The organism is Cupriavidus sp. MPR-AND1C, from assembly GCF_058809705.1.
Map to the genome: position 1 here is coordinate 1 of NZ_JBXASU010000048.1, position 57671 is coordinate 57671.

Genomic DNA, 57671 nt, shown 5'->3' on the forward strand with positions numbered 1-57671 from the left:
GCATAAATGCATACGCAACGCGCAAATCATCTAATTTATTAGTTAAATTTATCCTGGTGTCAATAGGGCTACGTGGATTATTTGGCATGGCTAGGTTGGTATTTTTTGGCGGGGATAGCGCAAATATATACGCCAATTTTGAAAATACGGGAACGAGCATTACATTTTTTGATATAAGTGATGGATTTCTTGCCACTTTGGCGGCATTTTCTTCGGCATGGATGCTCTATTTCAAAAAATCATATATTGGTAAAAAGACGAAATATGCGCTGTGGGTTTTATTGATTCTGGAGGTCGCGATTGTAGTCCTCTCTTTTAGGCGATCATCGTTGATCGGAATGGGGCTGGGGGCTATGCTTCTCATTTCTGTGCTTCCATTGAGGAAGCGATTGTCTGCCATGTTTTTCTCATTCTGCGTCTTGTTTGGTGGTGCTACTTTGTTAACCGCGCTGCGACTTGATAAGGTGGATCGGAATGGAGGCAGCAATGGATTTCTTTTTGATGTCCTTGGTGGCAGTGATGGAGCAGAATCAGGCAGCCGAGTTTTGGAGTACACAGAAACTTGGCGTTCCCTAGGGGATGACTGGATCTTCGGAAAGGGCATGTGGGGAACCATGCAATCAAATTTGGCGGAACTTAGCTATCACGACGGAAATTTTGGATTCGTTCACAGCGGATTTGGACATGTCCTACTTAAATCTGGTGTGCTCGGGCTCGCGATGTTTATTGGTTTGCTGTTCAGCTTCTTCTTTTTTTACATAAGAACAAGAAAAAATCTTGTTGGCGAGCTTCGGATGCTCGCCGATGCCGGCGCCGCAGGCGTTCTATTCTGGTTTCCAACGCTATTGATTGGAACACCAATTATAGAGTTCCGCTCTATGATGATGATGGGCCTTGCCTTGGCGCTTCCATTTATTGCCGGACGCGCGTCTGTAATTAGAAAGAGAAACTATGCTTTTACGTAATTCTCTTTGGCATGCCGCCGGAGCAGGCGTTCCCGCGGTGGTGGCGCTGGCGACCATCCCAATGCTCGTTGCCGCCTTGGGTGCGCCAGGCTATGGCTGGCTGACGTTGGTTACTTCCATTGTAGGGTATTTTGGTTCCCTGGATATTAATCTAACATCAGGTGCTATTAAATATCTTTCTGAGGCTCATGCCACGGGTGACAGGCGGCGATTTTCACAGGTATTTTGGTTTTCGGTTGCGTTCTATTGTGTTTTGGGAATTTTCGTTTGTTTGGCTATAGGAATCTACGCCGAGGAACTGACGAACTTCTTTGGAAGTTCGTCCGTAGAAGAGAGGCCAAATATTATTCTTGCTCTACGAATTGGTGGGGTTGGTTTTGCAATTGTCCAGATTCAGAGTGTGTTGATTTGTGTGCTACAGGCGCTCCAACGCTATGATCTGTCCGCCCGCAACGAGATGATTTATGGCGTATTAGCCAACGTTGTTAGCATGATTGTCGCTGTCTCCGGCCTGGGTCTGGCGGCCGTCGTTATCGCGCGGGTTGCAGTCTCTGCGCTGAATTGCGGAAGTCTTGTCCTGCAATTACGGCTGCTGGGGGCGCCGCTCGCGTTTGTCGCACCCGATCGGGCCGTCCGCCGCGACATGCTGTCGTTCAGCGGCTATGCCTACCTCAGCAAATTAGCTGCGACACTCTATCAACACGGCGATAAACTGATTATTGGTGCTATTGGTGGGCCGGTAGCGGTCACTCTATACACCGTTCCAATCACGTTGGCCGGGCGTGTACTTGGCATGACGAGTCGACTTGCTGGCGTCATGTTTCCGCACGTCAGTACGCTTGCAGCGACATCTCGCCTTGAAGAGTTACGTTCGACCTACCTAGGTGCTCTCCGCTACATTACTTTTGTTAATTTCTGCGTCTGCGCGGCGATTGTGCTTGCTGGCGATGCCTTTTTGGGACGGTGGGTTGGCCAGGAATTTGCGGTCGAAGGGTATGCAGTTTTGGTACTCATGGCCTTCGCTATCCTCGTTGATTCGCTGACAAACTTGCCTTCTATCGTGAACGATGCTCTTGGGCATCCACGTGTCTCGGGCGGATTCGCCTTGGTCCGCGGTGTTATCGGCGTGGTTCTGGTTTTCACCGGGATGAAGTTCTTCGGTATTATTGGCGCTGCGGCCGCCCATCTGCTCACGGCTATTGTGTTAAGCGCGGCATTTCTTGTCTACGTCCATGGTCGCACGGTGCCACTTCGCTTGAAAGACGCGATGGGCAGCGTCTGGCAGCCAATTTTGGCTGGTGTGGCCATATTAGTTGCGTTTCTCGTATTAAGGCATTTCTTGCCGACGGGACTAGTGGCGACTGTCGCAACAACGGTAATGGGCATGACTGCGCTTGGAGCCTTGGGAATTTGGTATGTGTTGTTGATCAATGACCGGGCTGCCTTGGCGGCGGGCTTGCGTCGAAAACTTGGACGATAGGCACCGGTGCGTATTCTCATTGTTAGTGAAGATGTGCCATATGCTGCCATGGGTGGCTTGGCAAAACACGCATTAAATCTGGCTCGGGCGTTGATTCGTGCGGGGCACTCGGTTGACTTCCTGGGAGGCACACAGAATCCCATCGAAGCGGCCGGGGTGGAGGGGGAGTTTGGCGGTCAATTCATTGGTGCACTGAGCGGCCATCTCGCGGGTTGGAAGGAGCATCGCTTAGGTTTTTATATACCTTACAAACGAAGCTGGCTAGCTAGGCGGTTCGCTCGCATCATCGAAGAATTCGCCGCACACTATGACGTTGTTCACTATCACGGCCATGTTCCGAATCTAGCACGCTATCTAACTCCGGGGATTCGGTTCGTCCAGACCCGACACGATCAGGGTAGTGACTGCCTTAAATATACCCGCTTCAAGAATGGGGCCATTTGCAAATCTACCGAGGCAAGGGATTGCGTGGAGTGCATTTCGGCGCAGCCCAATGTTCTGCAGCGTACAGTCTCAACTATGGCTGTCCGAAGCTTCCGCAGAGAAGTCGCTGATAGTTTCCAAAGACACCAGACCGTGTTTGTTTCGGAAATGTTGCATCGGAATTTTTCTCGAACCATGGGGCGGCAGGATTGGGGAACAGTCATCCACAATTTCATTGATTCCGGGAGCCTTTCTCGCGCGGCCGCGGATCCGCTACGTTTGCCGGATGCTGCCCCGATCGAGATAGTTGTCGCGGGTAAGCTCTACTCGCCCAAAGGCATCGACCAACTGATCGAGCTTTTCTCGCGCAAAGAGATTCCAGCCATGCGGTTGGTTGTCGTGGGTGATGGTCCTCAGTTGCAAAACTTGCGGAATCAGTATTCTTCGACACGCATTCGATTCCTCGGGTGGTGTGACGCCCTACACACGCTGCGTCTAACCGCCGGGGCGGACGCTGTGGTAGTGCCTTCGGTCTGGGAGGAGCCTTGCGCTACCACTGTGCTAGAGGGATTGTTGCTCGGGAAGGTAACCTTCGCTTTGGCACAAGGCGGCACGCCAGAATTAGCTCGCTACGCTACATATTCCGAGCAATTGAAGCTAAGCGAAGACCTGCCCTCACTAGTCAATGAGCTTGCCAAGTTCAAGATCCGGCCGGATTTTGTATTCCCACAACTTAATGGAGCTGGCGGCGTTGACCAGGCCGTTGAGCATATTTTGACAGTCTACCGCCGCGCCATGGCGACGCGGCCGAACGAATATGAGGCCCATCCATGCCCCTAACTTTTAGCATCATTACCTGCACCTGGAATAGCGAGAAATTTCTTGAGCAATCCATAGCGTCTGTGTTGGCGCAAGACTATCCGCATGTAGAGCTCGTCTTTGTCGATGGGGGATCTGATGACGGCACCCTTGAGCGCATCCGTGCACTGACGCGCCCTTATGTCTTGGTCGAAAATGTTCGGGGAGGCATCAGCAATGCCATGAACGCTGGTGTTCTGGCCGCCACCGGTGACGTGGTCGCCCATCTGCATTCTGATGACTACTATGCGCATTCCGGGGTACTTTCTACGGTAGCCCGGCAAATGGAAGGTAGTGGTAAGGGCTGGCTTTTTGGTCGGATCGCAAGAGATGTGAGCGGAAGTATCCGCAGCGAAAATTTCGTTGCGCCAACCTACAGCTCCCAACGTCTGTTGCGTGGCAATTTCGTGCCGCACCCCGCGACCTTCGTCCGGCGCGATCTTTTCTCTCAAGCGGGCTATTTCGATACTGCGCTCAAGTATGCAATGGACTACGATTTCTGGTTGAAACTCGCCAATATCTCCGAGCCGGTCCAACTGAACGAAGTACTGGCGGTGTTTCGCGAGCACGCCGGAAGCCTTTCCACGAGTAATCGCCGCGCTGCTATGGAAGAGGATTTTCGCGTCCGCATTTCTCACGCCGGCAGGAATCCCCTCGCGCTGGCTGCGCACTACGCCCGCTTTCTTGTGCGTCGCCGCCGCGCCTTGTCGGGATCGGTCTGACCATGCCGCTATTCTCTCTGGTTCTCGCTACCGTCGGCCGTACGGACGAACTGAACCGACTCTTTGATAGCCTTGTTGCTCAAACCTGCCGTGATTTCGAAGTCATTCTTGTAGATCAAAATGCGGATATGCGACTGGCGCCCTACATTGCGCGGGCACGCAATCTCGGCATCGATATCAGCGTCGAGCGACTTCAGCCCCCCAATCTTGCCGCGGCTCGCAATTTGGGTATCGCCGCCGCTAGAGGCGATTGGATATGTTTTCCTGATGACGACTGTTGGTATGAACCTGAGGTACTTGCGAACGTGTTGAATACCAGCCAGCGCGCGCCTCGCATGCAGGGGATGGTTGCCTGCTGGGTTGAACAGAGCGCAGCCCGAAATTCGGCGGATACTTCCCCCGGCAATTTGCAGCTTGCTTCTTGGCGAAGTTTCAGGGGGGGAGACGCCAGTTCGATTTGTCTTTTTTTTAGGCGTACGTTAATCGAAGGGCTGGGAGGCTTCGATGTCCGGCTTGGTGTGGGTCAGTGGTACGGTGCCGGGGAAGAAACCGACTATGTGTTACGTGCACTTGCCAGCGGTGCTGAACTGGGGCGCTGCACTTCAGCGCGAGTGCACCATGCTTTTGTCCCGCTGTCCTATGGCAATTGGCGGGCAGCTTGCCTTCATGCTCGCCGTCGTGCTCGCGGTACCGGAGCGCTGTACGTGAAGCATCGATTGAGCTTCGCTGTCATTCTACGAGGCTGCATCGCCCCATTGGCTCTTCCGCTCCTGCAAGGGCGTGGAGTCAAGGCATTGGTGCAGGGAGTTGCCACCGTTTTGGGGCGGATCGAGGGAATGACTGGTTGGTATCTAGGGAAACATGACCGAGCTAGGTGGTAGATGATAGTGCTTTGGAAACTATTGATTTCTTCGCTCATAGATGCATCTGGCTTCGGGTTCATCATTCATGGATGAAAGCAATCGAGGTTAAATTTTGACTTCAAATCGTAACGTGGTTATTGTTCAACGTCGACTTACGAATTATCGCGTGCCTCTTTTCGAGCGGTTGCGAGTTATTCTGGCGGAAGACGATGTTAATCTTCGCTTACTGGTTGGTAATTCCGATGCAAGCGAAGTACTTAAGCGTGACGAGGGTCACCTTGATTGGGCTGAGAAAGTCGACACGGCCTATTTTGCCGGGTTTTGTTGGCAACCATTTGGCAGGAAGGCAGCGGATGCCGATCTTGTAATCGTCACCCAGGAAAATAGACTTATTTATAATTTGATTGCATTGACCATTTTTAGGCCCCGTCGATTGGCATTTTGGGGGCACGGGAGGAATATGCAATCAGCTCGGCCGAGCGGAATCAAAGAAAAGTTCAAAAGATGGACGGCCAGTAAGGTGGACTGGTGGTTTGCATATACGGAAATGACTCGCGATTTTATATGCCAGGACGGTTTTCCTATTGATAGAATCACGGTTCTAGATAATTCTATAGACACAACTGTATTGCAACAAAGTAAAGATGGTATAACCGAGGAGGATAAGGTTAGCTTGCGAAATGAGTTGAGTGTTGGTTTCGGCCCTATCGGTGTATTCATCGGTTCTATTTATGAATCAAAGCGGCTTGGTTTTCTTTTGGAGGCAGCAATAAATATTCGAAAGAGACTGCCGAATTTCTGTCTCCTTGTTGTCGGAGATGGCCCCGATCGAGGAGTTGTGGAGGACTTCGCCAAAAGCGAGTTGTGGGTCAAAGTGTTGGGGTCTCGTCATCAGCGGGAGAAGATGGAGATTTTGGCAATCTCTGACGTCTTGCTTAATCCAGGGGGTGTTGGCCTTGGGATTCTCGACTCCTTTGTTGCTGGGGTCCCGATGGTTACTACGAATTCAGGAAACCATGGGCCTGAAATTTCATACCTGAAACATGACGAAAACGGTGTGATTTCGAATAACTCGATTTCCGACTTCTCCGGGGAGGTTATTAATTTGCTGAGCGATTCGGAGCGACTGAGGCGTCTTGGTGAGGGCGCCTTGAATTCAGCCAAGAGATATTCTATAGAGAAGATGGCCGTAAAGTTCAAGGCGGGTATTTTTGAGGCGTTGCAAAGATAAAGGATTTAATTTTCGTGGGTTATTTATATAAAGTATGGGTTTTAATATTTCTTTAGCGCTCAAATTTTGCCTAATTGTTTTGGCGGGGGTGTAATTTATATAATGCATATTTTGTTGGCTCACAATTCTTACGCTTCAACGGTCCCGTCGGGCGAAGATCAAGTAATGAACGCCGAAATGGCCTTGTTGCAAGCGCGTGACCATACGGTGTCTGGATTCACTCGGCATAGCGATACTATTCGCGCCAGGGGAGCGTGGGGCACGGTGCAGGGGGCGTTTTCGACCCCGTGGAATCCGTTTGCCGCCAGGGCCATGCACCGAACGTTGGACGTTGCCCGGCCAGATGTCGTTCACGTGCACAATACCTTCCCGCTAATCTCGCCTGCCATCTTCCACACTATTGGTCTGCGTGCCGCCCGTGTGTTGACATTGCATAACTACCGCCTGTTTTGCCCAGCGGCGATTCCCATGCGCGCTGGGAAAGTCTGCACTGACTGCCTGGATCGCCGCAACGTGCTACCCGCAATGAGACACGGTTGCTACCGAGGTAGCCATTTGGCAACCTTGCCCTTGGCTGTGAATGTTGCGCTGCACCGGTTCCTGGGGACGTGGACGAATCAGGTGGACGCCTTCATTGCTCTGAGCGAATTTCAACGGGAGCGTATGGTGGAGGCCGGCTTGCCGGCAAGTCGCGTCCATGTCAAGCCTAATTTTTATCCAGGGCGTCCGGGGGTTGTACCGTGGGCTGAACGTCCTGCCTATGTTGTGTTCGTGGGGCGATTGTCAGAGGAGAAGGGTGTTCATACGCTATTGAGGGCGTGGAAAGCCTGGGGGGCGGGCGCCCCGGAACTGCGCATAGTCGGCGATGGCCCACTTCGTGGCCAATTGGAGAGCTTGGCAGGCGGTCTGTCGGTGCGGTTTCTGGGGCAAGTGCCGTTCGTGGATGCGCAAGCGCAGATCGCGTCGGCGCGCTTGTTGGTGCTTCCGTCCGAATGTTTCGAAGGTTTCCCCATGGTGGTTCGCGAGGCATTTGCTTTCGGTACACCGACTGCCGTATCGAACCTCGGTCCGTTGCCCAGTATTGTGAAGCACGGCGGGAGCGGCGTCGTCTTTGATGCTGCTAGTGCCGATTCGTTGTTGACCGCCGTGCGTGCGGCATGGCGGTCACCGTCTGCGCTTGAACGACTAGGGCAAGGAGCGCGGCTAGCGTTTGAGGAGCACTACAACGAGGACTCCAACTATCAGACGTTGATGCAGATTTACGAGCAGGCCATTTTAGAAAACAAGCGAAAACGGTAATAAATAAAGCTATTTATAATAATTTCTTTGGAATGTCGGAATGAAGGATTGCGGTATTTGTTATAGCGGAAGTGGACGCGGTCATCCGCGGAAAGCAGTCACACCGTTTAGTCAGTGAATCCAGGCATTTTTGGGAGCGCTACATTATGACCATTCAGATCGCGTTCGCGACGGGGCGGCCGCTATGAACGCCGATAAATCATTCTTCTGTCGTCGCGCACAATTCGGCATCTTGCATTATGCCGCGCTTGCGTACTGCTTGACAGCGTTGGCTTTAGGTAGCGGTGGTGCGAGGGCTGCAGATCTGGAAATTACTGTTCATCCTGATCTATCTCGACTTGGTTCCGACGAGGTGCATTGCCCCGCGATCCCTGTGGCGCATTGCGTGGCCGGATTCAGCGAAGCGTTTGCTTTGATTCAACAGCCCGAATGGCAGCAAGCCCTTGATAGAAATTTCTCCAGAGTTCAGCTGCATTTGGTGGCGGGGACGTACCGCCTAACCGCTCCGCTTAGCTTGCGTTGGGGTGAGGGTGCGACGAGCAATGTGGCCTTTGAGATATCGGGTGTTGGGCCCAGAACGGTGCTATCCGGTGCGACGTTGGTGTCCGAGTGGAGCGCCGTGGACGAGCATGACGCGCTTACACGCCTTGCGCCATCTGCACGGAGCTCGGTGCGTATGGCTGCCGTTTCGGGATTGGGGTTGCCTCTCGCATCGAGTGCTTCAGCGCGTGGTTTTGGCTTGCCAATCAGCCCGACTCCAACGGAGGTTTTTTATCGCGATGCTCCACAGCCGTTGGCAGGTTGGCCCAATAGCGGCTACGGCAGAATCGTTCGCTCTCCAGAACTTCCCGCTACTGACAAGACCACGTTTGCTGTTGCCGGACGGGCGATAAGCGACTGGAAGGGCGAACCGGATTTGCAGGTATTCGGCTTCTGGTTTTGGGATTGGGCGGGGCAAACCTACGGGGTTGCGAGGAGGGACGCAGCCGCCAACGTGATGAAGATCGACGGTTCGGGCTCCCCCTACGGGATTAAGGACGGGCAGCGTCTGCGTGTGGAAAATTCGCTGACAGAGTTAGACATGCCCGGGGAATGGTATTTGGATCGAAGTCATGCGAGGCTGTACTTCTGGCCACCCGACACGCTGAACAGAGCAGATGTAGAAATCGCTGTTGCTACGTCGTTGCTGATTTTGGAATCCTCGCGGAACGTAACTGTGCACGACTTAGTTCTCGAGAAGACGCGGGGCGATGCCGTGGTCGTGAAGCAAAGTAGCGATGTGGCGCTGGACAGGGTGACGATTCGAGAGACCGGAAACCGTGCTCTGGTCGTCGAGGGTGGCGCCCGTTGTGGGGTTCGCAACAGCTTAATCGAAGATACCGGCGAGGGGGGGGTATCGCTTTCAGGCGGTAACCGGCAAACGCTGGAGCCGGCACATCACTTTGCGAAGGCAAACGTGATTCGACGATTTAGCCGCCTGGCGAAGACCTACCGGTTTGCGGTGCAGATCGCTGGTGTGGGGCAACTAGTAGAGGGAAATACGATTTCGGACGCACCGCATACAGCGGTCTGGTTTAGCGGTAACGACCATCGGATAGCTGGAAACGAGATTTTCGATGTTGTGAAGGAAACAAGTGACGCTGGCGCTATTTATACAGGGCGGGACTTCACCGCAAGAGGAACGGTGATTGAGGAGAATTTCCTGCACGATATCCGGGCTTTGGATGCCACGCATGAGGTGAAGGGGATCTATCTAGATGACCAAGCTAGTGGTATTGTCGTCCGGCACAACATCTTCGCTCGCGTACAGCAACCCGTCTTTATTGGGGGAGGGCGAGACAACATAATCGATGGCAACATTTTCTATGAAAGCAGTCCGGCCATTCATTTAGATGCGCGCGGGATGACGTGGCAGAAGAAATCGACTCAAGACCCCAAGCTCGAACTGCAAAGCGGGCTCGACGCGGTACCCTACCTTGGGACGACTTACGCGAGCCGCTACGCAAATTTATCAAGGATTCGGGAAGACGACATTGGCGCACCGAAGTACAACCGGGCGCGCGGCAACGTGGTGGTAAAAGGCAGGGCCTATTCAGTTGAGAAGGCTGCCGAGGCGGGGATTGATCTCGGTGGACTGGTCGAACAGACGGAGGATGTGTTCGTCACCCCTGCTCCTATCGGGGGGCGCATGCGCCGCGAAGACTTTCGTACGCGGAACGAGAGTTTGGTCTTGCCGTTGCAATAGAGCGCCGCACTCGGAACGACTGTAGTCGCGGCTGGTCAGGTTCGGCTCACGGTAATAGCCGGGCGCCCCGCTGAGGCGCCCGCCTGGCACCCGTCCACCATAGAGTCATAGCACGTCTCTGGCTTTCGAGTTTGCTCCGCGTAGCAACTGCGCCGCAGCGAGCCCGAGGAAAAGGGTGTTCGTAACGAGGTACCGCCTCCAGAGTCGCGACGGTTCGCTGCAGAGTCGGTAAAACCATTCGAGCCCGTTCTTCTGCATCCAGTGAGGAGCTCTTGCAAGCGTTCCTGCATGGTAGTCAAACGCGGCTCCAACGCCGATCATCACCGCCTCAATGCGGCTACGATGCTCTGCCATCCATAGCTCTTGCTTAGGGCACCCGAGGCTCACCCAGACGGTACTAGCGCCACTGGCGTTGATCTTTTCCACAATGGCCTGATCTTCTTCTTCCGAGAGCTTGCGGAACGGTGGGCTGTGCATCCCTGCAATGCGCAGGGACGGAAATTCTTGCTTTAGCCGCTGCTCAAGTAGCAAGAGCGTCTCGATACGCCCGCCATACAGGAAGATGGACTGACCAGTGCTGGCAGCATGCGCGCAGTAGCGGAGCATCAAGTCCGGACCATTGATTCGCTCTTGTGTAGGAAACCCAAGTCGGCACAGCATCCAGGCGATCGGCGCGCCGTCGGGCGTCGTCATGTCGGCCTCACGTATCACTCGTGAGAACTCGCGGTTCGATCGCGCGCTGATGACAGAGTGGACGTTGCAAATGCAGACATAGCGCGATTCACGAGCCGCAGCCCATTTGTGTATTGAGCCGATGGCTTCGTCCCAGGTGACAGCATTGATAAATGCACCAAGTACCTTGCTTCCGGACATCGGCTTCATCTTGCCAGGCCCGCGAGTTTTTGGTGGTACGGCTTTGCGACGTCCAGGTCCAGGCACAGTACGTCGTTGCCGAGTTCAGCCAGGCAGGTCCCGGTGACCAGGCCCACATAGCCGCTGCCGATGATTGTGATTTTCATGACTACAGTCCGAAATATTGGGAATTAGTGTTTGCTGGCCTGAGGGCTCACTCGACCTAGCCGGGCGGCCAGGGAGATCAGCACTATCGCGGCTACGGCGGCCAGCAAATCTGTCAGCAGATCCGTCAGGTCCGAAGAGCGGTACGGAAAGAACGATTGGATGAATTCGTCGAGCCCGCCCAGCAGGGCGATGCCGGCCAACGTAATGGCGGCGCGGTAGCGGGTGAACGATAGATGGATTGCACCCGCGAGACAGGCGTAGGCCACGAGATGGAGATTCTTATCGCCATACTCTTGAGACAGAGCTTGCGCATTGCCCGGCTGGTTTCCCACCAGCAGCATCAGTAGGTAGAAGGCTGCTGCCAACGATAACAATAGCCTGGCGTGCGGCCCGAGAATCGACGCGGCAGACCGCGCCGACGGCTGCAATTCAATACGCATTCTGTCCAGTCCAGCCCTTGAACGCGGTCCAGAAGATGATGCGCAAATCCATCCAGAACGACCAGTTGCGGATGTAGAAGATGTCGTGCTCAACGCGCTTGGCCATCTTGTCCAGCGTATCGGTCTCGCCCCGGTAGCCATTGATCTGCGCCCAGCCGGTAATGCCGGGCTTGACGCGGTGGCGGAGCATGTACAGATCCAGCTGCTCCTTATAGATATTGTTGTGGGCCATGGCATGCGGGCGCGGGCCTACCACGCTCATCTCGCCTCTGAGCACGTTGATGAACTGGGGCAGCTCGTCCAGGCTGGTGCGGCGCAGGAAGGCGCCGATGGGGGTGATGCGATTGTCGCCTTTGGTGGCCTGGGTGACCACGCCGTGCTCGGCGTGGGGTTTCATGCTGCGGAATTTGTAGACGTGGATCACGCGGCCGTCCAGGCCCAGGCGCTCTTGCTTGAAGAACACGGGGCCGGGGGAGCTGCGTTTGATCAGCACGGCGATGACCAGGAACAGCGGGGAGAGGGCGGCGAGCACCAGGGCGGCAAAGCTGCGGTCGAATGCTGACTTTACTGCGCCGCGCACGCCTAGCGATGGCGGGCGGTTGAGTTCTACCGCGGGCATGCCCATAAAATCGCCTACCTTGTGGTTGAGCAGGTCGAAGTCCAGCAGGCTGGGCATCCATTTGATGTCGATGAAGTCGTTGCGTAGCGAGTACGCAATGCTCTGCATCTGGCGGGTGGCGCTCATCGGGAGTGTGATCCAGACTTCGTCAATCTTGTGCTGGCGCGCGAAGTCCGCAATCTTGGCGCTGTCTTCCACGCGCGGCACGCCGGCCGGCGTGGCTTCGTCTGGCGATGCGTAGATGCCCCCCACCCTGTAGCCCGTGCGGCGGTTGGCGGTGGCGCGGTGGTACATCTCCTGGCCGGTGCGGCCGTAGCCGACGATCAGCACGTGCTTGGTGTTCACGCCGGTGCCGCGGACCAGGCTCAGGACGGCCCGGCTGGCGATATGCAGCCCCAGCAGGCCGATGATGGACCCGAAGTACCAGTAGGTGGCCCAAAGGCGCGAGAGGGAGTCGGCTTGATGGAGGAGGAAGCAGACCAGGATGCTGATGAGCCAGACCAGGGTCCAGCCGGCCAGCATGCGCGTGAACAGCGAGAAGGCGCTGCGGCCGCGCCAGGAGGCGTACAGGTCGAACGCGGGCAACACGATAAACGCGACGGTGCAGCCAAAGTACTGGATGAACTGGTGGATGGGCGCACTGGGCGTGGCGTCCGTTTTGAAGCGGAGTTCGGTTGCCAGGTAAGCGGCAATCCAGATGATGGCTACGTCGAGCAGGCGCGCGGCCAGCGTGAGCTGGTCGTGGTGCCTGGCAAACATGTCGCGATAAACTCCCATGATCTTCCCCGAAAGCGTTCGCAATCCGGCCGCACGGTTGTGCACCCGAACTATTTATCCCCAATTGGTAAGGGCGGCGCGTCGCGATTGACTACGTCGGCCCGGCCATGCGCGCTGTCTCAAATGGCATGGCATTTTTTGATCGGACGAAAGAAGTCGGCGGTGGCTGCAGCATGTGCAGTCGATTCCGTGGCGCTTGGGGGCGGCTGACCCTCGTGCCCTTGCGTTGCCCATGCAGGCACGCTTCGCTGGAAACTCGTCGCTTCGTTTTAAACGGACGCTATGGGCGCCGGTTTGCTCGTCTTGTCGATGGGGCAGATAGTGCGGCGCAGCGACGGCTACCGGTACCCTGCGAGAGAAGGGAACGCGAGGGGATTGCTGGCGTGATTGTTGGCATCGTGGCGCGGGGTTGCCGGCAAGGCCGCGCATTGCGCTCGGGACTCGTGCATGGGGAGCGCGGTCTTGGGGCTGATGGGTGATGTTGGTGCGTAGATTGTTTAATGACGTATCGATTTTGTATCGGGGTTGATATTTGATTTTTTAATGACGGTAGATTCTTTATCTTTGAATTTTCTATCCCTACTTCAGAGGGGAGAATTGCCGGATGAATACGGGTATCAAGTAGGTGGGATGGCTGCGATCTCTCACGCTGTGTCTCGATGCTTGCGGGCGAGAATGATAAGTGTCTTTTTCGGCGCTTTTTATGTTGACGGGGAGGGTCGGGTGGCCGGCTTACCTGGCTCACGCGCTGGCATGGCGGGCCACCGGTGTGGCTTACCTGCCAATTGGGCCCCGTCACCAGGCCGATGACCGCACCAATTGCCAAAAAGTGAGACGCACGGTCAAGAGGTGCGCGGGCGTGGCTTTAATCTTGGGCGCTAGAGACCGTTGTCTATAAGGCGTGCGCGACAGGGGGTTGTTTGGCAACCCCTGCCCCTGAACTCGAAGAGATGGGGGAACCGACGCAACCGGGGCAATGCCGGCAGCGATCCGGTGTCTTGGCGGGTCATTAGGCGTATGACGGGAATGATGGGGATGTTGGTTATGGCTGAGTTATCTGGTTTGGCGGGTTTGGTTGGTGTGTCCGACATGTCTGAGATGTCTGATATGTCTGATATATCTGGTACATCTGGGGTAACAGAACAGGGTGGGGGCGCCCTGAGCCGTGAGCAGCTCGATGCTTACTTTGCTTCCTATGTGGGCATGGAGGGGGGCAGTCCGGCCGGCGCGGTCTGGTTCTGCGACGCCATGCCGACTGCGGATGGCGCGCGGCTGCCGTCGCAGCTTGTCCCGGTGCGCGAGGTACCGGCGTGGGATGCGCAATTCAGGCTGCGCCATCTGCACGAGATGGGCAAATGGCAAACGCACCAGCGCATTGCGCGCATCATGGCGGCGGCCCGGGAGATGGTGTTGTTCGGCCGGGATGATAGCGGCGATTGGCAGCGCTACCTTGCGCAATATCTTTACCGGCCGCGCGGATGGGATTTCAAGCTGAGCTTGTTCCCTTTGTCCATTCGCTCTGAGAGCGGGTTGTCGTGGACGCAACTGCACGGCAACCAGCCGGAGCTGAACCCCAAGTCCAAGTACCTCACGCTGTGCCGTCATGGTGCCCGGTTCCGCTTTATCGCCCAGTTGCGCCGGCGCGAGCGCCCCAAGGTGGTGGTTTGCCTTGGCGAGCGCTTCGAGGCGGATTATCTCCAGGCCTTCGACATGCAGGATGTGCCATATACCACGCACACATTACAGCCTGCCGATCAGGCGAAGGAACTGCGCGTTTATTTCAGTGAAGGTACGAACCTGATTATCTGTCCCGCGGTGGCCGGGGCTGCCGGATTAGCCTCCGATGTGCTCCTGAACGCTATGGGGGGTTTTATCAGTCAATGGCTGACCATGGCCGATTTTCAGGTAAGACCGCACGAGTCGGCGCTTTACGAGGCGGAGTACTACGCGGCCTGAGATGACGATGCGGTGGCGGTTGGCACGCAGCTCAGCGCCGTTCTCAGCACTGTTGCCGATGCAGCCACTGCCGGAAGTCATCGCCTTGCACTGCGAACGCGGCTTGCCTGAGTTCGGTGTTCTCGGGGCTGGTGGCATAGGCGCGCAGGTCGCTGGGCGACATGCCCAGTGATCGGCGGAACGCACGGGTGAAGTCCGATGCGCTATTGAAGCCCAGCCCGTAGGCGATATTGCTGACCGGCAAGCTGGGGAACTTCACGAGGTCGGCGGCGGCGGCCCGCAGCCGGCTCTTGCGGATATAGGCCTGCACGCCGCCTTCTTGCTCGAACAATCGATATAGGGTCGGGCGGGAGATCTCCATCCTGGCGAGCAGCCTGTCGGGGGACAGCTCCGCTGCGCCGGGGTCGGCGTCGATCAGCCGGCGTGCCCGGGCCAGCATGGCGACGCGGGCGGCGGCGCGGGCGCCGTCCTCAAGGCGCGCGCCTTTGCGAAAGGCGGCGGTGAGCAGTTGCACGCTAGCGTGCATGGCCTCGACAGCCGCTTGCGGCGCCATGCCGGGGATCTCGCGGCTCAGCGCCGTCAGGTGCTCCACCGCCAGCCGGGTCAGCGGGGTGTTGGTTTGCACGATGCGCCCGTGCGCGGCCTCGGCGCCGAGAAAGATGGAATCCATCATCGCGCGCGGCACGAAGACCGAGAGCGCGCGCACGGAACCCCGGTGCATGTGCACGGGCTGCCCATGGTCCGTGAGCAGGATGCCGCCCTGTTGGGGCATCGGGTTGCGCCGCATGCCCTCGACCACGCCGGCGCTGCCTTCGACGAACACCTGGAACGCATAGTGCCGCATGGTGTCCGTGGAGATGCGCGCGACGTTGCGCTTCAGGGAGAGGCCATCGCAGCGGCAGTCCGTGAAGAGCATGTCCTCGACCAGGTAGCGGTCGATGCTGGCCTGGAACGGGGCCGCCAGGGCGTCCCGGGTGAGGTTGACGTCCATCACATGCCCGACACGCTGGCGCCAGGCAAGGATTTGCCCAACGCTGGCGTCGCGGGGCCCGTCGCCGCCTACCTGGAAATGGGTATGCGGCAGGCGCGCGTCCGGGGCTGCCTCATGCTTCTCGGCCGTATTGGCCGCATCGGGCGTTTCACGCGTCGCGGGCGGCGGTTCCGATTGGTGCGGTAGCGTTGCGATAGGAGGCTCGGTCATGGGCGTGGTGCAACCCAGGTGCTGCATGGACCCGGCAAAACGCCGGCGCATCGGCACCACTCTATCGAAAAACCGAGATTCTTGCAGGCGCGCGTTGCGCCGGGCTAGTTCCCCCCGGGGCGATTGTGCAATGCGGCGCGCAGTGTCGTTACCCCGCGTAAGAAGGGAAAGAAGACTGCCATGAATCCCTCCAAAGGGGGGCGCATCATGATCAAATCTCCCGCAGAATCTCGCACCGCCAAGTGATTGTTTCGCGCAAACGAGATCGGGCTTTTTGGGGCGGTAGCCGGAGCGTCGCGGGATTGACGATATACGTGCCGGCAATCGCTTTCCTAAAGGGAAGAGCACTGATCCAGATTGGTTGTAGGCAGGTCAAATCCGTCGGAGCCAGGCTTTGCTTTATGCCGGCCGGCATCCGAGACGAAGCAGGTGGGAGGCGCGAAAGCGCGGGAAGCTCTGCCTTCCCCGCCAGCGGGTTGTCTCCATCGTTCTATTAGAGATTTGCCGGTGCATTCGAGGCGTCTCACGGCCCGTCACGTCGTATAGGTAGGTACTGCCTCAGCGCGTGGGCATCTTTAATTCCACCAAGCGGTAGGGGCATGGAAATAGAACAGAAGACCGTATTTTCACGTGAGCAGCTGGACGCGTATTTCGCGTCTTACGTTGGTATGGAAGGGGGAAATCCGGCGGCGGCTGTCTGGTTTTGCGACAGCACGCCGCATCCATGGGTCGAGTCGCTGGTAGCGCCGCTGGAGCCGCGCACGCAGCCGGGGGCCTGGGACAGCGCCTACCGTGAGCGCCATCGCGAGAGCATGGAGCGCTGGCAGTCGCATCAGAAGATCGCAAGGATCATGGCCGCGGCGCGTGCGCATACCTTTGCGAGCCCGCAGAGCGAGTGCGACTGGAAGCATTACTTCGATCAGCATCTCTATGCGCCGGGTGGGGCGGAGTTCAAGCTCAGCCTGTTTCCGCTGCCGGCGCACCTGATTGGCCAGACGCCCTGGTCCAGGGCTTTTCGCGGGCAGCCGGCGCTGGTGCCCAAGCAGCGCTACCTGGATCTGTGCCGCGCTGGCAGCCGCTTTCGCTTTATCGAGGGCATTCGCAGGGAGTGGAAGCCCAAGGTGGTGGTGTGCCTGGGCGAGCGGCATTTCTCGGATTTCGTATTGGCATTCGGGATCGAGCAGGCCCGGGCGGGGGATTTCATTTTGCAGCCGGCCGATCTTGTCAAGACGCTGCGCGTGCTGGAGCACGATGGCACGACCTGGATCATGTGCCCTGCGCTGGCGGGCGCTTCGGGGCTGACTTCCGATGTGTTGCTCGAAGCCATGGGCCGATATGTGGCGCGCTGGCTGGTGCCGGAGGATTTTCCGATCCGGCACTGAGCAGTAAGCACTAAGCGCTAGGTGCGAAGGGGGGCGCTGGCCGGCATCGGCGTTCGTCGTTGTGCATCGGCGTTCGTCGTTGCGCATCGTTGCGCATCGTTGTTTTCGTCTGACAACCGGGGAATTTGCGCGCGGCGGAGGGTGCCGTTGTGGCGCTCGCCAAGGGCGGGTGTTACGTCCCTGCATGCAAGCCTGCGCTTTCCCCCTCCTAGTAGGGGTGACACGGTTGTGGAGATTGTTTATCTAATGAAGCTGGCAAAGGCAGTAGCGCAGTTTTGTTGTAGTGCTGCCGATTCCGATCGCAAGAGCCAGCCAGGGTATCCATGAGATGCGACGAGCCAGGGCAGCGAAGGGCACCAACGGTGCGCTGCCAAGGCGTGGTCAGGATCCATAGACAACCTAGTGACCCATTGACCTATCGACGTATCGACGCATTGAAGCATTGACGCATTGAAATATCGACATATCGACGTATCGATTCAGGAGTGAGAAGAGTGCAAACCAATATCAGGAATATCTTTACCCTCGGCATCATGGCTTCCGCGGCAGCGGCACTTGTGGCTTGCGGGGGCGGCTCGGACTCGACGCCGACCCCGACGACGCCATCGGTCACCGTGCAAGGCAAGGCCGTCGACTTCTACCTGTCACAGGCTACGGTGACGTTCCTCGATTGCAGCAACAAGACCACCACGACCACCGCGACCGGGGATTTCACGTTCCCGGATGGCTGCTCCACCAGCGCGCTCAAGGTGACCGGCGGTACCGACATTGGTACCAACCAGCCGTTCACCGGCGTGCTGCAAGCGCCGGCGGTGACCTACAAGGCCGGCGTGACCCCGGTGATCACGCCGCTGACGACGTTGGTTGCGCAACTGGGCGCAGCCCAGGCCGCGGCGCTGGCGACCAAGCTTGGCCTGCAAGGCAAGGACCTCACCACGCTGGACCCGATGCAAGACGCGGCCGTGCTCAAGGCAGCCGTGGTGGTGCAGCAACTGGTGGACCAGGTCGCGAAGACGCTGGCAGGCTTGTCGAAGGCCACCGGCGGCACGTTGACGGCGGAAGCTGCCGCGGCGGCGGCGGCCAGTGCCGTGGCTAGCGCGGTGAACAATGCCTCCGGTACCGCAGACCTGACCAACAGCACGCTGGTCACGTCGGTGATCAACACGTCGGTGCAGAACGCCAAGGCAGGTTTCCCGGCCAGCGTCCAGGCCAACATTGCCGCAGTGGCGGCCAACGTCGCCGCGCTGGCCGGCCCGGTCGTGGCCAACCAGGTGTCGAACGTGAGCACCGCGCTGGGCACGATCGTGCTGGGCGCGAGCCCGTCCGCCACGCTGGCTGCCTTGCAGCAAAGCGGCTCGGTCAATGCGGTGACCGACAGCGCCAAGTCCACGACGAGCAATGCGCTGGTGGCGGCGGTAACGCCGGCCGCGCTGGCGGACCCCACGCTGACGACTAACCTGGCTGCGCTTGGTACGGCTGTCTCTACCGGCAACACCACGGCAATCCAGACCGCGGCTGGCAACCTGGGCGGCAGCGTCAACAGCGGCGCCATCAACGATGTGGCCAACAGCGTCAAGCCGACCAACTTCATCCAGTTGGCCAGCATGACCATCAATGGCCAGCAGTTCACGAACTTCAATGCCGTGACGGTGACCGGCGGTACGCTGAGCTCCATCAAGGTGGCGGCTTCGCAAAGCGGCGATGCATTTGCCGGCGGGGCAGCGGAAGTGCGTGCCGGCCTGAGCTACACGTACAACGGCAACAAGGTCGACGTCATCATCGAGAAGGTTGCGCTTACCTTCAACAACGGTGCATTGACCGGCGCGCAGGTCCCGGTCAACACGCCGTACTCGTTCCGCATCAGTGGCGGCAGCATCACGGCTAGCGTGGGCCTGACCAACGCGACTGCCGACAACCTGTTCGACAGCGCCAACGGCGGCTCGCTGAACCTGCCGTTCACGGTCTTCCTGGCCAAGCTGCAAAGCGCGGGCGCGCTGAGCGCCACGCAGATCGCTTCGCTCACGCCCAAGTCGACCAGCACCTTCCCCGTGACGTTTGCGGTGGCGGGCCAGAGCGGCAAGGCGGTAAGCGTTGCCACCCTGGTGAGCAGCAGCCCGCAGAAGACGCAGGCGCAGACGGTGCAGACCGCCACGTCTACGGTCAGCGGCAACGGCATCACGACCTCGGTCACGCTGAACCCCTGATCGGTGCGCGGTGAAGCCCTTCCCGTGGTCAGGGGAGGGCCTGCCCGGTCATCCGTCATGCGCGCCATCTGGCGCTTGTGGCGGGTGGCCGGCTTCTTTTTGTGTGCAGTCGGCCGGACCAAGAACTGGCTGACGCCATGGATGAGGTCCGTCCCCGGCCTCGGAGTCTCCCTATGCTGTTGTATCGCACGCGCCGGCTCGGCCATGCCGGTGCCTTGATGCTGGGTTTGTCGTGCGTCGGCGTTGCCCATGCGGCCCCCGACGATGTGTTTCTGCAGGCCGAGCCCGCTACGGGCGAGTTCACGTCATTTCGCGTGGAGGCCAGCTATGACATGGTCAACAAGACCGTGGATGTCTTTAACCTGCGAGAGGGCCAGGGCGCCGTGCCGGACAATGCCGGCGACTATCGTGGCGGCAAGCTGATGCTGGGCTACAAGTTCTCGCCGAAGTGGTCGGGATCGGCCACGTACTGGCGCCGCGGCATCGACTACGGGCAGGACAACAACCAGATCGATAGCTGGATGCTGGCCTTGCACTATGACCCGCTGGCCGAGCCTGGCGCGCGGGACCGCGTCATGCTGCGCTTCTCCCTTTGGGGCGACCGCGCCGGCAGCCTGACCCGCTCGTCCGCACTCAAGGTCAGGAATGCCACGTTCAACAGCGTCACGGTCAACGACGCCAACGATATCCAGGGCCAGGCCGATGTGATTTTTTCTGGCGACCTTACCGAGCGCAACAAGCTCACCGGGTTCTTTGGCCTGGGCGTGAGCCGCGTGACAATCGGCGGCATCAATACGCGGCTGCAACAGGGCGGGTGCAATTTCAATGTGAGCATTGGCTCGGACAATGTGGCCAGCGGCAACCTGGCCGCGCCTTGCCGCGTGGGCAACACCAACCTGCAGTCGGCGTCGTTTTCAACGGATGCCAGCCAGTACGGCCTGAACATCAACGACGATTTCAACTACACGGCCGGCTTCCTGAACCTGGGTGGCTCCTGGCGCTGGAAGTACGAGAACTTCAGCGCGCGGCTGGGCTATCAGTTCCAGTACCTGTTGCGCAGCAACGTCGATAGCCGCGCCAGTGCCTACGGCTATTCGCCCATCAAGTCAAACCATACGCTGGGGATGGAGCTGTCGTATGCGGTGGTGAAAAATGTCGAGGTGTTCCTGCGTGGGCAGGCATCGCTGTACAACTTCGTTGGCACGATCCCGTTTCTCTATAACGCCGCTACCGCGGGCAAGCTCGATCGCTATTACGGCTATGGCTCGATCGGTATTCGCTTCTCGGGGTTCTAAGGCAGGGGGCGCGGTAATGCGGCCTAATGCGGAGTTGAGCGGGAGGTTGCGCCTGGATTCGGGCGCGAGATGCCCTGGCAGAAAAAAAAGGGTGTAGGCGCAGGGTGCTCCTACACCCCTTGAACGAATCAGCAAGGGGTCAGTCTTGCTGTGATGGATTGTCTTACGGCTTGTATTACGTCAGTACCCTGCCTTAGTAGGTGGTCCTCCTTCGGGGGGGACCGTGCGTGGCCCGTGGCCATGCGGGCACTGAAAGAATAGGGTTGTGCCTGCAGTTGTGCCTGCATGTTGTGCGTGCATAGGTGCGGGCCAGCCTTGGCGTGGGGTGCTCCTTTGGGTTTGCCGTCATTTGAGTTTGCCCTTGGCGCAGCCAATCGCATTGCCGGGCGCTATGGTGGTATGGCGGTATGGTGGTATGGCGTGCTCGCGCGCGAGCTTGATGTGATGCGTGTGCATGTCGCACCCGGCCGTCCAAATGCCTTCCAGGAGCTTAGATTGCATTACGCGTTTTTCAGTGGCACGGCGTCTGCCGGCACGTGGGGCCCGCATCCGGACAGTGGCCCACCCGATCCGGTGGCCGCGCGCCTGGCGCGGCTGCGCCAGCGGATGGCGTGGCCCTCAGGCGGGCCGCAGGGCGTGGATGCCACGGAACGCGACCTGGATCACGAGGAACTGCTCTCGCTCACCCGGGAGGACCTGATCAGTGCGATCGAGTTCGGGCATATCTACCCGGTGTTCCAGCCGCAGATCAGCGCGCAGCACGGCGGCATCGTCGGGCTGGAGGTGCTGGCGCGCTGGTCCGACAAGGGGCGGCACCATGCCCCGGACAAGTTTGTCGGCAGCATCACCAGCCATGGCGTGGAGACGCTGCTGCTGGATCATTTCCTTGGCGCATGCGCTCGGGTGCAGACGCGGTTTCCGCAATACACGGGCCGGTTCTCCCTGAACGTCAACCCGACGACCGCGGCAGCGGCCGGTTTCGTCCAGGGCTTTGTGCGCACAAGCATTTCCCATGGGCTGGATATCGCGCGCATCGTGCTGGAGTTGACCGAGCAGACCCGCATTTCCCGCGGCAGCGAGGCGCGCTTGCTGGAAAACCTCAACGCGCTCTCCGCCCGTGGCATGGTGATCTCCCAGGACGATTTCGGCTCGGGCTATGCCTCGCTGCAGGCCCTTGGGCTGCTGCCGTTCAAGCAGGTCAAGGTGGACAAGATCCTGCTGCACCGCGCGCGCCACGCCGAGCGCGCCCGGCGGCTGTTCTCCTCCTCGATGGCGCTAGCGCGCTCGCTGGAGTTGCAGACGGTGGCCGAAGGCGTGGAGAGCCCGGACGACGTGGTGCTGGCAAGGTCGCTCGGCGCGGATTTGCTGCAGGGCTATGCTGTTTCCCCTCCGATGCCCTTTGAGCGGCTCCAGCTTTAGGCTATGTGCCCGCGCGGCGGGGGTGGTTTGCGCCGCCTTGCCCAGGGGTGCCGCAGCTAGCTATCCCTTGGCGGGGATGGGCTTGGCCTGCCCTGGCCTGACTCGGCCCGCTCCGGCCTGCGTTTGACTACCGTTATATACATCGATATATTTCGCTATATTTCTCTTTATTTCGCTATTAGGGCTTTCTCCCCTCTTTGTTGCCGGCCCAGATCCACAAGGCATTGCCAGTGAACCAGTCGTTGCTGATCCTCGATGCGTTTTCGCTCTCTCCCGGTGAGCCGGCCTGCCGCGCTTTGGCGGGCGTGCTGGAAAGCGCCAACGCTGCCAGGCTGCCCCGGTTCGCGCAGTGGCTCGGCCTTGCCGAGCCCGAGTTCTGGCGGATGCTGGATCACTGTTTTCCGGGTGCCAGGGCGGCGGGGTGGGCGCCAGAGTCGGCGCCGGTCGATGCTGCCGCGTTGCCTTGCGAGTTTCCCGATCTGGTACAGATGCTGATCGCATCGGGCGATCCCGCTCGCCCCGAGGCGCGCTGGGCTGCCCACGCGCTGGCCAGCGGCTGCTTTGGCGGCTCCCATCTCTGGCACGACATGGGCCTGTCGGGCCGGCATGATGTGTCGCGCCTGCTGCAGGCGTATTTCCCCGCGCTCTACGCGGCTAACACCACGGACATGAAGTGGAAGAAGTTCTTCTACCACGCGCTATGCCGGCGGCTGGACCTGCACCCGTGTCCCGAACCGGCCTGCGCCGGTTGCGACAACTACGCCAGCTGCCACGGCGCCGAGTCGGTGATTGGCTGGCGTTAGGCCGGCAGGCCGCCATGATCGGCTCGGATGGCGTTCTACGCGCCAGGCTTGAGCGGCAAGGAGGCCGGCTTCTTGTGTCCCCGGCCCCCGGCTGCTTAGCTCCGCGAGGGAAAGAGGCCGGTAGTGCAGATCATGTACGTCAGGCCGTTGGGCGTGACGGACGCAAGATTCGGCAACGCGAACGTAGTCTGGCCGTCGCCGCCGAAGTTAGTCCCCAGCAGCGAGAACAGCGCCGTGTATTGCGCGATGGGCAGCAGCCGGCCATCGGCCGGCAGGCCTTGCCCGAACGTCGTGGCGGTTAGCCACACGCTGCCTATCGTGCATTGGGTGCCGGTGCCGCCGCCTGCCGCGTTTCCGGTGTTTTGCCCCAGCCCCGGGTTGATGGGGCCTGTGGCGCCGGTAGCGCCAGTTGCCCCCGTTGCCCCCGTGGTACCCGTTACGCCTTGCGAGCCGGTGGCGCCGGTAGCGCCCGTCGGGCCAGTGGCACCCGTGGCGCCTTGGGCGCCGGTGGCTCCCGTTGGGCCTTGCATGCCAGTGGCCCCGGTCGCGCCAGTTGCGCCCGTCGGCCCCGTCACGCCTTGCGCACCGGTGGCGCCAGTCGCTCCGGTCGCTCCGGTGGCGCCAGTGGCGCCATTGCTCCCGTCGGCACCTTGCGGGCCCTGCGCGCCGGTTGCCCCCGTCGCCCCGGTGGCTCCGGTGGCCCCCATCGCGCCGGTAGCCCCGGTGGGACCTGCCGCACCCGTGGCGCCGGTCGCGCCTGTTGCCCCTGCCGGGCCCACATCGCCCCTGGCCAGTTCCTGCGCCACCGTGACCAGCGTGGCGTTGTTGGCCTTCAGGCGCACGATCAGTGCTTCGAGCTTGTCGTCATAGGCGTCGCCGGCTTGTGGCTGGAACACCTGGTTGAGCAGGTTCAGCGTGTCCACTGTCACGCCCAGGTTGGCCAGGCGCTGCCTGGTCAAGGCGAGGGCAGTGGGCAGGCGGTTGCTTGCCGCGCCGGCCGAGGTGGCGGAGAACGTGTTGAAGAAGGCCTCGGTGTCGGGGTTTTCGGTGGCGCTGGCCACCACCAGTTCGGTGATCGGCGTGATGTTGGTCACGCCGGGGCCGAGGATCAGCGTGTGCAGCACGCCGTTCGGGCCGGTCACGCGCGCCGCGCACGGCAGCACCAGGCCGGCGGTGGTGACCGACCAGGCGCCGGTGGCCGAGGTGGTGACGGAGGCCGTGCCGGCCACGCATTTCAGTTCCACGGTGGCGTTGGCAATGGGCGCGCCGGTGGCGGCAACGCCGGAGATCGAGGCTGCCGGTGCTACCGTGACCGGCGCGCTGCCGGACGATTGCACGGTATCGCCGCCGCTGCCACCGCATGCGTTCAGCAGCGAGGCCGCGGCCATGGACAGATAGAGAGCCCGCATTTTTGTTTGCATCTTGATTTCCCTTGATTTCCCAAACGTAGTTATCCGCTTGCACACGTCTCGACGGTGTCGAGGTGCACTTTTCTTTTACTTATGGTTTGGAAGCGCCCGCCGGGCGCAGCAGGCGGCATTTTATAGGGGGTTGCAGGGGGGGGCGCGCAATAGCTTCTGGCCTTTCGCGGGCAGGGCGAAGGCGCAATGGCCCGCTACAGCATGGCCGAATGCAGATGGTGCGGATCGTCCAGCGTATCCGCCACGATCTGCAGCGATTCCTCTATCTCGTCGCGCTCGCCCGGCCCGCCCAGGCAGATCCGGATCGCATCCGGGGGATTGCCATCGGTGGCGAACGCCGCGCTCGATACCGCGCCGATGCCGCGCGAGCGCAGATGCAGCGCCAGCTCGGAAGGGCGCCAGCCGCTGTCCGGGGGAACCGGCAGCCAGAGATGGAAGCCTTCCGGGTCGGCGTCGTATGGCCGCGCCGCCAGCACGTCGCGGGCCAGGAGCTGGCGGGCCACGCACTCGGCGCGGATGGCCTTGAGCATGTCTTCGGCTGTGCCGTCCTTGATCCACGACGTGGCCAGCAGCGTATTGAACGGGCTTGCCATCACCGTGGTGGCGCGCAGGGTGCCGGCCAGCCGCTGGGTCTGGCGCGCGGTGGGGCCGTGGATAAAGGCAATGCGCAATCCGGCGCCAAAGCATTTCGACAGGCCGGTGACGTAGTAGGTGAGTTCCGGCGCGAGCGTGGCCATGGCATCCGGCGTGCGCTGCGGCAGCATGCCGTAGGCATCGTCCTCGATGATCGGCACGCTGTAGCGCAGGGCGATATCGGCCAGGATTTCGCGCCGTCCCTGGGGCATGGTCCTGGTGCTGGGGTTCTGCAGCGTGGGATTGCAGTACAGCGCGCTTGGCTTTTGCGTCTTGCAGAGTGTTTCGAAGGCCGGGCCGAGGGGGCCTTCGTCATCGCTGGGCAGGGCCTGCAGCTGCACGCCGAGCTGCGTGGCGATGGCCTTGATGCCGGGGTAGGCCAGCGTATCCAGGCAGATCGTCTGCCCGGGCCGCGCCAGCAGCGACACCAGCGCCACCAGGGCGCTGTGAATCCCCGGGCAGATCAGCACGGTATCCGCGCGGCAGGCGGGCACATAGCGTTTCAGCCAGTCCACCGCTACGGCGCGATCCGCCGGCGTGCCGCCGAAATCCTGGTAGCGCAGCAGGTCGTAGGGATCCGTCGTGCTCATCAGGCGCGCTGCCGACTCGCGCAGCCTCACGGTGAGCGCCGGCGGCTCGGGCGGGTTGTTCATGGTCATTTCGGCACCCGTGCCCGCGCGCAGCGGCAGCGCCGGCGCGCGCCCGCGCACAAAGGTGCCGCTGCCGGCCTTGGCGTCGATCAGCCCGCGCTTGCGGGCTTCCGCGTAGGCGCGGGCCACGGTGGTGTAGTTGATCTGTAGCGCTTCGGCCAGGTCGCGTAGCGCCGGCAGGCGGTCGCGCGCTTGCAAGCGGCCGCTGGCCAGGTCTTCCTCGATCAGGTCGGGGATCATCAGGTAAGCGGGTTTGGTGCTCTCGCCGAGGCGTTTGAGCCAGTGGCTGGCAAGTCCGGGCAAGGTGGGCTCCTGGTGTGCGCGGTGGTCGGATGCGGCTTTCGCTGGGGCTTTCGTTGAGGCTTTCGTTGACGCGTCAGGCTACCACAATGATCGTTTTTTGCGCTTGGATTGATTGCATTTTTGTTTGCGCAATGATGGTGCGATATCGCGGCATTGCACCGCTTCCGGGCGTGTTTCCCAGGCTGGCGCGGTCCACCGCAGTGCATGGCCGCAAAAGGCCGGTAGCGGCTAAGGCACTAGCGTTTCGCCCACATTTCGCCATCCGGAAAATCAGCGATGCAATCAATGAGCGATTCGCTGCCTGATCGGTCATTGATCGCATCGGCGGGCATGGCAGATGGCATGTCCCGTGCTCAAGGTTTGGTGTCGGCCCAGCGCCGATCGATCGACAGATCCCCCAACCCTATGGAGTGCAACATGCCCGCAGTGAACAAACCGGCCCACAAGAAAGGCGACTTCCTGGTCGACTACGAAGAGAAGGTATTCGAGGACGTCAAGGCAGAACCGGGCGAGAAGGCGCTGGTCACCTTTCACACCGTGGCCTTCGAAGGCTCGATCGGCTTCGTCAACCTGCTGCAGGCCACGCGCCTGCAACGCAAGGGCTTCGAGACCTCCATCCTGCTGTACGGCCCGGGCGTGACGCTGGGCCTGCAGCGCGGCTTTCCCACGCTGGGCGACGAAGCCTTCGCCGGCCATCTCAACTTCAACAAGCAGATCACCAAGTTCATGGACGAGGGCGGCAAGGTCTACGCCTGCCGCTTTGCGCTGCAAGCGCTGTATGGCCATGGCGAAGCATCGCTGATCGAAGGCATCCGCCCGATCAGCCCGCTCGATGTGCTGGACCTGAAGCTGATCCACCGCAAGGAGAACGCGCTGATCCTGGATACCTGGACGGTTTAACGGCTCAACGCTTTAACACATCCACGCATTCACGCTGAAAGAAAGGGCGGGCATCACCATGTCACAGAAACGCATTGTGCGCGCGGCCGCGGTCCAGATTTCTCCGGACCTCGAGCACGGCGAAGGCACGCTGGGCAAAGTCTGCGAGGCCATCGACCGCGCCGCACGGGAAGGCGTGCAACTGATCGTCTTTCCGGAAACCTTCCTGCCGTACTACCCGTACTTCTCCTTCGTGCGGCCGCCCGTGCAATCCGGCAGCGACCATATGCGGCTGTACGAGCAGGCGGTGGTGGTGCCCGGCCCCGTCACCCATGCCGTGTCCGAGCGCGCGCGCCGGCACGCCATGGTGGTGGTGCTCGGTGTCAACGAGCGCGACCACGGCAGTCTTTACAACACGCAGCTCATCTTCGATACCGATGGCCGCCTGGTGCTCAAGCGCCGCAAGATCACGCCGACGTTCCATGAACGGATGATCTGGGGCCAGGGCGACGCGGCCGGCCTGAAGGTGGCCGAAACCGCCATCGGCCGCGTGGGCGCGCTGGCTTGCTGGGAGCACTACAACCCGCTGGCCCGCTACGCGCTGATGACCCAGCACGAGGAAATCCACTGCAGCCAGTTTCCCGGCTCGCTGGTGGGCCCCGTCTTTGCCGATCAGATCGAAGTCACCATCCGCCATCACGCGCTGGAGTCCGGCTGCTTCGTGGTGAACGCCACCGGATGGCTGACCGACGAGCAGATCGCCTCGGTCACCACCGACCCCGCCTTGCAAAAGGCGCTGCGCGGCGGCTGCAACACCGCCATCGTGTCGCCGGAGGGCCAGCACCTGGCGCCGCCGCTGCGCGAGGGCGAGGGCATGGTGATCGCGGACCTGGATATGTCGCTCATCACCAAGCGCAAGCGAATGATGGATTCGGTGGGGCACTACGCCCGGCCGGAATTGCTCAGCCTTGCCATCAACGACCGGCCGGCGGCGACCGCATCGCCCATGGCCACCGCCTTGTCCAACTACCACGGGAGCCCCCACCATGAACTCCAGCGAGATGACGCCGGCCTTGACCTTGAGCCGGTTGTCGGTAACTGAGCTTCGGACCGAGCTGCAATCGGTCGGGCTGCGCCTGCTGGACCCGGCCGCGGGCGCCGCCAGCCGGCGCGGCGGCGCGGGCCCGTCCGACCACAAGGCGGTGACCGTGGATGGCGTGACCATCATGGTGCCGGTGCATACCAACACCGCCTGGCATTCGCCGTACGTAGCGTCGTCGCCGGATGGCAAGGGCACCAGCGCGCTGATGCGTGGCGCCATCCCGATTGCGAACATCAGTTTTCCGAAGGCGCCGCGCTTCTATGCGCTGCAGACGATGGAGGGCGTGCCGTACTCGCACATCGCCACGCTGCACAGCGCGGATGTGCTGGCCACCACGGTGCTGCAGACCTGCATCCGCTATGAGAGCCGGCGCAAGACCTGCAAGTTCTGCGCGATCGGGCAATCGCTCGCGGCGGGGCGCACCATTGCGCGCAAGACGCCGGAGCAACTGGCTGAGGTGGCGCGCGCCGCCGTGCTGCTCGATGGTGTGAAGCATATGGTGCTGACCACCGGCACGCCGCCCACGCCGGACCGCGGCGCCGCCATACTTTGCGAGAGCGCGTTTGCCATCAAGGCGGCCGTGGACCTGCCCATCCAGGCGCAGTGCGAGCCGCCGGACGACGACCGCTGGTTCGAGCGCATGAAGGCCTCGGGCATCGATACGCTGGGCATGCACCTGGAGGTGGTCACGCCCGCCCTGCGCGAGCGGATCATGCCGGGCAAGGCAGCGGTGCCGATCAGCCGCTATATGGAAGCGTTCAAGGCTGCGGTTGCCGTGTTCGGCCGGGGGCAGGTGAGCACGTATATCCTCGCCGGGCTTGGAGACAGCGTTGAGACCATCCTGTCGATCTCGAAGGAACTGGTCGAGCTTGGGGTCTATCCCTTCGTGGTGCCGTTCGTGCCGATCACCGGCACGCCGCTGGAAGACCATCCCGCGCCGCCGCCGGATTTCATGAAGGCCATCCTCAAGCCGCTCGGCGCGATGATCCGCGCGGCGGGCATGCGCTCGGCGGATATCAAGGCGGGCTGCGGCAAGTGCGGCGCCTGCTCTTCGCTGTCTTCGTATGAAGAGGTGGCGGCATGAACGACGATCTCTGTGTGGAAGTGCCTGCGGCCACGACGTTCCGCATCCGCTGGGCCGGGGCGCAGTGGGAGGCGGACGAGGCCATGGCGCTGCGCCGGGCGGTGTTCTGTCATGAGCAAGGCATCTTTGTTGGCGACGACCGCGACGAGATCGACGACGTGGCGCAACTGCTGGTGGCGGTGAAGTGCGAGGCGCACGCACCCGAGATGGTGGTTGGCACCGTGCGCATCCACGAGGCCGAGCCCGGGGTGTGGCTTGGCTCTCGGCTGGCCGTGCACGCTGCATACCGTAGCCAGGGCAGGATCGGCGCGACGCTGATCAGGCTGGCGGTGAGCAGCGCGAACGGGTTGGGCTGCACCCGGTTCCTCGCCCATGTGCAGAGCCAGAACGTGCCACTGTTCCGCCGCTTGCATTGGGACGTGCTGGCCGAGGAAACGCTGCTTGGCCGCCCGCACCACCTGATGCAGGCGGACCTGGACTACTACCCGGCGTGCCTGACGCCGCGCATTGGCCTGTCGACGCTGGGCAGGAGCGGAACATGAGCGTCGCGCAGATAGTGCAAAGCCTGCGTGCCAGCCGCGGCTTTGGCCACAAGACCGATATCGCCGGCGTGCTGTCGTCGCTGGGCAAGGCGCTGCCGGGCGGCATGGGCGGCATGGGCGATCTCGGCCAGGCCGTGGCGGTGGGCGACGATTGCGCCGCGATTGCCGACCATGACGGCTACCTGCTGTTCGCCATCGAGGGCATGGTCCGGGATTTCATCGATGCCAAGCCGTGGTTCGCGGGCTACAGCGCGGTGATGGTCAACATCAGCGATATCTATGCCATGGGCGGCCGGCCGCTGGCCGTGGTGGACGCCATCTGGAGCGACGGCGTGGCGCAGGCCACCGAAGTGCTCAAAGGCATGGCGGCGGCCTGCGCGGCCTATGGCGTGCCCATCGTTGGCGGGCACAGCAATGCCCGCAGCGATCATGCCCAGCTTGCGGTGGCCATTGTCGGGCGGGCGCGGCGCCTGCTATCGAGCTTCGCGGCGCGCCCGGGCGAGAGGCTGCTGATGGCCGTCGATCTGCGTGGGGCCTTTGCCGAGCCGTATCCGTACTGGAATGCCTCCACCGAGGCGCCGCCCGCGCGGCTGCGGGCCGATCTGGAACTGCTGCCCGCGCTGGCCGAGGACGGCCTGTGCGCCGCAGCCAAGGACATCAGCATGGCCGGCACGCTGGGCACGGCGCTGATGCTGCTGGAGTGTTCCGGCGTGGGCGCGCGGATCGATCTGGACCGCATCCCGGCGCCTGCGGGCGTGCCCATGCTGCGCTGGCTGTCGGCCTTTCCCAGCTATGGTTTCTTGCTGGCCGTGCGCGAGCAAGACGTGGCGCGCGTTACCGCGCGGTTCGGTGCGCGGGACCTTGCCTGCGCGCAGATCGGTGTCATCGACGACTCGCGGCGGGTCACGGTCAGCGGGGCCGGCGAGACCGCCCTGCTGTGGGATTTCGCGCACGACGCATTCATCGTTCCGCAGCCAGAGCGTGCCGCGCGGGACGCCACCCACATCGATGCCTGAGGAGCCTGCATGCCAGTCACGCATTTCCGCATACGTTGGCCCGACCAGAGCGAGGCCACCTGTTATTCCCCGTCTTCGGTGGTCACCGAGTTCTTTGTCCCGGGGCAGGACTACACGCTGGACGCGTTCCTGGCGATCGCCAGGCAGGCGCTGGGCAGCGCGTCGGAGCGCGTCAGGGCGAAGTATGGCTATGCCTGCTCCTCTGCCATGGACCAGCTTGAACAGATCGAGACCACCGCCGCGCGTTTTTGCGCGCAGCCGCACGCCACGGTGCGCGTGCTTGGTTTTGGCCGGTAAGTTTAGCCAATTGCGGTCTCCCCTCTCCCGCTTGCGGGAGAGGGGCGGGGGAGAGGGCGGGCGGTGGCAATGGCGCAGGCCCTCACTCTGAGCAGGAGCCCACCCTCTCCCCCGGCCCCTCTCCCACTGCGTGGGAGAGGGGAGCAAACCGGTGGTGGATTAACCCACGGGGAAGTTCGAAGACCGGCATCTGAAGAACCCGCCTCTGAAAGCCTTAACGCATCACACAGCAATCAACGAAGGACCCATCATGTCGACATCCCTCAACGAAACCCAGGCCACTGGCTCCCCCAAACACTACAGCGTCATCATCGTCGGTGGCGGCCAGGCCGGCCTGTCCATGAGCTACTACCTCAAGCAGGCCGGCATCGATCATCTCGTTGTCGAGAAGCACACCGTCACCCATACCTGGCGCAGCCAGCGCTGGGATGCCTTCTGCCTGGTCACGCCGAACTGGCAGTGCGCCTTGCCCGGCTATCCCTACCAGGGCAACGACCCGCACGGCTTCATGAAGAAGGACGAGATCATCGCCTACCTCGATGGCTTTATCGGCATGGTGAACGCACCGGTGCTGGAGCACACCGAGGTGCTGCGCGCAAAGCCGCTGGCGCAGGGCGGCTACCTTGTCTGCACCTCGCAGGGCGACTTCACCGCCGGGCAGGTGGTGGTGGCCTCGGGCGGCTATCACACCCCGATCGTGCCGCGCATGGCCGAGCGCCTGCCGGCGGGCATCCGGCAGATCCAGTCCGCCGAGTACCGCAGCCCGCAAGCCTTGCCGGAGGGCGGCGTGCTGGTGGTGGGCTCCGGCCAGTCCGGCGCGCAGATTGCCGAAGACCTGCACCTGGCGGGCCGCAAGGTGTTCCTGGCGGTGGGCCAGGCGCCGCGCTGCGCGCGCTTTTACCGTGGCCGCGACGTCGTGGACTGGCTGGCCGACATGCAGTACTACGATATGGCGGTGCAGGAGCATCCGCTGCGCGAGGGCGTGCGCGACAACACCAATCACTATGTGACCGGCCGCGATGGCGGGCGCGACATCGACCTGCGCAAGTTCGCCACCGAAGGCATGGAGCTGTTCGGCGCGCTGGAGGATTTCCATGACGGCAAGCTGCGCTTCACGCCGAACCTGAAAGCCAACCTCGACGATGCGGACGACACCTACAACCGCATCAACGCCAGCATCGACAAGTACATCGACAAGCACGGCATCGCCGCGCCGCCCGCCAGCACGTACGCGCCGGTATGGTCGCCGGGCGAGGAGCGTTGGGCGCTGGACCTGGCGCAGGCGGGCATCGGCACCATCGTCTGGTGCATCGGCTTTCGCCCGGATTTCAGCTGGCTGGAGGCGCCGGTCTTCAACGGGCGCGGCTATCCCGGCCACGTGCGCGGCGTGACGGCGCAGGACGGCCTGTACTTCCTCGGGCTGCCGTGGCTGCACACCTGGGGCTCCGGGCGATTCTCCGGCATTGCGCGCGATGCCGGATATCTGGCGGCCATCGTCAGCGAAAAGCTTGGCGCGCAAGCCCTGGCAGCCTGACATGTTCCGCGCGGGCACAAGCCATGTCGCCGGCATGCCGAACCTGTCCTAGACCAGCCTCTCACCTGGATCTGCTAATCAGGAAGCAAAGAAGCACGTCATGGAAGGATCTTTATGCCGCCCGATTCTGGCACTAGCGCACCATGCCATCCAGTTCCATCAGGACGTCGTCAGGTAGGGGGAGTGTCCTTGCCGCAAGGTTTTCCTTGAGATGGGTGATTGAGGTCGTCCCAGGGATAAGAAGGACGTTAGGCGCCCGTTGGAGGAGCCAGGCCAACGCCACCTGGTTTGCCGAGGTCTCCAGGCGCTTGGCCACAACAGTCAACGTTTCGGACTGTAGCGGCGAAAAACCGCCCAGCGGGAAGAACGGGACATAGGCGATACCGTCGCGGGCCAGTTCATCGATCAGCTGGTCATCCGCGCGATGGGCCAGGTTGTATTGGTTTTGCACGCATGCGATGTCGCACATGCGCCGTCCTTGCGCGACTTGGGCATGGGTCACGTGACTCAGGCCGATATGGCGAATCAGGCCCTTGTTCTGCAACTCGGCCAGCGCAGTGAGCGGCTCTTCGATTGAACCCTCGGCCGGCTGCATAGGATCGATCATCATCCTTAGGTTGACCACATCGAGCCTCTCGATGCCCAGGTTGCGCAAATTGTCGTGCACTGCCTGCTCCAGTTCGGCAGGCGACGAAGCCGACAGCCAGGACGCGTCGGCGCCTCGTCGGGCGCCAACCTTGGTGGCGATGATCAGGCCGTCGCGATAGGGATGCAATGCCTCGCGGATCAACTGGTTGGTGACATGCGGGCCGTAGAAATCACTGGTGTCGATATGGTTTACGCCGGATTCGACCGCAGTTCGCAGAACGGAAAGTGCCGCTGCTTTATCGGCAGGCGGACCAAAGACGTGCGGCCCTGAAAGTCGCATGGCGCCGTAGCCCATACGATTGATTGTCAGGTCGCCGAGGCGATAAGTCGTTGGTTGCTTAGACACGGTGGACCTCCTTTGGGATGGGGAGTCCACTGTAGGCAAGGATGCGCCGTTCGATAAGCTTCTATAATCAGCACAACCTGTACGAAAATTTGCACAATGAAAGCTGACCTCGCCGACCTCAATGCGTTCATTGCCGTCGCACGTGCGAAAGGCTTTCGCGACGGCGCGCGTTCGACTGGCGTCAGCGCCTCCGGCCTGAGTGAGGCCGTACGCCGGTTGGAGGCACAACTAGGCGTACGTCTGCTGAACCGCACCACCCGGAGCGTGGTCCCGACTGAAGCGGGCAAGCGCCTGTTGGCGCGCCTCAGCCCAGCACTGACCGAGGTCGAAGCCGCGCTCGACGAAGTGAATGATTTTCGCAACCGTCCCGCCGGCACGCTGAAGTTGAACGTACCTGTCAGTGCGGCACGGCTGGTGCTGCCGACCATCGTACCGGCTTTCCTGGCCGCCTATCCCGACATACAGCTGGAAATTATTGCGGATGAAAGCCTCGTCGACGTGTTGGCCGCAGGCTGCGATGCCGGCATCCGCTATGACGAGCGCCTCGAACAAGACATGATTGCGGTGCCTATTGGGCCCCGGGTGCAGCGATTCGCTGCCGCTGCTGCGCCTTCCTACCTCGACAAACGCGGGCGTCCCGAACATCCAAGCCAGTTGCTCCAGCATGATTGCCTGCGCATGCGCTTTGGCGGCCGCGCCGTGCAGCCATGGGAATTCAAGTGCAACGAAGAATCAGTGAAGGTGGATGCCGATGGTCCGTTGTTGGTCGAGCGTTCCGGTGCCGCCGACTTGCTAGTGGACGCGGCTAGGGCAGGAAGCGGCATCATCTACCTGTTCGAAGACTGGCTGCGCCCACATCTGGAGAGCGGCGCACTGGAAGCCGTGCTGGAACCATGGTGGCAATCCTTCTCGGGCCCTTTCCTCTACTACCCAGGACGACGCCTCGTCCCACCGCCATTGCGCGCTTTCATCGACTACATCAAGAACGGCGCCGTCACGTAAAGCTCCCCCAACGGAATGCACGTCGCTGTACGATCTGGTATTACGTATCGACCGGATTTCTTGGATAGCCACACCGCCTGCGAACCCCTTTCGTTTCGTCGGGATTCATTGCCCATGGCCGGCGCCTGGGCTATCGTTCGTCCTGGTCCGAAGCGGCTGTGCAAACGCATGCGGCTGGGCTGCCTCCACAAAAGGAAGAGGAGAGATCGTTTCGCTCTCCCGCATTTCCGCGCGCAACCGCGCACCATTCCGGCCCGGTGATGGGTGCCTCCAGGTTGCACCGTACCGGGCGATCCTTGACGTAGTTTGTTTGGAGAGTGTCTTCCATGCCCGCATTCCGTTCCGAAACCGATTCGATGGGCGCCATCGATGTGCCCGCAGATCGCTACTGGGGCGCGCAGACGCAGCGTTCCACCATTAATTTCCCGATCGGGGTGAGCCGCTTTCGCTGGCAGCGGCCGGTGATTCGCGCGCTGGGCATCCTCAAGCGCGCGGCGGCCGAGGCCAATGCGGAACTTGGCGAACTGCCGCCGGACATCGGCCGGCTGATCGTGCAGGCGGCCGATGAGGTCATCTCCGGCAAGCTGGATGAGCACTTCCCGCTGGTGGTGTTCCAGACCGGGTCCGGCACGCAATCGAACATGAACGCCAACGAGGTGATCTCCAACCGGGCCATCGAGATTGCCGGCGGGGAGCTCGGCAGCAAGAAGCCGGTGCATTCGAACGATCACGTGAACCGCGGCCAGAGCTCCAACGACACGTTCCCCACCGCCATGCACATCGCCGTGGTCGAGCAGATCCATACCAAGCTGCTGCCGGCGGTAGGCGCCTTGCGCGATACCCTGGCCGCCAAGGCGCAGGCATACCAGGACATCGTCAAGACGGGCCGCACCCACCTGCAGGATGCCACGCCCATCACCCTTGGCCAGGAAATCAGCGCCTGGGTGGCGCAGATCGATTTTGGCCTGAACGCGGTCAAGACGGCTGAGCCGGGCTTGCTGGAGCTGGCCATCGGCGGCACGGCGGTGGGCACCGGGCTGAACGCGCATCCGCAGTTCGGCGCGCGCGCGGCGGCCTATATCGCCGCGCTGACCGGCCATCCGTTTGTCGATGCGCCCAACAAGTTCTTCGCGCTCTCCGCGCACGACGCGCTGGTGCAAACCTCCGCCGCGCTGCGCACGCTGTCCGGCGGCCTGATGAAGATGGCCAACGACGTGCGCTGGCTGGCCTCGGGCCCGCGCTGCGGCATTGGTGAGCTCAACATCCCCGAGAACGAGCCGGGCTCGTCGATCATGCCGGGCAAGGTCAACCCGACCCAGTGCGAGGCCATGACCATGGTGTGCGCGCAGGTGTTCGGCAACGATGCCACGGTGGCCTTCGCCGGCAGCCAGGGCAACTTCCAGCTCAACGTGTACAAGCCGGTAATGGTCCACAACGTGCTGGAAAGCATCGAGCTGATCGCCGACGCCTGCCTGGCCTTCAACGACCATTGCGCGCTCGGCATCGAGCCGAACCTGCCGAAGATCGCGGAGAACCTCGACAAGAACCTGATGCTGGTGACGGCGCTGAACCGCCATATCGGCTACGACAAGGCGGCCGCCATTGCCAAGAAGGCGCACAAGGAAGGACTGACGCTGAAGGCCGCCGCGCTGGCGCTGGGCTATCTTACCGAGGACGAATACGCGCGCTGGATCGTGCCTATCGAGATGACGCATCCGAACAAGGATTGAGCGGCCACCATTGAGACCCCAAGCTTCCGGCGCGCACCGTGACGCGCCGGAGCTGGATTGCCAATAGCAGCGGGCAAACGGCAGGTCGGCCGGTAGACCTTACATATGGAAGTTCAGCGTCATCACCACTGAACGACCCGGCGCCCACGTCGCGTAGATCGGGTACGCGGCGGAGTAGTACTTCTTGTCGAAGAGGTTCTGCACGTTCAGTTGCACATCCACGGTCTTGGAGACGCGATACGTCGCCACCGCATCGAAACGCGCGTAGCCCGGCGTCCACTTGCGCGACGTTGCCGAGACCGAGGCGTAGGTCAGGCTGGAGATCGTGGCGCCGCCGCCGATCGACAGCCTCGGCAGCACGTCGTAGTACGTCCACAGCGTGACGTTGTGCTTGGGCACCATCACCATCGGTAGCCCGGATGCCGAGGCGTTGGCGGAGCCGGCGTCGATCGTGATGGCATCCAGGTAGGAGTAGCCGCCGAACACGCGCCACTTGCTGGTGAGGTTGCCGGCCATGCCCAGTTCCGCGCCGCGCACGCGTTGCTTGCCCGCGTTCACGATGCCGCCCAGGCCGTCACTGACGCGCGCATTGGTCTTGTCCGTCTGGAACAGCGCCGAGGTCAGCGACAGGCGGCGGTCCAGCGTGTCCCATTTGGCGCCCACTTCGATGTTGCGGCTGCGCTCGGGCGACAGGTCCTGGTTGGTCTTGGTGATCTGGTCGGTACCGCCACCCAGGCCGCTGTTGGCGCCCGGCGGATTGGCCGAAGTCCCGTATGAGGCATACAGACTGACCGTGTCGATTGGCTTGAACACCAGGCCAAGCTGGTAGCTGAACAGGTTGGCGGTGTTCTTCAGGTCCGGCGTGCCGGCCTGCACGGCGGTGACGTCGAAGCGGTCGAAGCGCGTGCCGGCGTTGAACAGCCAGCGATCGCTCAGCTTCACGCTGTCGAACAGGTAGGCGGACGAGACATTGGTGCGGGTGCTGGTGGGCGCGCCGGGGAAGCTCTTGTCTGCGTTGAGCACGGTGCTGCCGGTCCACGGTGCATTGGCATTCCAGGCGCCGATCGCGGTGCAGTTGTAGGCGATCGTGCAGGGGCCACCCGTGCGGATATTGTTGCCCGCGCTGTCGCTCACCAGGTAGCCCTCATACAGGCTGCGCTCCCAGCTGAATTCCACACCGGCCGTGAGCGTGTGCTGCATGCCAAGCAGCGTGGCCTTGCCGGACAGCTCGGTCTGGTTGGAGACGCTGTTGGTAGCGTACTTCCCGCTCTTGGCTTGCAGCTGGAGGAGGTTCGCGCTGGCGTTCAGGAACTGCGGGTTGGTGGCGATGTAGTCCAGCGTGGAACGGCCGAACATGGTGGTGTTGCGCACCTTCCAGTTGTCGTCCACGCGGTGCTCGATGCGGATCTCGCCGGTGTCCGTCTGCCCGCGGCGGTAGTCGCGGTTGTTCAGGCCGTAGAACTGCGAGCGCTGGATGCTGGTTCCCGCCCCGGGCGTGCCGCCGGTCGAGCGGAAGGGCACGCTGAAGTCCGGCATGTCGTAGGTGTTGACGTGGTAGTAGCTCAGCGACACCGTGGTCGGCGTGTTCAGCCCGAACGCGACCGACGGCGCCACGCCCCAGCGCTTGCTGTAGACATCGTTGCGCCCGGCCTGGTTGGCGTCGTGGCCCATCACGTTCAGGCGCACCGCGGTCTCGTCGTTGAGGCGGCGGTTGACGTCGAGCGTGGCGCGCTTGTAGGCCTCGGTGCCCAGCCCCAGGCTGGCATTGGTGAAGTCATCCGCCTTGGGCATCTTGGTGACGATGTCGATGCTGCCGCCAACCGCGCCACGTCCCGCATACACCGAATCCGGGCCCTTGATGACGCTGATCTGCTCTACCGCGAAGGTCTCGCGGTTCTGCACGCCGGAGTCGCGCATGCCGTCGACAAAGATCGAGTTGCGCGACTCGAAGCCGCGGATCACCGGACGATCCGCGGAGGGGTTCGCCGCGGCGTCGCCGCCCAGGAAGGTGATGCCCGGCACGGTCTTCAACGCATCGGCGAAGGTCGTCGCGTTGGTCTGCTTGAGCAGTTCCTCGGGAATCACCGTGACCGAGCGCGGCGTATCCAGCAACGGTGCGACGAACTTGTACGAGGGCAGGCGCTTGGCCTGGAGCGGCGAATCGGCGGTGATAACGGCGGTGGGCAAGGTGGCTTCCTTCGCGTTGCCGGCGTCGGCGGCGGATTGCGCGAAGGCCGGCGTGGCGGCGAGAAAACCTGTGCAGTAAATGGCACCAGCGGACGCGAGCAAACGCGCGCGCGTCTTCAAGGGAGCAGTCATGATTTCAGTGTGGCGAGGGGAGTCGATGCGCGCACGGGGCGCGGAAGATGCCTGGCGTGCAAGGAACAACCGGCGAGGCCAGGAATATAAATCAATGTTTTGGATGATAACGAGAATGCGAGTGATTCGCAATTGCGAGAAAGTGTAGCGACTCCGTCACTGTTTGTAAATGTATGTTTAAGAGGGTTTGTGCTGAATGACGGCCAAGGCGGCGTATGGTGTTCAGTGAAAACCCTAGGAAGTTCGCCCTTGCCCTGGCCTGGAAACGAGGTCTAGAATATTTCATATCGCGAATACAAATTCGCAATCCGAATAAAAAGGGGCGTCTCAGGGCGCGGGGCTGAATCAAGGAGGTGCCGTTGGCTGGCACTTTTTCTTAGCCCTACCATGCGAATAAAAATTCGCAATCCGAATTTTAAGAGGCCCGGCAGCAATGCCGATCCGTATCCACCCAATTTGAGCGAGGGCTTTCCTCTGTCTGTTCATCAAATTAAAATTCGGAATCCGAACTCGATTCCGGGTTTGCATCAAGAACGAAGAACTGACAGTGGAGATTGACATGGCTACCGAGAACTCCGTCCCGAGCGCATCGAAGGCGAGCAGCGCGGGCGACGCATCCAAGAACACGGTGCAGTCGCTGGCGAAGGGCTTTCGCATTCTCGAAGCGTTCACGGCGCAGGAACCCGAGCTCACCATGGCGGAAGTCGCGCGCCGATCCGGGCTGGACAATGCCACGGCCTTTCGTTTCCTCAACACGCTGGTGGATATCGGCTACGTGCAGCGCGTGCCGGACACGCGGCTGTTCCGGTTGTCGCTCAAGGTGCTGGACCTGGGCTTTGACGCCATCGCCCATGCCGACCTGCGCACACGGGCAAGGCCGATCCTGCGTGCGCTGGTGGGGGAGATCAATGAAGCTGCCTCCATCGGCGTGCTGGATGGCCCGGACGTGCTTTACGCGGAACGGATCCAGGCCGGACTGACGCGGCTTGGCGTGGATATCCGCATCGGCAGCCGGGTGCCGGCCTATTCCACGGCCGTGGGCTACGCCATCCTGGCGTGGCTGCCGCAGGACATGCAGGCCCGCGTGCTGGACGCCCAGCCCCGGCAGAAGCTGACCGACCACACGCTCACCGAGCTCGACACCATCCTCGAGCGGCTCAAGACCGTGCGGGCCAAGGGCTATGCGTTGTCGGACCAGGAAACGGTGTCCGGCCTCTATGTGGTGGCCGCGCCGGTGCTGGATGTGGACGGCGTGCCGGTTGCCGGCCTGAGCGTGGCGGCGCCGGCCATGAATACCTCGCTTGACGATTTCGAATCGGCCACGGCCCCGGCGGTAGTGCATGCCGCTAGCGAGCTGGCCCGTGCGCTGCAACCCTCCGGCGGATTCATTCCGCCAACCTTGATACCCACCCGAACGCGCAAATAGCGCAAGCCACACCAGGAGACGAACGTGCCTGATATCAATTTCCACGGCATCATTCCCGCCATCGCGGTTCCCTTCAACGCGGACTACAGCATCAACGAGCCGGAGCTGCGCCGGTTTGCCAGGTGGCTGGGCGGCCAGGCTGGCGTGACCGCGTTGATGACCAATGGCCACACCGGTGAAGTCTTCTCGCTGACGCCGCGCGAGCGCGCCCAAGTGACCCGCATCACCGCCGACGCCACCCAGGGCATCTGCCCGGTGATCTCGTCGGTGGTCTGCGAAGGCATCAACGACGCCGTGGAACAAGCTGGCTGGGCCAAGGAAGCGGGCGCCGCCGGGCTCGATATCATGCCGCCGCACCACTGGCTGCGCTTTGGCTTCAAGCCGGAGCATTGCCTCGACTACTTCAACGCCATCGGCAAGGCCAGCGGGCTGCCCCTGGTGGTGCATATCTACCCGGCCTGGACCCGTGGCTCCTACTCGTCGGAGCTGCTCGCGGAACTGGCCAAGCTGCCCTATGTGAAGGCCTTCAAGATGGGCGAGCGCGAAATGAACAAATACGCGCGCGACATCAAGGAGATCCGCGCGGCCGATCCCACCAAGGTGCTGATGACCTGCCACGACGAATACCTGCTGTCATCGATGGTGCAGGGCATCGACGGCGCGCTGGTCGGCTTTGCCTCGCTGATTCCCGGCCTGATCAACGACCTGCTCAAGGCGGTCAAGGCCGGCGACCTGCATGAAGCCATGCGCGTGCAGGCGCTGATCAACCCGCTCAAGGACGCGGTGTACGGCGCCGGCGAGCCCACGGGCGAAGCCCATGGCCGCATGAAGGCCGCCATGGCGCTGGCCGGCATCCTGCGCGATGGCACGGTGCGCCCGCCGACCCACGCACCGTCGGCCGCCGAGCTGGCCGCGATCAGGGCCGCGCTGGAACACGCCGGCGTGACGCGCCAAGTGGCTGCCTGAGCCTGAACCACGTCCGCCCGCGTCGGACCCACGTCTGACCCGGACCGGTACCGGCGCGCCATCCCGGCCCGCGGCCAGCGTGCCGGGGCCAAGCCGCCGGCCATGCAATCCAAAGGGGCTTTGATGAGCCAATCCATGCAAGACGACGACACGCCCGCGGCGCGGACCAGGCACGCCCTGGTCACCGGCGCCAGCTCCGGTATCGGCGCGGCCATTACCCGGCGGCTGCTGTCGGCGGGCTGGACGGTGACCGGGCTGGACCGCTCGCCGGCACCCAGCGTAGCAGGCTTCAACGGGATCGAAGTCGACCTGACTGATGCCGCAAAGCTTGCCGCCGCCGTGGCCACGTTGCCCCAGGTCGACGCCATCGTCCATGCCGCGGGATTCATGCGCACGGCTGTGCTCGGCGAGCTGAACCCCGAGGACGGCGAGGGCATGTGGCGTATCCATGTGCAAGCCGCCTGCGTGCTGGCCAACGCGCTGATGCCAACGCTGCCGGATGGCGCGCGCATCGTGCTGATCGGCAGCCGCACGGCGGCGGGCGCGCCAGGGCGCAGCCAGTACGCCGCGACCAAGGCGGCGGTGGTGGGCATGGCGCGCTCCTGGGCCGCGGAGCTGGCGCCACGCGGCATCACCGTCAATGTGGTGGCTCCGGGCGCGACCGAGACCCCGATGCTGAACGACCCGGGCCGCAAGGGCACGCCCCCGCGCACGCCGCCGATCGGGCGCTTTATCCGGCCCGATGAAGTGGCTGGGATGGTGAGCTTCCTGCTCGGGCCGGATGCCGGCGCCATCACCGGGCAGCAGATCCTGATTTGCGGCGGCGCTTCGCTGTAGTGCCGCCAGCCGACGTATCGAACCGCCTGATTCGCTGATTACCGAAAGACACCGAAATACATCGGAATACCGAAATACATCGGAATACCGGAACACCGGAATACCGGAACACTAGAACACTGGAGACAAGCCATGTCCGTGCGCATCATTGACATCCGCGAAGTGACGAAGCCGATTTCGTCGCCCATCCGCAATGCCTATATCGATTTCTCGAAGATGACGAGCAGCCTCGTCGCCGTGGTGACCGACGCGTTTCGCGACGGCAAGCGCGTGATTGGCTACGGCTTCAACTCCAATGGCCGCTACGGCCAGGGCGGCCTGATCCGCGAGCGTTTTGCGCCGCGTATCCTGGCGGCCGATCCGGCTTCGCTGCTGGACGACGCCGGCACCAACCTTGACCCCAACCGCGTGTGGGCCGCCACCATGTCCAATGAGAAACCGGGCGGTCATGGCGAGCGCTCGGTCGCGGTCGGCACCATCGATATGGCGGTGTGGGACGCGGTGTCCAAGATCGCCGGCGTGCCGCTGTTCCAGTTGCTGGCCGAGCGCCACGGCGTCAGCGCCAACCCGCGCGTGTTCGTCTATGCCGCCGGCGGTTATTACTATCCGGGCAAGGACCTCGGCGCGCTGCGCGCCGAGATGCGCTCCTACCTGAAGCGCGGCTACAACGTGGTCAAGATGAAGATCGGCGGCGCCAGCCTGGAGGAAGACAGCGCGCGCATCGAGGCCGTGCTGCAGGAAATCGGCCCGGACGCGCAGCTCGCCGTGGACGCCAACGGCCGCTTTGACCTGGACACCGCCATCGCCTACGCCAAGATGCTGCGCGACTATCCGCTGTTCTGGTACGAGGAAGCCGGCGATCCGCTGGACTACCACCTGCAGGCCACGCTTGCCGAGTACTACCCCGGCGCCATGGCCACCGGCGAAAACCTGTTCAGCCACCAGGACGCCCGCAACCTGATCCGCTACGGCGCCATGCGCCCGGACCGCGACTACCTGCAGTTCGACTGCGCGCTGTCCTACGGGCTGGTGGAGTACGAGCGCACGCTGGAAGTGCTGAAGACCTTTGGCTGGTCGCCAAGCCGCTGCATCCCGCACGGTGGCCATCAGATGTCGCTCAATATCGCCGCCGGCCTGGGCCTGGGCGGCAACGAGAGCTACCCCGACCTGTTCCAGCCTTACGGCGGCTTCCCCGATGGCGTGAAGGTGATCGACGGCCATATCACCATGCCGGAGCTGCCAGGCATCGGGTTTGAGGGCAAGGCGGATCTGTATGCGCAGATGTCGGCGCTGGCGCAGCCTTGAGAACGGACAAGAAAACGGACAAGAAATAAGCGCGCCCCGCCAAGGAGCGCACCTGCAGTCGAGACAGGAGACAAACCATGCTGTTCCACCGGATTTTCCGCAGTGCCGCCGGCGCGTTGCTGGCCTGCGCGGCCGCCAGCGCTTTCGCGCAGGGTTACCCCAACAAAGCCGTGCGCGTCATCATTCCGTTCCCGCCCGGCGGCCCCACCGACACCGTCGGCCGCATGCTGGCGCAAAAGCTCTCCGAGCAAACCGGCCAGAGCTTTATCGTCGACAACCGGCCCGGCGGCCAGGGCATCATCGGCGCCGACGCGGTGGCCAAGGGCACGGCGGACGGCTACACGCTGCTGTTCAGCGCCTCCACCTTCACCACCACGCCCATGACCCTGAGATCGTCGCCTTACGACGTGATCAAGGATTTCGTGCCGATCGCGCTGGTCGGCAAGGGGCCGCTGGCGGTCAGCGTCAACAAGAACCTGCCGGTGAAGAACATCAAGGAGCTGATCGCCTACGCGCAGGCGCATCCCGGCAAGATGTCGTTCGCGATTGGCTCGCAGGCGTCCGCGGGGCATTTGTCCACGGAGCTGCTCAAGCGGGCAGGCAAGATCGACTACCTGGTGGTGCCGTACAAGGGCTCCGCGCCCGCTTACCAGGACCTGATCGGTGGCGCCATCGATGGCTTTATCGATCCCGTGCTCGGCGCCTTGTCCTATCACAAGAGCGGCATGGTGCGCGTGGTCGCGGTGACCTCCAAGGACAGGCTGCCTTCGATGCCCGACGTGCCGACCGTTGGCGAGACGGTGCCGGGCTATGAGTTCTACTCGTGGTATGGCCTGTGGGGTCCGGCCAAGCTGCCGGCCGATGTGACCAGGCGGCTCAACGCCGAGGTCAACAAGGCGCTGGCGTCCGAGCTGCGCGGCAGGCTGGCCGAGCAGGGCTACCTGCTCTCGCCAGGCACGCCGGAAGACTTCGCCCGCTTCGAGAAGGAGGACATGGAGCGCTCCGCCAAGATCGTGGCCGAAGCCAGGATCCGCGCGGAGTAAAGCGCCCACGCGCTCGCCTGCCGCGATGTCAGGACTTAGGCCGCCAGCGCCAGGTCCGCGATCACTGCGGCGAGGAAGCGCGCGGCCTCGCCGCCTGTGACCACCCGATGATCGAAGGTCAGGCTGAGCGGCAGGATCCGGTGCACGACGGGCATGCCGCCGGCCGCAACCACGGCATCGTGGATACGGCCGGCGCCCAGTATGGCCACGGTTGGCGGCACCACGATCGGCGCCGCGTACTTGCCGGCGATCATGCCGAAGTTGGACAGCGTGATGGTGTTGCCGCGCATCTCCTCGGGGGCGATCGTGCGCGCGCGCACATCCGCGCGCATGCGGTCCAGGCCGCGCCGCAGGTCCGCCGCGTCGCGCTTGCCGGTATCGCGCAGCACCGGCACGAACAGGCCTTCGGGCAGGTCGACCGCAATCCCCACGTCGATGCGCGCCGGCACATGGCGGCGCCCGGTCTGGCTTTCATACCAGGCGTTGAGGCCGGGCTCGGCGCGGCAGCCCGCAACCAGTGCGCGCACCAGCCGGATGGTGGTGTCGGTGCCGGGCGCCCAGGCATGGATATCGGCGTCGTCGATCACGGTCGCCGCGGCGACCTCGCTTTGGGCGCGCGCCATGTTCAGCGCCATGGCGCGCCGCACGCCGCGCAGGACTTCCGGTGGCCCCAGGTCCGCCAGCGTCGCGGCGACGCGGCGCACATCGGCGGCGCTGATGATGCCGTCCGCGCCCGTTGGGGTGACCATCGCCAGGTCCACGTCGAGCTGGCGCGCCAGGGCGCGCACGGCCGGCACGGCCCGCACCGCGCCGCCGCCACGGGACAGGGCGGCGGGCGCTTCCGCGACCACCTGCGTGCCGACTTTGACATCGCCCACCACCGCGCCCGCGTCCTCTTGCCCGCCGGCGCCTTCGAAGCCCGCCAGCGGCGCGCCAAGGTGCACGATCTCGCCCGGCTGGGCAAACAGCTTGGCGACCTGCCCGGCGTAGGGCGACGGTATCTCGACGATCGCCTTGGCGGTCTCGACCGAAACCAGCGGCTGGTCGGCCGCCACCGTGTCACCGGGTTTGACGTGCCATTCGGTGATCTCGGCCTCCTGCAGGCCTTCGCCCAGGTCGGGCAACTTGAAGATCTTCATCAACGCTCCCGGGAAAAAACGTCAGGCGGCCATGGCCTTGCGGGCCGCGTCGGCAATCCGCGCCACGCTGGGCAAGTACGTGTACTCGAGCCTGGCCATCGGCACCACGGTGTCGTAGCCGGTGACGCGCTGCACCGGCGCGGCCAGCGAGTACAGCCCCGCATCGGCAAGGTTCGCCGCGATCTCGGCACCGAAGCCGGCGCTGCGGGGGGCCTCGTGGACGATGACGCAGCGGCCTGTCCTGGCGACCGATTCCAGGATGGTGTCCATGTCGAGCGGCTTGAGCGTGGCGACGTCGATGACGGCGGCGGCGATGCCTTCGTCCAGCAGCAGGTCAGCCGCCGCCTGCGTCTCTTGCAGCATCGCCCCCCAGCTCACCAGCGTGATGTCGTCGCCGTCGCGCAGCGTGAAGCAGGTATCGAGCGGCAGCGCCTCGCCGTTGTCCGGTACTTCCTCGCGGAACAGGCGGTATAGCCGGGTGGGTTCGAGGAACACCACCGGGTCGGGGTCGCGCATGGCCGCCAGCAGCAGGCCGTAGGCGCGCGCCGGGGTGGACGGTATGACCACCCGGATGCCGGGGATATGGGCAAACATCGCCTCGGGGCTTTCGGAGTGATGCTCCGGCGCATGGATGCCGGCGCCATAAGGCGAGCGCAGCACCATCGGGCAGCTCAGCCTGCCGCGCGTGCGGTGACGCAGGCGGCCGGCATGATTGATGATGTGGTCGATGGCCGGGTAGATAAAACCGGTGAACTGGATTTCCGCCACGGGCGCCAGCCCCATTGCCGCCATGCCGATCGCGGCCCCGGCGATACCGGACTCGGCCAGCGGCGTATCGATCACGCGCTCGGCGCCAAAACGGGCTTGCAGCCCCGCCGTGGCGCGGAACACGCCGCCATTCACACCAATGTCCTCACCCAGCAGCACCACGCGCGGGTCGTGTGCCAGCGCATGGCCCAGCGCCTGGTTGACGGCTTCGACCAGATTGATTTCAGCCATGATCCTGCTCGCTCTCGTTGTCCTTGTCCTTGTCCTTGCCCTTGTCCTGGGCCCCCGGGGCAAAGCGATGCGCGGTGGCGACTTGCCCCGCCAGTGCCTTGGGCAGGCTGGCATACAGGCAATCGAACATCGCCGCCGTCTCCGGCAGGGGCGTTGCCAGGTAGGCCTGCACCGCGGCCGCCACTTGCGCCGCGCAATCCTTGGCAAGCGCGTCTTCGCGTGGCGCATCCCAGGCGCCAAGGCGCAGCAGATAGTTGCGCAGCCTGGCCACCGGCTCCAGCAGCCAGTGCTGCCTGACCTGTTCGCTGTCACGGTAGCGCGAGGCATCGTCCGCCGTGGTGTGGTCGCCAAGCCGGTAGGTGATCGCTTCGATCAGCGTGGCGCCGCCGCCGCTGCGCGCCCGTTCCAGCGCGTCGAGCGTGACCTGGCGCACCGCCACGACATCGTTGCCATCCACCTGCAGCCCTGGGATACCGGCCGCGATGGCCTTTTGCGCGAGCGTGCGCGCGGCGGTCTGCTGACTGCGCGGCATGGAGATCGCCCACTGGTTGTTGTTGACGACCAGCACAAGCGGCGCATGCCAGGCGCCCGCCATATTCATGCCTTCGTAGAAATCGCCTTTCGACGTGCCGCCGTCCCCGAGCAGGCAGACCGCGGCGCGCGGCTCGCGGCGCAGCTTCATCGCGTAGGCGATGCCCGCAGCGTGGCAGACCTGGTTGCCGATGGGCACGCAGTTCGCAAAATCATGCGGCGCCGCCGCGAACGCATTGCCGCGCTCGTCGCCACCCCAATACAGCAGGCTCTCGGTCATGGAGACCCCGCGCTGGAACTGCGCGGCGTGATCGCGGTAGGACGGCACGAGCACGTCTTGCGCGCGCATGGCGCTGGCAACGCCGACGCCGACGGCCTCCTGGCCAAGCGCCGAGGCGAACGTGCCGATCTGGCCGGTGCGCTGCAGCGCAATGGCCTTGAGGTCGAACTGGCGGGTGAGCACCATGGCCCGGTAGAGCGGGAGAAGAGCCTCGGGATCGAGCGCAAATGCAGGCAGCGCTTGGGTCGGCTCACCTTGTGGATCGAGAAACTGCGTGTACTCGATGTCGAATGTCGCGACGGTCGCCATGCTATGCCCTTTATTCTTGTGTTCCAGTCGTTGCACTGGGGGCTGTCTTCTCTTCTTTTTTCTCTTTTCTCTTTTCTCTTCATTTGTGCGCGTTCCGGATCATGGAGCGCGCAACGCGCACGCGGCACCTGCACGTCAATGCTTGGGGCCCTTCATCATCTCGGCTTCCCAGGCCGCCATCCGCTCCTCGCCGGCCTCGATCGGATCCATGGCCTCGTCCACCGAAGCCGCCGCGCGCTCGGCGTCCGCGTTGGCTTCTTCGGCGGGGGATTCGAAGTCCTCGTCCTCAAAGCTTGGCGGCCTCAGCATGTCCGCAAGCATGGCGGCCAGCTCAGGTGTATCCCATGGCTCACTGCGCTGCTTTTTCCTCTTGATGTAGTGCCTGACTTCCGCATCCTGTTCCGGGGTCAGAGGAAGACCGCGAAAGGTGCGTTGAGGGCCATCGGCGTCCATCATGGCGCTCCGGAGGGTTGTCTCGTTTTCAGTGTAGCCCTATTGCAGGGATTGGGGCGATTGTGACGATGACGGCAATGTGGGGTACCGCCCGGTCGCCCGCGGCAACAGGCACCGTGCCCACAGCGGGCCAGGCGCATGGTTCAACGCATTCCCAGTGCTCGCAACAACGATCCGTACGCGATCCGTAAGGCGTGCCGCCGCGATTAGTAGCATGGATACCCGTTGAGATAAATAGGACAAGTACGAATTTACGCTAAAAGTGATATTTTTTAAGAAATTGCAATCATGATATTTATGACATAAAAGAATCCGTTTAGAGTCCTGCGTCAGGGTCGATCAAGCTGACAACGGAGAAGACATGGGCGCTATCGACGAATTCGATGCATACGATGCATACGGCGCAAGGCTGCCCGGGCGCCAGGCCTACCATCTGGACGTCCCCCGCGCGGCCAGCGCGGCCGAACTGTCGATGGTGTCGTTCGAGGCGGTCGAGCGATTGGGAGAGCTCTACACCGTCACCATCCGGCTAACCCACCCGCTGGAACTCGACCGGGCCGAATACCTCAATCGGGATGCCACCTTCGTGATTGACCCCGGCGACGGCAGCGAACCGCGCCGCTTCGCGGGGTGGATCTCGGCGTTCTCGCGCACGAAGCGCACGCGCGATTTCTTCGCCTACGAGATCGTGCTCAGGCCACTGGCCGCGCGGCTCGAACTCGTGCGGACCACGCGCATCTACCAGAACAAGACGGCCCCCGAGATCATCGAGGCCATCCTGCGCCGGCACGATCTCCGGGGCCACCAGTTTCTCCTCAAGCTGCGCCGCAAGTACACCCAGCACAAGTTCCGCTTCCAGTACCAGCTATCCGACTGGGAATATGTCCAGTTGCTGATGCGCCAGGAGGGGCTGTATTGCTACTTCGTCCCGGGAAAGTTCGGCGAGATGATCGTCTTCGGCGACGACATCGACCACTACGTCTACCTGCCGGAGCTGCGCGTGCCCTATCGCGAGACCGCCGGGCTGGAAGCCGGCATCGAGGCGGTATCCGACATCCAGGTGCACGCCAAGACCGTGCCCGAATCGGTCCTGGTCGCCGACTACAACCCGGAGCAGGCGTGGGAACCCATCAGGGGTGAGGCCAACGTCGCGCGCAAGGACAAGACAACCTACGGCCAGCAGTATATCTACGGCACGCATCATCTGGACACGGCCGAGGCGAAGTGGGAGGCGCAACTGCGCCACGAGGCCCTGCTGGCCGGCCAGCTGATCTATGCGGGCGAGAGCAACGTGCTCAGACTGCACTCCGGCGGCATCCTGCGCATGGACGAGCCATTGGCCGAAGCCCCCAACGGGCAGGTCATCACCGAAGTCATCCACACCGGGGGGCGCGACGCGGCTTACCGCAACACCTACAAGGCCATCCCGTCGGACCGGCGCTTTCGCCTGCCGCTGGACGAGGAAAACTGGCCGAAGATAACGGGCACGCTGAGCGCGCGCATCACCTCGCCCAACCAATACAAGCACGCGTACCTGACCAAAGCGGGCCACTACATCGTCCGCTTCGATTTTGATTTTGAGCCGTGGCCCAAGGGCATGGAAAGTGCGGCCATCCCCCTGGCAAAGCCGTTTGCCGGCGGCCTGCAAACCGGGTTCCACTTCCCGCTCATCGACGGCACCGAAGTCGCCATTGCCTTTCGCGACGGCAACCCGAACAAGCCTTATATCGCGCACGCGCTGCATAACAGCCGGCAGGAGGACCTGATTACCACGCAGGACCGGTGGCAGTCGCGCAATCTCATCGAGACGCAGAGCCGCAGCAAATTCCAGATTGAAGACTGGAAGGACGAGGAACACGTCCATATTTCCACTGAGCATTCGGGCAAAAGCCAGCTGACCCTGGGGCATATGGTCACGGCCAAACGCCAGAAGCGCGGTGAAGGCTTTGAGCTGCGCACCTCTGGCTGGGGTGCGATCCGGGGTGGCAAAGGGGTGTTGATTTCGGCGGATGACCAGCCGAATGCCGGTGGACAGCAGCTCGATATGGAGGCTGCGCAGAACCTGCTGCAGCAAGCCCTCCAGCTGAGCGAAGCGCTGGCCTCGGCTGCCAATGCGGCGCAAGCGGTGGCCGCGGACTACAACCGGCAGAAAGCCCTGCTCGGCGATACGCTGACGGCGCTGAACAAGGCCGGGATACTTGTCAGCGCACCGGCGGGCATCGCGCTGGCCTCGGGCTCCGACTTGCAACTGACGGCCGCCCAGAACCTGATCGCCACCGCTGGCGGCCATGCCGACATCAGCGTGCTCAAGCGTTTCACGGTTGCGGCAGGTGAACGGATATCCATGTTCGCGCAGAAGCTCGGCATCAAGCTGTTTGCGGCAAAGGGCAAGGTCGAGATCCAGGCACAGAGCGACGAGATGCGCTTGCTGTCGGATAAGAACATGACGATCAGCAGTGCAAACGGGCGCGTCGTGATCGAGGCCAGGGAGGAGCTGCTGCTCAAGTGTGGCGGCTCCTATCTTCGCCTGTCGTCCACGGGCATCGAGGACGGCACGCGCGGGGACCGGACCATCAAGTCGGCTGCGTTCAGCCGTCAGGGGCCGGCTTCGCTCGCTGAATCGATGAATACGTGGAAGCACGCCGATTTTGACGAGCAATACGCGCTCAAATGGCCCTTCGATGGCCGGCCCGTCAGCAATCGCGCGTTCTCCATCATTCGCGAAGACGGCAGCGTGATTCGTGGCACCACCGATGCCGAAGGGAAGACGGGTCTGCAGAAGAGTCTTTTCGTGGATGGACTGCGCCTGCGCATCGATCCGGAGTGAATGGCTGTCGGCATGCAGTGCACCTTCACAACCACAACCACGCAGAAGCAAACCGGAGCAACTTCGTATGGCCACCGTTGAACGCGTTATCCCACCCGCTATAGCTGATGATGGATCGGTGCATTACTCGTCCGTCATGTCGCCGTCCGACGACAGCATTGCCGTATGTCACATGGTGCCCGACAGGGTCATACCCGTGATCTTTGTGCCGGGTGTGATGGGCACGAACTTGATGGGTAGTGACGGAAAACACGTGTGGCTCGTAAACGGGAAGGGGAGTGTGTCAAAGGCGTGGGCGATCCGCGGTCCGGATAAGCGAAAGCGGGTACTTGATCCCAAGAAAACCCAGGTCTATGCCGGTGGCGCCATCCCGCAAGGCACACACCAGAACGATGCCGAACTGAAGCGCCGCGGGTGGGGTGAGGTCGGCTTCATGAGCTATGGCACGTTCCTACCCTGGCTCGAGAATGCGCTCAACGATGCCGATCAGTGCAAGACGGGCGAGCGTGCGCGGCTGATGAAGACCCTTGTGGCAAATGCACCCGGCGTCGAGTTACTCACTCACGATGAGGTCGCACTCTCCTATAAATACCAGCTCCCTTTGCATGCCGTAGGTTACAACTGGCTCCAGTCGAATGCGGAGTCCGCAAAGCGATTGGACGGGAAGATCCAGGAGTTCATGGCGTACTACCGGAGCAAGGGCTATATGTGCGACTACGTGATCATCGTGACGCATTCGATGGGGGGCCTGGTTTCTCGCTACTACTCCGAAATGATGGGCGGGAGCAAGCATGTGCTGGGAATCGTGCACGGCGTCATGCCTGCCACAGGATCCGCTACAGCCTATAAACGGGTGAAGGCAGGCACGGAGATGCCGGCCGGGATCGCCTTGGGCGTCAATGCCGCGGAAATGACTGCCGTGTTCGCCCAATCACCCGGGCCCCTGCAATTGCTGCCCAGCCCGGAGTACGGGATGGGTTGGCTCAAGCTCAAGGACGGCAAGGATACGGTCGGCTTGCCCAAGGCGGACCCCTACGAAGAAATCTATACCGCGCGCGGTAAGTGGTGGGGTTTGTGCGATGACAAGCTCATCAATCCGCTGGATCCGAAGAAGGCCACGATTGATCAGGATTGGAATACGTTCGTCGAATTAATTCGACGACCGGTAAAGGAGTTCCAAACAAGAGTCAGCGGGAAGTACCACACAACCACCTACGCATTCTATGGAGACGATTCGGGGCATAAGACGTGGGGCGACGTGGTCTGGGAGCGGCGGATCTCCAGTGCTCTCCGGTTGTTCGATGCGTATCCCAAAGTTGACGATCTCGCGGCCGGACGGGTCTTGCAGGATTTGGGAAGGGGCGAACAGACAGTGCACCAGCACACTGGCGGCAGACCGTTGGCGACAGGCTTCCTGTTGGAGGGTGCCGCAGAGAATGGGGATGGCACGGTGCCAATCCGATCCGGCGCCGCCCCGGGCCGAAGAGTCAAGGCTTGCGTGCCATATCCGGGCGTCGATCACGAAGGTGCGTACAAGAACAGGCCGCAACAGCTCTTTGCCCTTTGGGCGATCACCAAGATTGCCTGTGGCGTTGCGAAGACCTCGATGGCCTACAAGTCATGAACAGAGCAACCACGGCAGCCATCGCCTGTCTCGCGCTATGCCTGACAGCCTGCAATCGGCCCAAGCCATTAACGCACGAGGAGAACAAGACCGTGAACGAACTGACAGCCAATCTCGCTCCGCGCTGCGTGGGACGTTACCTGATCGACATGCCTGCCGATGTTTTTGTGTTTGGAGGCATCACGGTGGACCGGGTTCCTATTGAGGTGACGGCGATGCCGGAGGATCAGTTTCAGCGGGAGGCCGCCTCGCGCGAGGCGGCGTTGAAGGGCACCAGGAGTGCCGATGCTTCCCCGTTTTTGTATGCAAGCGGTGAGGTGTCGGGCGCGGCTACGCGATACTTCATTCATCGGGGCGATGTACTTGCTCATCCAGCCAGCCGGGTCATCGAAGCTTACAAGTGGGACCGGGGCTTTCAGATCAAGATGAAAATGGAGGGGTGGGATTACACCAACCCGGATCGAACCAACGACTCGCTTGTCAAGTTAATCACTCCTAAGAACATCGTTCCGGAACTGCGCGCCCTCGTATTCGACCTGCTGAAACGCGTGCGTGGCCGACCGGAAAGTGAGATTCCGTCCGAGCCCGGGGTGTGCTTTTTTGGTGGGTTCCTGCCAGGCAAGGCGGGCGCCACGGAAAACCTTTGGACCCAATTCGTGCTGCATGACAAGATCGACGTGCGTGTCGTTCTGGAGACGGACTCCGATATTCGAGAGCCAACCACACTGCTGCAACGCGGCGACAGCATCAACGCGGCGCTCAAGGAAAGCGAGGGCCGCACAATTCGAAAGGGGCCGGTGGACTTGCCTGGATTGCCGGCAGAGGAATGGCTGATGGCGGGAATCACCACGCGAGATGTGCCTGGACACCATCTGGCGCTGGAGGCGAACTCCAGGATTGGCAGTGCGCAAACGCCCTTGGTCATTTTGGAACTGGATACGGGTTCGCACAACAAAGTGCTACGCGATCCTATCGAAAAGGCATCGCTGACCGAGGGCGAAGCCGTTGCGCTCTGGGACGCGGTCTCGCGAACCTTGCGCCCGCGTCCAAACGGCTTCTGACGTCGGACAAGCCATGAGGAGCGCAACCACGTTGGCCATCGCCTGTCTCGCGCTATGCCTGACAGCCTGCAATCGGCCCAAGCCATTAACGCAAGAGGAGAACAAAACCGTGAACGAACTGACAGCCAATCTCAGTCCGCGCTGCGTGGGACGTTACCTGATCGACATGCCTGCCGATGTCTTTGTGTTTGGAGGCATCACGGTGGACCGGGTTCCTATTGAGGTGACGGCGATGCCGGAGGATCAGTTTCAGCGGGAGGCCGCCTCGCGCGAGGCGGCGTTGAAAGGCACCAGGAGTGCCGATGCTTATCCGTTTTTGTATGCAAGCGGTGAGGTATCGGGCGCGGCTACGCGATATTTCATTCATCGGGGCGAAGTCCATACTGATCCGGGCGGAAGGGTTATCGAAGCTTACAAGTGGGACCGAGGCTTCCAGATCAAGATGAGAGTGGAAGGGTGGGATTACACCAATCCCGATCAAACTGACGACTCGCTTGTTCAGAAGATGACAGTCAAGAACAACATTCCTGCACTGCGCGCCCTCGTATTCGACCTGCTGAAACGGGTGCGTGGCCGACCGGAAAGTGAGATTCCGTCCGAACCCGGAGTGTGTTTTTTTGGTGGGTTCCTGCCGGGTAAGGCAGGTGCCACGGAAAACCTTTGGACCCAATTCGTGCTGCATGACAGGATCGACGTGAGTGCCGGCCTGGAGACGAGTTCCGATATTCGAGAGCCAACGACGCTGCTGCAACGCGGCGACAGCATCAACGCGGCGCTCAAGGAAAGCGAGGGCTGCACAATTCGAAAGGGCCCGGTGGACTTGCCTGGATTGCCGGCAGAGGAATGGCTGATGGCGGGGATGACCTCGCAAGATGTACCTGGACACCATCTGGCGCTGGAGGCGAACTCCAGGATCGGCAGTGCGCAAACGCCCTTGGTCATCCTGGAAATGGATACTGGATCTGAAAATAGAGTGCTACGCGATCCTATCGAAAAGGCATCGCTGACCGAGGGCGAAGCCGTTGCGCTATGGGACGCGGTCTCGCGAACCTTGCGTCCGCGTCCGAACGGTTTCTGACGTCGGACAAGACATGAGGAGCGCAACCACGTTGGCCATCGCCTGTCTCGCACTATGCCTGACAGCCTGTAATCGGCCCAAGCCATTAACGCAAGAGGAGAAAAAAACCGTGAACGAACTGACAGCCAATCTCAGTCCGCGCTGCGTGGGACGTTACCTGATCGACATGCCTGCCGATGTCTTTGTGTTTGGAGGCATCACGGTGGACCGGGTTCCTATTGAGGTGACGGCGATGCCGGAGGATCAGTTTCAGCGGGAGGCCACCTCGCGCGAGGCGGCGTTGAAGGGCACCAGGAGTGCCGATGCTTACCCGTTTCTGTATGCAAGCGGTGAGGTATCGGGCGCGGCTACGCGATATTTCATTCATCGAGGCGATGTTCTTGCCGATCCAAGTAGACGAGTTATCGAGGCTTACAAGTGGGATCGGGGTTTCCAGATCAAGATGCAGACAAAAGGGTGGGATTACACCAACCCGGATCAAACCAGCGACTCGCTTGTCGAGTTAATCACTCCCAAGAACATCGTTCCGGAACTGCGCGCCCTCGTATTCGACCTGCTGAAACGCGTGCGTGGCCGACCGGAAAGTGAGATTCCGTCCGAACCCGGAGTGTGCTTTTTTGGTGGGTTCCTGCCGGGCAAGGCAGGTGCCACGGAAAACCTTTGGACCCAATTCGTGCTGCATGACAAGATCGACGTGCGTGTCGTTCTGGAGACAGACTCGGATATTCGAGAGCCAACGACACTGCTGCAACGCGGTGGCAGTATCAACGCAGCGCTCAAGGAACGAGAAGGCCGGACGATTCGAAAGGGCCCGGTGGACTTGCCTGGATTGCCGGCAGAGGAATGGCTGATGGCGGGAATCACCACGCGAGATGTGCCTGGACACCATCTGGCGCTGGAGGCGAACTCCAGGATTGGCAGTGCGCAAACGCCCTTGGTCATTTTGGAGCTGGATACGGGTTCGCACAACAAAGTGCTACGCGATCCTATCGAAAAGGCATCGCTGACCGAGGGCGAAGCCGTTGCGCTATGGGACGCGGTCTCGCGAACCTTGCGCCCGCGTCCGAACGGTTTCTGACATTCCCCCAAGCCATTGACTTAACAGGAGAACGGAGCAGTGAACGAATTGAAATCCAATCTCGGTCCGCGCTGCGCGGCATGCCATGGCTGTTGATTTCTCGCTTTTGCCGAAGGAAGAGCCGGAGCCTGCCGATTCGCCGTCGCTGTTGATCTGGACGATCGTGTTTCTCGTCATGGCGCTGGCGTGCGCAATCGCGATCCTGCTGTCATGGCCGAAAGATCTGCCCACGCATACGTGGAAATTCTGGGCAAGCCTGATCCTCTTCCCGGTGGGGATACCTGCGTGGATAGTACTGCGCCGGTATAGCCATCATGAGGGCCACAGACTTGACGTGCTGATGCGCAACGAAGCGATCCGCGGGTATAACGAGCGCGTCTTCGCCCTGGCGGCGCGTCCCTTGGCCTTGCTCGGTGCGGCCCATCGTTTTTCGTCGGACCAGAACGAGAACGCAACGGGCACCATACGGTCCGGCACGGTCAGGCTGGAGACCCAAAAGCCGATCGCTAGCGACAGTGGACCCACGAAGGCTCGCTGGCTGGTGGTGCCTGGCGTACCGCTTGAGCCTGGTGGAAAGGAGGCAGACGCTCGCCGTCATCGCGAGGTGACGCGATGGTTGTATTCGGAGCTACTGGCCGATCTTGCCAGCCGCATCCAGTCCTTGCCTTCGCGGGTTGATCTGAGCGTTTGTCTGTGGGTGTCGGGAGGATTGCTTCGCAAGGATCATGTGGCGCTCTGGCAAGAGTGCTGGCGAGAACATCGGCTTCGAGATATGCGCCTGTCCGAGGAGACTGAACCCGCCGGCCTCGATGTTCTCGACGGTTGGCTTGATCAGGTTGCTGGCGGCGAGGGGCGCGAGGCGAGGTTGATTGTCGCCATTCAGCTGTATCCATTGCTGCGCAAGACGCCGCCCGCCGGTGTGGCGGAAGCGGGAGTTGCGCTTCTTCTCATGCCAGGCGAACAGGCCAGCCGGCTACAAGTGGTGTCTGAGGCAAGCCTGCATCGCCCGGTACGCGTTCCGTTCGACCAGTCGGATGGCGCTTTGTCGCATGCCGTGAAATGGGGCGATATCACTGCCGCGGAAATTCCCGGCGGCTGGCAGACAGGCCTCGATGCAACGCAGGCGGGGGTGTTGCGTGAGGCTGCCGTGCGTCTTGGGCTGAGCGCCCGGCCAACAGACCTCGACCAGACCGTCGGGCATGCCGGCGCCGCCGCACCCTGGCTCGCGATAGCTTGCGCCGCTGGTTCGCTATCCGTTGAGGTCCAGAGTCAGATTGTCTTTGCCGGTCAGCCTGGCGGTGTGGATTCTGCGGTCGTGCGCTCGGTAGCGCGCGCGTAGCGGCTGGTTTGACCCTACCGTATTCGTCCGAGGTTATGACGGGTTCGCCAAATCACATCGAACTGGAAAGGGTTGTCGTACCGATGCAGTCCGATGGACGGCAAATGAGGAGTTGGTTTTGACAAAACGTTACGACATCACCAGAGGTGATTCGACGACCTCTGGTGGCACTGTGGAGGGCGGGGGCCGGGATGACAAGGTGGGAGATCGCGAGCAGGCTTATGAGGGCGATCCCGTCTGGTGTCCAGTCTGCAAAACGGTGGGACGGATCGTTTGTGCCGGGCCACGCCTGTCTATGACGGGGCCTGACGGGCGACAAGCCGCACTGAGCGATGACCTCTGTGTCTGCCGCTGTGACCCGAGCCCTCGACTGATAGCGTCACAGCACGCGTCGTACATGGATGTCTGACAACGCCGCGTGCTGGCGGCCCGGCCACCTGTGAGGACATCAAGTGTCCCGATTGCGGCCCAAAGCATGGGCATGAACTTATCTCCCGAACAATGAAGAAGCTGCGGATCGACCTGACCTCGACACTTGTTCTCGCACTGGTAGTCGCCGGTGCCATCTTGATGTGGGGCGAGCACGCGGGTATCAAAACGCTCGAAGCGCAAGGATTTTGGCTATCGGTGGTCGCTGTTGGCGCCATTGTGCTGGCCATTGTCGTGTC

General features: G+C 62.0%; 47 protein-coding genes and 2 pseudogenes (1 of these 49 running past the window's edge). 36 read left to right on the forward strand and 13 right to left on the reverse strand.

Features of this window, described 5'->3' with window-relative positions; all coding sequences use genetic code 11:
- The 8 genes from AC1RWI_RS23285 to AC1RWI_RS23320 form a co-directional block, all read left to right on the forward strand.
- On the forward strand, positions 1-965 hold a 965-nt coding region (locus AC1RWI_RS23285; RefSeq protein WP_492869030.1), incomplete at its 5' end, for an O-antigen ligase family protein.
- Entirely contained in the window at positions 952-2445 is a 1494-nt protein-coding gene (locus AC1RWI_RS23290; RefSeq protein WP_492869032.1) for an oligosaccharide flippase family protein, read from the forward strand. The genes AC1RWI_RS23285 and AC1RWI_RS23290, both read left to right, overlap by 14 nt.
- Before the next feature lie 6 nt (positions 2446-2451).
- Complete coding sequence (locus AC1RWI_RS23295; protein ID WP_492869034.1) at positions 2452-3708, forward strand: glycosyltransferase family 4 protein; 1257 nt, start codon at positions 2452-2454, stop codon at positions 3706-3708.
- The gene (locus AC1RWI_RS23300; RefSeq protein WP_492869036.1) at positions 3699-4448 is read left to right on the forward strand and encodes a glycosyltransferase family 2 protein; all 750 of its coding nucleotides are present in this window, start codon (positions 3699-3701) and stop codon (positions 4446-4448) included. The genes AC1RWI_RS23295 and AC1RWI_RS23300 overlap by 10 nt, the downstream gene beginning before the upstream one ends.
- A gap of 2 nt (positions 4449-4450) precedes the next feature.
- A complete protein-coding gene (locus tag AC1RWI_RS23305; RefSeq protein ID WP_492869038.1) occupies positions 4451-5329 on the forward strand; it encodes a glycosyltransferase family 2 protein in 879 nt (292 codons plus the stop codon).
- 148 nt (positions 5330-5477) lie between these two features.
- Complete coding sequence (locus tag AC1RWI_RS23310; protein WP_492869040.1) at positions 5478-6542, forward strand: glycosyltransferase family 4 protein; 1065 nt, start codon at positions 5478-5480, stop codon at positions 6540-6542.
- 165 nt (positions 6543-6707) lie between these two features.
- On the forward strand, positions 6708-7841 hold the full coding sequence (locus AC1RWI_RS23315; RefSeq protein ID WP_492869042.1) for a glycosyltransferase family 4 protein: 1134 nt from the start codon (positions 6708-6710) through the stop codon (positions 7839-7841).
- A gap of 184 nt (positions 7842-8025) precedes the next feature.
- Complete coding sequence (locus AC1RWI_RS23320) at positions 8026-10086, forward strand: right-handed parallel beta-helix repeat-containing protein (protein ID WP_492869044.1); 2061 nt, start codon at positions 8026-8028, stop codon at positions 10084-10086.
- 105 nt (positions 10087-10191) lie between these two features.
- Here AC1RWI_RS23320 and AC1RWI_RS23325 read toward each other — a convergent pair whose 3' ends face one another.
- From AC1RWI_RS23325 to AC1RWI_RS23340, 4 genes and pseudogenes are all read right to left on the reverse strand, one after another.
- The gene (locus AC1RWI_RS23325) at positions 10192-10968 is read right to left on the reverse strand and encodes a WecB/TagA/CpsF family glycosyltransferase (RefSeq protein WP_492869046.1); all 777 of its coding nucleotides are present in this window, start codon (positions 10966-10968) and stop codon (positions 10192-10194) included.
- A 32-nt stretch (positions 10969-11000) separates the two neighbouring features.
- Positions 11001-11105 (reverse strand): annotated as a pseudogene (locus AC1RWI_RS23330) (hypothetical protein); the annotation flags it as partial.
- A 24-nt stretch (positions 11106-11129) separates the two neighbouring features.
- The gene (locus tag AC1RWI_RS23335; protein ID WP_492869048.1) at positions 11130-11546 is read right to left on the reverse strand and encodes a VanZ family protein; all 417 of its coding nucleotides are present in this window, start codon (positions 11544-11546) and stop codon (positions 11130-11132) included.
- Positions 11536-12924, reverse strand: coding sequence for an undecaprenyl-phosphate glucose phosphotransferase (locus tag AC1RWI_RS23340; RefSeq protein ID WP_492869103.1), 1389 nt, complete (start codon positions 12922-12924; stop codon positions 11536-11538). Before AC1RWI_RS23340 ends, AC1RWI_RS23335 begins: the two co-directional genes overlap by 11 nt.
- Positions 12925-13986: 1062 nt before the next feature.
- On the opposite strand from AC1RWI_RS23340, the gene AC1RWI_RS23345 reads away from it, so the two are divergent.
- Entirely contained in the window at positions 13987-14898 is a 912-nt protein-coding gene (locus AC1RWI_RS23345; RefSeq protein ID WP_492869050.1) for a transcriptional regulator, read from the forward strand.
- Positions 14899-14941: 43 nt separating this feature from the next.
- Here the strand turns inward: AC1RWI_RS23345 and AC1RWI_RS23350 are convergent, their stop codons facing one another.
- A complete protein-coding gene (locus tag AC1RWI_RS23350; protein WP_492869052.1) occupies positions 14942-16099 on the reverse strand; it encodes a helix-turn-helix domain-containing protein in 1158 nt (385 codons plus the stop codon).
- A gap of 605 nt (positions 16100-16704) precedes the next feature.
- Here AC1RWI_RS23350 and AC1RWI_RS23355 point away from each other — a divergent pair.
- From AC1RWI_RS23355 to AC1RWI_RS23375, 5 genes are all read left to right on the forward strand, one after another.
- Positions 16705-17481 carry an XpsR family transcriptional regulator gene (locus AC1RWI_RS23355; protein WP_236702246.1) on the forward strand — a complete coding sequence of 259 codons (777 nt, stop codon included), beginning with the start codon at positions 16705-16707 and terminating at the stop codon, positions 17479-17481.
- A 494-nt stretch (positions 17482-17975) separates the two neighbouring features.
- Positions 17976-19685 carry a hypothetical protein gene (locus tag AC1RWI_RS23360; RefSeq protein ID WP_492869054.1) on the forward strand — a complete coding sequence of 570 codons (1710 nt, stop codon included), beginning with the start codon at positions 17976-17978 and terminating at the stop codon, positions 19683-19685.
- 173 nt (positions 19686-19858) lie between these two features.
- Positions 19859-20980 (forward strand): hypothetical protein, encoded by a 1122-nt coding sequence (locus AC1RWI_RS23365; RefSeq protein ID WP_492869056.1) that lies wholly within the window; start codon positions 19859-19861, stop codon positions 20978-20980.
- 495 nt (positions 20981-21475) lie between these two features.
- Positions 21476-22399, forward strand: coding sequence for an EAL domain-containing protein (locus AC1RWI_RS23370; RefSeq protein ID WP_492869058.1), 924 nt, complete (start codon positions 21476-21478; stop codon positions 22397-22399).
- Positions 22400-22629: 230 nt separating this feature from the next.
- Positions 22630-23202 (forward strand): nitrogen fixation protein NifQ, encoded by a 573-nt coding sequence (locus AC1RWI_RS23375; protein WP_492869060.1) that lies wholly within the window; start codon positions 22630-22632, stop codon positions 23200-23202.
- Positions 23203-23297: 95 nt separating this feature from the next.
- Here AC1RWI_RS23375 and AC1RWI_RS23380 read toward each other — a convergent pair whose 3' ends face one another.
- Positions 23298-24623 carry a phage tail protein gene (locus AC1RWI_RS23380; protein ID WP_492869062.1) on the reverse strand — a complete coding sequence of 442 codons (1326 nt, stop codon included), beginning with the start codon at positions 24621-24623 and terminating at the stop codon, positions 23298-23300.
- 194 nt (positions 24624-24817) lie between these two features.
- Positions 24818-26209, reverse strand: a complete 1392-nt coding sequence (locus AC1RWI_RS23385; RefSeq protein WP_492869064.1) for an aminotransferase-like domain-containing protein — start codon at positions 26207-26209, stop codon at positions 24818-24820.
- A gap of 417 nt (positions 26210-26626) precedes the next feature.
- Between AC1RWI_RS23385 and AC1RWI_RS23390 the strand changes: the two genes are divergently transcribed.
- The 7 genes from AC1RWI_RS23390 to AC1RWI_RS23420 all read left to right on the forward strand — a co-directional run bounded on the left by AC1RWI_RS23390 (position 26627) and on the right by AC1RWI_RS23420 (position 32663).
- Positions 26627-27109, forward strand: coding sequence for an MSMEG_0572/Sll0783 family nitrogen starvation response protein (locus AC1RWI_RS23390; protein WP_043356207.1), 483 nt, complete (start codon positions 26627-26629; stop codon positions 27107-27109).
- 58 nt (positions 27110-27167) lie between these two features.
- On the forward strand, positions 27168-28190 hold the full coding sequence (locus AC1RWI_RS23395; protein WP_492869067.1) for a Nit6803 family nitrilase: 1023 nt from the start codon (positions 27168-27170) through the stop codon (positions 28188-28190).
- Positions 28150-29274 (forward strand): MSMEG_0568 family radical SAM protein, encoded by a 1125-nt coding sequence (locus AC1RWI_RS23400; RefSeq protein WP_492869105.1) that lies wholly within the window; start codon positions 28150-28152, stop codon positions 29272-29274. The genes AC1RWI_RS23395 and AC1RWI_RS23400 overlap by 41 nt, the downstream gene beginning before the upstream one ends.
- Entirely contained in the window at positions 29271-29816 is a 546-nt protein-coding gene (locus AC1RWI_RS23405; RefSeq protein WP_492869069.1) for an MSMEG_0567/Sll0786 family nitrogen starvation N-acetyltransferase, read from the forward strand. The genes AC1RWI_RS23400 and AC1RWI_RS23405 overlap by 4 nt, the downstream gene beginning before the upstream one ends.
- On the forward strand, positions 29813-30832 hold the full coding sequence (locus AC1RWI_RS23410) for a sll0787 family AIR synthase-like protein (RefSeq protein WP_492869071.1): 1020 nt from the start codon (positions 29813-29815) through the stop codon (positions 30830-30832). Before AC1RWI_RS23405 ends, AC1RWI_RS23410 begins: the two co-directional genes overlap by 4 nt.
- Before the next feature lie 9 nt (positions 30833-30841).
- The gene (locus AC1RWI_RS23415; RefSeq protein WP_043356201.1) at positions 30842-31129 is read left to right on the forward strand and encodes an MSMEG_0570 family nitrogen starvation response protein; all 288 of its coding nucleotides are present in this window, start codon (positions 30842-30844) and stop codon (positions 31127-31129) included.
- Positions 31130-31379: 250 nt separating this feature from the next.
- Complete coding sequence (locus tag AC1RWI_RS23420; protein WP_492869073.1) at positions 31380-32663, forward strand: MSMEG_0569 family flavin-dependent oxidoreductase; 1284 nt, start codon at positions 31380-31382, stop codon at positions 32661-32663.
- Positions 32664-32796: 133 nt separating this feature from the next.
- Here the strand turns inward: AC1RWI_RS23420 and AC1RWI_RS23425 are convergent, their stop codons facing one another.
- Complete coding sequence (locus AC1RWI_RS23425; protein WP_492869075.1) at positions 32797-33657, reverse strand: aldo/keto reductase family oxidoreductase; 861 nt, start codon at positions 33655-33657, stop codon at positions 32797-32799.
- A gap of 96 nt (positions 33658-33753) precedes the next feature.
- Here AC1RWI_RS23425 and AC1RWI_RS23430 point away from each other — a divergent pair, with 96 nt between their 5' ends.
- Both AC1RWI_RS23430 and fumC read left to right on the forward strand, forming a co-directional pair.
- On the forward strand, positions 33754-34659 hold the full coding sequence (locus tag AC1RWI_RS23430) for a LysR family transcriptional regulator (protein WP_492869077.1): 906 nt from the start codon (positions 33754-33756) through the stop codon (positions 34657-34659).
- A 326-nt stretch (positions 34660-34985) separates the two neighbouring features.
- Positions 34986-36389 carry a class II fumarate hydratase gene (gene fumC / locus AC1RWI_RS23435; RefSeq protein ID WP_043356194.1) on the forward strand — a complete coding sequence of 468 codons (1404 nt, stop codon included), beginning with the start codon at positions 34986-34988 and terminating at the stop codon, positions 36387-36389.
- Positions 36390-36488: 99 nt separating this feature from the next.
- Here fumC and AC1RWI_RS23440 read toward each other — a convergent pair whose 3' ends face one another.
- On the reverse strand, positions 36489-38708 hold the full coding sequence (locus tag AC1RWI_RS23440; protein WP_492869079.1) for a TonB-dependent receptor: 2220 nt from the start codon (positions 38706-38708) through the stop codon (positions 36489-36491).
- Positions 38709-39267: 559 nt separating this feature from the next.
- Here AC1RWI_RS23440 and AC1RWI_RS23445 point away from each other — a divergent pair.
- The 5 genes from AC1RWI_RS23445 to AC1RWI_RS23465 all read left to right on the forward strand — a co-directional run bounded on the left by AC1RWI_RS23445 (position 39268) and on the right by AC1RWI_RS23465 (position 44285).
- Positions 39268-40134 carry an IclR family transcriptional regulator gene (locus AC1RWI_RS23445; RefSeq protein WP_492869081.1) on the forward strand — a complete coding sequence of 289 codons (867 nt, stop codon included), beginning with the start codon at positions 39268-39270 and terminating at the stop codon, positions 40132-40134.
- A gap of 24 nt (positions 40135-40158) precedes the next feature.
- Positions 40159-41100, forward strand: coding sequence for a dihydrodipicolinate synthase family protein (locus AC1RWI_RS23450; RefSeq protein ID WP_043356190.1), 942 nt, complete (start codon positions 40159-40161; stop codon positions 41098-41100).
- Positions 41101-41235: 135 nt separating this feature from the next.
- Positions 41236-41937, forward strand: a complete 702-nt coding sequence (locus tag AC1RWI_RS23455; protein WP_043356188.1) for an SDR family NAD(P)-dependent oxidoreductase — start codon at positions 41236-41238, stop codon at positions 41935-41937.
- 132 nt (positions 41938-42069) lie between these two features.
- The gene (locus AC1RWI_RS23460; RefSeq protein WP_043356187.1) at positions 42070-43242 is read left to right on the forward strand and encodes a mandelate racemase/muconate lactonizing enzyme family protein; all 1173 of its coding nucleotides are present in this window, start codon (positions 42070-42072) and stop codon (positions 43240-43242) included.
- A 77-nt stretch (positions 43243-43319) separates the two neighbouring features.
- Entirely contained in the window at positions 43320-44285 is a 966-nt protein-coding gene (locus AC1RWI_RS23465) for a Bug family tripartite tricarboxylate transporter substrate binding protein (RefSeq protein ID WP_043356185.1), read from the forward strand.
- Positions 44286-44320: 35 nt separating this feature from the next.
- On the opposite strand, the gene AC1RWI_RS23470 is transcribed toward AC1RWI_RS23465, so the two are convergent.
- The 4 genes from AC1RWI_RS23470 to AC1RWI_RS23485 form a co-directional block, all read right to left on the reverse strand.
- A complete protein-coding gene (locus tag AC1RWI_RS23470; RefSeq protein WP_043356183.1) occupies positions 44321-45424 on the reverse strand; it encodes a dihydrolipoamide acetyltransferase family protein in 1104 nt (367 codons plus the stop codon).
- Between the two features lie 21 nt (positions 45425-45445).
- On the reverse strand, positions 45446-46423 hold the full coding sequence (locus tag AC1RWI_RS23475) for an alpha-ketoacid dehydrogenase subunit beta (protein WP_043356182.1): 978 nt from the start codon (positions 46421-46423) through the stop codon (positions 45446-45448).
- On the reverse strand, positions 46416-47543 hold the full coding sequence (pdhA, locus tag AC1RWI_RS23480) for a pyruvate dehydrogenase (acetyl-transferring) E1 component subunit alpha (protein ID WP_492869086.1): 1128 nt from the start codon (positions 47541-47543) through the stop codon (positions 46416-46418). Before pdhA ends, AC1RWI_RS23475 begins: the two co-directional genes overlap by 8 nt.
- A gap of 135 nt (positions 47544-47678) precedes the next feature.
- The gene (locus tag AC1RWI_RS23485) at positions 47679-47999 is read right to left on the reverse strand and encodes a hypothetical protein (RefSeq protein WP_492869087.1); all 321 of its coding nucleotides are present in this window, start codon (positions 47997-47999) and stop codon (positions 47679-47681) included.
- Between the two features lie 358 nt (positions 48000-48357).
- Between AC1RWI_RS23485 and AC1RWI_RS23490 the strand changes: the two genes are divergently transcribed.
- The 8 genes and pseudogenes from AC1RWI_RS23490 to AC1RWI_RS23525 all read left to right on the forward strand — a co-directional run.
- Positions 48358-50823 (forward strand): type VI secretion system Vgr family protein, encoded by a 2466-nt coding sequence (locus AC1RWI_RS23490; protein ID WP_492869089.1) that lies wholly within the window; start codon positions 48358-48360, stop codon positions 50821-50823.
- Between the two features lie 67 nt (positions 50824-50890).
- Complete coding sequence (locus tag AC1RWI_RS23495; RefSeq protein ID WP_492869091.1) at positions 50891-52447, forward strand: esterase/lipase family protein; 1557 nt, start codon at positions 50891-50893, stop codon at positions 52445-52447.
- 92 nt (positions 52448-52539) lie between these two features.
- Positions 52540-53508, forward strand: a complete 969-nt coding sequence (locus AC1RWI_RS23500; RefSeq protein ID WP_492869093.1) for a T6SS immunity protein Tli4 family protein — start codon at positions 52540-52542, stop codon at positions 53506-53508.
- Positions 53509-53617: 109 nt separating this feature from the next.
- Entirely contained in the window at positions 53618-54586 is a 969-nt protein-coding gene (locus AC1RWI_RS23505) for a T6SS immunity protein Tli4 family protein (protein ID WP_492869095.1), read from the forward strand.
- Between the two features lie 109 nt (positions 54587-54695).
- Positions 54696-55664 (forward strand): T6SS immunity protein Tli4 family protein, encoded by a 969-nt coding sequence (locus AC1RWI_RS23510; protein WP_492869097.1) that lies wholly within the window; start codon positions 54696-54698, stop codon positions 55662-55664.
- 85 nt (positions 55665-55749) lie between these two features.
- Complete coding sequence (locus tag AC1RWI_RS23515; RefSeq protein WP_492869099.1) at positions 55750-57003, forward strand: hypothetical protein; 1254 nt, start codon at positions 55750-55752, stop codon at positions 57001-57003.
- Between the two features lie 118 nt (positions 57004-57121).
- Positions 57122-57412: a PAAR domain-containing protein gene (locus AC1RWI_RS23520; protein WP_492869101.1), complete on the forward strand. Its 291-nt coding sequence runs from the start codon at positions 57122-57124 to the stop codon at positions 57410-57412.
- Between the two features lie 92 nt (positions 57413-57504).
- Positions 57505-57671, forward strand: a pseudogene (locus AC1RWI_RS23525) (ImcF-related family protein) (its annotated part continues 360 nt past the right edge of the window); the annotation flags it as partial.

What these genes read in the sequence shown, in the direction of transcription:
- AC1RWI_RS23290 (WP_492869032.1), top strand. Translation starts at nt 952, where the DNA reads ATGCTTTTACGTAATTCTCTTTGGCATGCCGCCGGAGCAGGCGTTCCC.
- AC1RWI_RS23300 (WP_492869036.1), top strand. Translation starts at nt 3,699, where the DNA reads ATGCCCCTAACTTTTAGCATCATTACCTGCACCTGGAATAGCGAGAAA.
- AC1RWI_RS23305 (WP_492869038.1), top strand. Translation starts at nt 4,451, where the DNA reads ATGCCGCTATTCTCTCTGGTTCTCGCTACCGTCGGCCGTACGGACGAA.
- AC1RWI_RS23315 (WP_492869042.1), top strand. Translation starts at nt 6,708, where the DNA reads ATGAACGCCGAAATGGCCTTGTTGCAAGCGCGTGACCATACGGTGTCT.
- AC1RWI_RS23320 (WP_492869044.1), top strand. Translation starts at nt 8,026, where the DNA reads ATGAACGCCGATAAATCATTCTTCTGTCGTCGCGCACAATTCGGCATC.
- AC1RWI_RS23325 (WP_492869046.1), bottom strand. Translation starts at nt 10,968, where the DNA reads ATGAAGCCGATGTCCGGAAGCAAGGTACTTGGTGCATTTATCAATGCT.
- AC1RWI_RS23335 (WP_492869048.1), bottom strand. Translation starts at nt 11,546, where the DNA reads ATGCGTATTGAATTGCAGCCGTCGGCGCGGTCTGCCGCGTCGATTCTC.
- AC1RWI_RS23340 (WP_492869103.1), bottom strand. Translation starts at nt 12,924, where the DNA reads ATGTTTGCCAGGCACCACGACCAGCTCACGCTGGCCGCGCGCCTGCTC.
- AC1RWI_RS23345 (WP_492869050.1), top strand. Translation starts at nt 13,987, where the DNA reads ATGGCTGAGTTATCTGGTTTGGCGGGTTTGGTTGGTGTGTCCGACATG.
- AC1RWI_RS23350 (WP_492869052.1), bottom strand. Translation starts at nt 16,099, where the DNA reads ATGACCGAGCCTCCTATCGCAACGCTACCGCACCAATCGGAACCGCCG.
- AC1RWI_RS23365 (WP_492869056.1), top strand. Translation starts at nt 19,859, where the DNA reads ATGCTGTTGTATCGCACGCGCCGGCTCGGCCATGCCGGTGCCTTGATG.
- AC1RWI_RS23380 (WP_492869062.1), bottom strand. Translation starts at nt 24,623, where the DNA reads ATGCAAACAAAAATGCGGGCTCTCTATCTGTCCATGGCCGCGGCCTCG.
- AC1RWI_RS23390 (WP_043356207.1), top strand. Translation starts at nt 26,627, where the DNA reads ATGCCCGCAGTGAACAAACCGGCCCACAAGAAAGGCGACTTCCTGGTC.
- AC1RWI_RS23395 (WP_492869067.1), top strand. Translation starts at nt 27,168, where the DNA reads ATGTCACAGAAACGCATTGTGCGCGCGGCCGCGGTCCAGATTTCTCCG.
- AC1RWI_RS23400 (WP_492869105.1), top strand. Translation starts at nt 28,150, where the DNA reads ATGACGCCGGCCTTGACCTTGAGCCGGTTGTCGGTAACTGAGCTTCGG.
- AC1RWI_RS23405 (WP_492869069.1), top strand. Translation starts at nt 29,271, where the DNA reads ATGAACGACGATCTCTGTGTGGAAGTGCCTGCGGCCACGACGTTCCGC.
- AC1RWI_RS23410 (WP_492869071.1), top strand. Translation starts at nt 29,813, where the DNA reads ATGAGCGTCGCGCAGATAGTGCAAAGCCTGCGTGCCAGCCGCGGCTTT.
- AC1RWI_RS23415 (WP_043356201.1), top strand. Translation starts at nt 30,842, where the DNA reads ATGCCAGTCACGCATTTCCGCATACGTTGGCCCGACCAGAGCGAGGCC.
- AC1RWI_RS23420 (WP_492869073.1), top strand. Translation starts at nt 31,380, where the DNA reads ATGTCGACATCCCTCAACGAAACCCAGGCCACTGGCTCCCCCAAACAC.
- AC1RWI_RS23430 (WP_492869077.1), top strand. Translation starts at nt 33,754, where the DNA reads ATGAAAGCTGACCTCGCCGACCTCAATGCGTTCATTGCCGTCGCACGT.
- fumC (WP_043356194.1), top strand. Translation starts at nt 34,986, where the DNA reads ATGCCCGCATTCCGTTCCGAAACCGATTCGATGGGCGCCATCGATGTG.
- AC1RWI_RS23440 (WP_492869079.1), bottom strand. Translation starts at nt 38,708, where the DNA reads ATGACTGCTCCCTTGAAGACGCGCGCGCGTTTGCTCGCGTCCGCTGGT.
- AC1RWI_RS23445 (WP_492869081.1), top strand. Translation starts at nt 39,268, where the DNA reads ATGGCTACCGAGAACTCCGTCCCGAGCGCATCGAAGGCGAGCAGCGCG.
- AC1RWI_RS23455 (WP_043356188.1), top strand. Translation starts at nt 41,236, where the DNA reads ATGCAAGACGACGACACGCCCGCGGCGCGGACCAGGCACGCCCTGGTC.
- AC1RWI_RS23460 (WP_043356187.1), top strand. Translation starts at nt 42,070, where the DNA reads ATGTCCGTGCGCATCATTGACATCCGCGAAGTGACGAAGCCGATTTCG.
- AC1RWI_RS23465 (WP_043356185.1), top strand. Translation starts at nt 43,320, where the DNA reads ATGCTGTTCCACCGGATTTTCCGCAGTGCCGCCGGCGCGTTGCTGGCC.
- AC1RWI_RS23470 (WP_043356183.1), bottom strand. Translation starts at nt 45,424, where the DNA reads ATGAAGATCTTCAAGTTGCCCGACCTGGGCGAAGGCCTGCAGGAGGCC.
- AC1RWI_RS23475 (WP_043356182.1), bottom strand. Translation starts at nt 46,423, where the DNA reads ATGGCTGAAATCAATCTGGTCGAAGCCGTCAACCAGGCGCTGGGCCAT.
- pdhA (WP_492869086.1), bottom strand. Translation starts at nt 47,543, where the DNA reads ATGGCGACCGTCGCGACATTCGACATCGAGTACACGCAGTTTCTCGAT.
- AC1RWI_RS23485 (WP_492869087.1), bottom strand. Translation starts at nt 47,999, where the DNA reads ATGATGGACGCCGATGGCCCTCAACGCACCTTTCGCGGTCTTCCTCTG.
- AC1RWI_RS23490 (WP_492869089.1), top strand. Translation starts at nt 48,358, where the DNA reads ATGGGCGCTATCGACGAATTCGATGCATACGATGCATACGGCGCAAGG.
- AC1RWI_RS23495 (WP_492869091.1), top strand. Translation starts at nt 50,891, where the DNA reads ATGGCCACCGTTGAACGCGTTATCCCACCCGCTATAGCTGATGATGGA.
- AC1RWI_RS23515 (WP_492869099.1), top strand. Translation starts at nt 55,750, where the DNA reads ATGGCTGTTGATTTCTCGCTTTTGCCGAAGGAAGAGCCGGAGCCTGCC.